54 protein-coding genes (2 of these 54 only partly in view) are annotated in these 55,399 nt (G+C 69.8%); 23 read left to right on the top strand and 31 right to left on the bottom strand.

The genetic code is table 11. From position 1 onward, the window contains the following. Both J4573_RS12540 and J4573_RS55255 read right to left on the bottom strand, forming a co-directional pair. Window positions 1-757: the 5' portion of an SIS domain-containing protein gene (locus J4573_RS12540; protein WP_208255556.1), read on the bottom strand. The gene continues 314 nt to the left of window position 1, outside the view; the window shows 757 of its 1,071 coding nt (coding positions 1-757); its start codon is at window positions 755-757; its stop codon lies beyond the left edge, outside the window. 91 nt (window positions 758-848) lie between these two features. After that, entirely contained in the window at window positions 849-977 is a 129-nt protein-coding gene (locus J4573_RS55255) for a hypothetical protein (protein ID WP_279575418.1), read from the bottom strand. Between the two features lie 146 nt (window positions 978-1,123). Here J4573_RS55255 and J4573_RS12535 point away from each other — a divergent pair, with 146 nt between their 5' ends. Next, window positions 1,124-1,522: a helix-turn-helix domain-containing protein gene (locus J4573_RS12535; protein WP_208255555.1), complete on the top strand. Its 399-nt coding sequence runs from the start codon at window positions 1,124-1,126 to the stop codon at window positions 1,520-1,522. 66 nt (window positions 1,523-1,588) lie between these two features. On the opposite strand, the gene J4573_RS12530 is transcribed toward J4573_RS12535, so the two are convergent. Both J4573_RS12530 and J4573_RS12525 read right to left on the bottom strand, forming a co-directional pair. Then, window positions 1,589-2,764, bottom strand: coding sequence for a hypothetical protein (locus tag J4573_RS12530; protein ID WP_208255554.1), 1,176 nt, complete (start codon window positions 2,762-2,764; stop codon window positions 1,589-1,591). 225 nt (window positions 2,765-2,989) lie between these two features. Continuing rightward, a complete protein-coding gene (locus J4573_RS12525; RefSeq protein ID WP_307796604.1) occupies window positions 2,990-3,712 on the bottom strand; it encodes an MmyB family transcriptional regulator in 723 nt (240 codons plus the stop codon). A 418-nt stretch (window positions 3,713-4,130) separates the two neighbouring features. Between J4573_RS12525 and J4573_RS12520 the strand changes: the two genes are divergently transcribed. From J4573_RS12520 to J4573_RS12510, 3 genes are all read left to right on the top strand, one after another. Beyond that, complete coding sequence (locus J4573_RS12520) at window positions 4,131-5,048, top strand: NADP-dependent oxidoreductase (protein ID WP_208255552.1); 918 nt, start codon at window positions 4,131-4,133, stop codon at window positions 5,046-5,048. A gap of 192 nt (window positions 5,049-5,240) precedes the next feature. Next, on the top strand, window positions 5,241-6,482 hold the full coding sequence (locus tag J4573_RS12515) for an AfsR/SARP family transcriptional regulator (RefSeq protein WP_208255551.1): 1,242 nt from the start codon (window positions 5,241-5,243) through the stop codon (window positions 6,480-6,482). A 21-nt stretch (window positions 6,483-6,503) separates the two neighbouring features. After that, window positions 6,504-8,516 (top strand): ATP-binding protein, encoded by a 2,013-nt coding sequence (locus J4573_RS12510; RefSeq protein WP_208255550.1) that lies wholly within the window; start codon window positions 6,504-6,506, stop codon window positions 8,514-8,516. 211 nt (window positions 8,517-8,727) lie between these two features. Here the strand turns inward: J4573_RS12510 and J4573_RS12505 are convergent, their stop codons facing one another. Beyond that, complete coding sequence (locus J4573_RS12505) at window positions 8,728-9,504, bottom strand: aldo/keto reductase (RefSeq protein WP_208255549.1); 777 nt, start codon at window positions 9,502-9,504, stop codon at window positions 8,728-8,730. 176 nt (window positions 9,505-9,680) lie between these two features. Here J4573_RS12505 and J4573_RS12500 point away from each other — a divergent pair, with 176 nt between their 5' ends. Beyond that, window positions 9,681-9,830, top strand: a complete 150-nt coding sequence (locus J4573_RS12500; protein ID WP_208255548.1) for a hypothetical protein — start codon at window positions 9,681-9,683, stop codon at window positions 9,828-9,830. 101 nt (window positions 9,831-9,931) lie between these two features. On the opposite strand, the gene J4573_RS12495 is transcribed toward J4573_RS12500, so the two are convergent. Continuing rightward, window positions 9,932-11,317, bottom strand: coding sequence for a serine/threonine-protein kinase (locus J4573_RS12495; RefSeq protein ID WP_208255547.1), 1,386 nt, complete (start codon window positions 11,315-11,317; stop codon window positions 9,932-9,934). Window positions 11,318-11,653: 336 nt separating this feature from the next. Between J4573_RS12495 and J4573_RS12490 the strand changes: the two genes are divergently transcribed. Beyond that, window positions 11,654-12,748, top strand: coding sequence for a family 43 glycosylhydrolase (locus J4573_RS12490; RefSeq protein WP_208255546.1), 1,095 nt, complete (start codon window positions 11,654-11,656; stop codon window positions 12,746-12,748). Window positions 12,749-13,111: 363 nt separating this feature from the next. Further along, complete coding sequence (locus J4573_RS12485) at window positions 13,112-13,714, top strand: carboxymuconolactone decarboxylase family protein (protein ID WP_208255545.1); 603 nt, start codon at window positions 13,112-13,114, stop codon at window positions 13,712-13,714. Window positions 13,715-13,783: 69 nt separating this feature from the next. On the opposite strand, the gene J4573_RS12480 is transcribed toward J4573_RS12485, so the two are convergent. Further along, the gene (locus J4573_RS12480) at window positions 13,784-14,410 is read right to left on the bottom strand and encodes a TetR/AcrR family transcriptional regulator (protein WP_208255544.1); all 627 of its coding nucleotides are present in this window, start codon (window positions 14,408-14,410) and stop codon (window positions 13,784-13,786) included. A 103-nt stretch (window positions 14,411-14,513) separates the two neighbouring features. On the opposite strand from J4573_RS12480, the gene J4573_RS12475 reads away from it, so the two are divergent. Further along, window positions 14,514-15,710 (top strand): MFS transporter, encoded by a 1,197-nt coding sequence (locus tag J4573_RS12475; RefSeq protein WP_307796603.1) that lies wholly within the window; start codon window positions 14,514-14,516, stop codon window positions 15,708-15,710. A gap of 35 nt (window positions 15,711-15,745) precedes the next feature. Here the strand turns inward: J4573_RS12475 and J4573_RS12470 are convergent, their stop codons facing one another. Further along, window positions 15,746-16,555: an MBL fold metallo-hydrolase gene (locus J4573_RS12470; protein ID WP_208255542.1), complete on the bottom strand. Its 810-nt coding sequence runs from the start codon at window positions 16,553-16,555 to the stop codon at window positions 15,746-15,748. Window positions 16,556-16,662: 107 nt separating this feature from the next. Between J4573_RS12470 and J4573_RS12465 the strand changes: the two genes are divergently transcribed. Further along, on the top strand, window positions 16,663-17,271 hold the full coding sequence (locus J4573_RS12465; protein WP_208255538.1) for a helix-turn-helix domain-containing protein: 609 nt from the start codon (window positions 16,663-16,665) through the stop codon (window positions 17,269-17,271). Between the two features lie 197 nt (window positions 17,272-17,468). Here the strand turns inward: J4573_RS12465 and J4573_RS12460 are convergent, their stop codons facing one another. Both J4573_RS12460 and J4573_RS12455 read right to left on the bottom strand, forming a co-directional pair. Next, window positions 17,469-18,695: a PucR-like N-terminal domain-containing protein gene (locus J4573_RS12460; RefSeq protein WP_208255536.1), complete on the bottom strand. Its 1,227-nt coding sequence runs from the start codon at window positions 18,693-18,695 to the stop codon at window positions 17,469-17,471. 373 nt (window positions 18,696-19,068) lie between these two features. Next, the gene (locus J4573_RS12455) at window positions 19,069-19,743 is read right to left on the bottom strand and encodes an NmrA family NAD(P)-binding protein (RefSeq protein WP_208255630.1); all 675 of its coding nucleotides are present in this window, start codon (window positions 19,741-19,743) and stop codon (window positions 19,069-19,071) included. Window positions 19,744-19,817: 74 nt separating this feature from the next. Here J4573_RS12455 and J4573_RS12450 point away from each other — a divergent pair, with 74 nt between their 5' ends. Continuing rightward, complete coding sequence (locus tag J4573_RS12450) at window positions 19,818-20,186, top strand: MerR family transcriptional regulator (RefSeq protein WP_208255534.1); 369 nt, start codon at window positions 19,818-19,820, stop codon at window positions 20,184-20,186. Between the two features lie 157 nt (window positions 20,187-20,343). Here the strand turns inward: J4573_RS12450 and J4573_RS12445 are convergent, their stop codons facing one another. Continuing rightward, window positions 20,344-21,132 (bottom strand): lysozyme, encoded by a 789-nt coding sequence (locus J4573_RS12445; protein WP_307796602.1) that lies wholly within the window; start codon window positions 21,130-21,132, stop codon window positions 20,344-20,346. Window positions 21,133-21,696: 564 nt separating this feature from the next. Here J4573_RS12445 and J4573_RS12440 point away from each other — a divergent pair. Then, window positions 21,697-22,455, top strand: coding sequence for a trypsin-like serine peptidase (locus J4573_RS12440; protein WP_208255531.1), 759 nt, complete (start codon window positions 21,697-21,699; stop codon window positions 22,453-22,455). 141 nt (window positions 22,456-22,596) lie between these two features. Beyond that, window positions 22,597-24,126 carry an SDR family oxidoreductase gene (locus J4573_RS12435; RefSeq protein WP_208255629.1) on the top strand — a complete coding sequence of 510 codons (1,530 nt, stop codon included), beginning with the start codon at window positions 22,597-22,599 and terminating at the stop codon, window positions 24,124-24,126. Here the strand turns inward: J4573_RS12435 and J4573_RS12430 are convergent. Beyond that, a complete protein-coding gene (locus tag J4573_RS12430) occupies window positions 24,123-24,542 on the bottom strand; it encodes a MarR family winged helix-turn-helix transcriptional regulator (RefSeq protein WP_208255529.1) in 420 nt (139 codons plus the stop codon). The two genes, J4573_RS12435 and J4573_RS12430, sit on opposite strands and share 4 nt — an antisense overlap. 56 nt (window positions 24,543-24,598) lie before the next feature. Between J4573_RS12430 and J4573_RS12425 the strand changes: the two genes are divergently transcribed. Beyond that, entirely contained in the window at window positions 24,599-25,123 is a 525-nt protein-coding gene (locus J4573_RS12425) for a DUF6790 family protein (protein WP_208255524.1), read from the top strand. A gap of 39 nt (window positions 25,124-25,162) precedes the next feature. Here the strand turns inward: J4573_RS12425 and J4573_RS12420 are convergent, their stop codons facing one another. From J4573_RS12420 to J4573_RS12410, 3 genes are read right to left on the bottom strand one after another with little or no spacing between them, the layout of a single operon-like run. Next, entirely contained in the window at window positions 25,163-26,476 is a 1,314-nt protein-coding gene (locus J4573_RS12420; protein WP_208255523.1) for a phosphotransferase family protein, read from the bottom strand. Beyond that, a complete protein-coding gene (locus J4573_RS12415) occupies window positions 26,473-26,889 on the bottom strand; it encodes a nuclear transport factor 2 family protein (RefSeq protein ID WP_208255521.1) in 417 nt (138 codons plus the stop codon). Before J4573_RS12415 ends, J4573_RS12420 begins: the two co-directional genes overlap by 4 nt. A 33-nt stretch (window positions 26,890-26,922) precedes the next feature. Continuing rightward, entirely contained in the window at window positions 26,923-27,573 is a 651-nt protein-coding gene (locus J4573_RS12410) for a TetR/AcrR family transcriptional regulator (protein ID WP_208255520.1), read from the bottom strand. Window positions 27,574-27,712: 139 nt separating this feature from the next. On the opposite strand from J4573_RS12410, the gene J4573_RS12405 reads away from it, so the two are divergent. The 6 genes from J4573_RS12405 (at window position 27,713) to J4573_RS12380 (ending at window position 33,336) form a co-directional block, all read left to right on the top strand. Continuing rightward, window positions 27,713-29,251, top strand: coding sequence for a class I adenylate-forming enzyme family protein (locus J4573_RS12405; RefSeq protein ID WP_208255519.1), 1,539 nt, complete (start codon window positions 27,713-27,715; stop codon window positions 29,249-29,251). Next, window positions 29,248-29,847: a VOC family protein gene (locus J4573_RS12400; protein WP_208255518.1), complete on the top strand. Its 600-nt coding sequence runs from the start codon at window positions 29,248-29,250 to the stop codon at window positions 29,845-29,847. Before J4573_RS12405 ends, J4573_RS12400 begins: the two co-directional genes overlap by 4 nt. Then, window positions 29,831-30,472 (top strand): carboxymuconolactone decarboxylase family protein, encoded by a 642-nt coding sequence (locus J4573_RS12395; protein WP_208255517.1) that lies wholly within the window; start codon window positions 29,831-29,833, stop codon window positions 30,470-30,472. Before J4573_RS12400 ends, J4573_RS12395 begins: the two co-directional genes overlap by 17 nt. Further along, window positions 30,472-31,635, top strand: coding sequence for an acyl-CoA dehydrogenase family protein (locus J4573_RS12390; protein ID WP_208255516.1), 1,164 nt, complete (start codon window positions 30,472-30,474; stop codon window positions 31,633-31,635). The genes J4573_RS12395 and J4573_RS12390 overlap by 1 nt, the downstream gene beginning before the upstream one ends. 104 nt (window positions 31,636-31,739) lie before the next feature. Then, window positions 31,740-32,672: an SMP-30/gluconolactonase/LRE family protein gene (locus tag J4573_RS12385; RefSeq protein WP_208255514.1), complete on the top strand. Its 933-nt coding sequence runs from the start codon at window positions 31,740-31,742 to the stop codon at window positions 32,670-32,672. Window positions 32,673-32,790: 118 nt separating this feature from the next. After that, window positions 32,791-33,336 (top strand): hypothetical protein, encoded by a 546-nt coding sequence (locus J4573_RS12380; RefSeq protein WP_208255513.1) that lies wholly within the window; start codon window positions 32,791-32,793, stop codon window positions 33,334-33,336. 23 nt (window positions 33,337-33,359) lie between these two features. On the opposite strand, the gene J4573_RS12375 is transcribed toward J4573_RS12380, so the two are convergent. The 5 genes from J4573_RS12375 to J4573_RS12355 all read right to left on the bottom strand — a co-directional run bounded on the left by J4573_RS12375 (window position 33,360) and on the right by J4573_RS12355 (window position 39,690). Then, a complete protein-coding gene (locus J4573_RS12375; protein WP_208255512.1) occupies window positions 33,360-35,837 on the bottom strand; it encodes a glycoside hydrolase family 32 protein in 2,478 nt (825 codons plus the stop codon). A gap of 118 nt (window positions 35,838-35,955) precedes the next feature. Next, entirely contained in the window at window positions 35,956-36,888 is a 933-nt protein-coding gene (locus tag J4573_RS12370; RefSeq protein ID WP_208255511.1) for a carbohydrate kinase family protein, read from the bottom strand. Continuing rightward, a complete protein-coding gene (locus J4573_RS12365; RefSeq protein WP_208255510.1) occupies window positions 36,885-37,691 on the bottom strand; it encodes an ATP-binding cassette domain-containing protein in 807 nt (268 codons plus the stop codon). The genes J4573_RS12370 and J4573_RS12365 overlap by 4 nt, the downstream gene beginning before the upstream one ends. After that, window positions 37,688-38,686: an ABC transporter permease gene (locus J4573_RS12360; RefSeq protein WP_208255509.1), complete on the bottom strand. Its 999-nt coding sequence runs from the start codon at window positions 38,684-38,686 to the stop codon at window positions 37,688-37,690. The genes J4573_RS12365 and J4573_RS12360 overlap by 4 nt, the downstream gene beginning before the upstream one ends. Next, window positions 38,683-39,690, bottom strand: a complete 1,008-nt coding sequence (locus J4573_RS12355; protein WP_208255508.1) for a sugar ABC transporter substrate-binding protein — start codon at window positions 39,688-39,690, stop codon at window positions 38,683-38,685. Before J4573_RS12355 ends, J4573_RS12360 begins: the two co-directional genes overlap by 4 nt. Window positions 39,691-39,814: 124 nt before the next feature. Between J4573_RS12355 and J4573_RS12350 the strand changes: the two genes are divergently transcribed. The 3 genes from J4573_RS12350 (at window position 39,815) to J4573_RS12340 (ending at window position 42,778) form a co-directional block, all read left to right on the top strand. After that, on the top strand, window positions 39,815-40,819 hold the full coding sequence (locus J4573_RS12350; RefSeq protein ID WP_208255507.1) for a LacI family DNA-binding transcriptional regulator: 1,005 nt from the start codon (window positions 39,815-39,817) through the stop codon (window positions 40,817-40,819). A 107-nt stretch (window positions 40,820-40,926) separates the two neighbouring features. Then, window positions 40,927-41,751 (top strand): patatin-like phospholipase family protein, encoded by an 825-nt coding sequence (locus tag J4573_RS12345; RefSeq protein ID WP_208255506.1) that lies wholly within the window; start codon window positions 40,927-40,929, stop codon window positions 41,749-41,751. Between the two features lies 1 nt (window position 41,752). Beyond that, window positions 41,753-42,778 (top strand): 1-acyl-sn-glycerol-3-phosphate acyltransferase, encoded by a 1,026-nt coding sequence (locus J4573_RS12340; RefSeq protein ID WP_208255505.1) that lies wholly within the window; start codon window positions 41,753-41,755, stop codon window positions 42,776-42,778. On the opposite strand, the gene J4573_RS12335 is transcribed toward J4573_RS12340, so the two are convergent. The 3 genes from J4573_RS12335 to J4573_RS12325 are packed head-to-tail and all read right to left on the bottom strand — an operon-like array spanning window position 42,775 to window position 46,179. After that, window positions 42,775-44,190 (bottom strand): MmgE/PrpD family protein, encoded by a 1,416-nt coding sequence (locus J4573_RS12335; protein ID WP_243772831.1) that lies wholly within the window; start codon window positions 44,188-44,190, stop codon window positions 42,775-42,777. The two genes, J4573_RS12340 and J4573_RS12335, sit on opposite strands and share 4 nt — an antisense overlap. Further along, window positions 44,183-44,977 (bottom strand): cyclase family protein, encoded by a 795-nt coding sequence (locus J4573_RS12330; protein ID WP_208255504.1) that lies wholly within the window; start codon window positions 44,975-44,977, stop codon window positions 44,183-44,185. Before J4573_RS12330 ends, J4573_RS12335 begins: the two co-directional genes overlap by 8 nt. Window positions 44,978-44,979: 2 nt before the next feature. Beyond that, entirely contained in the window at window positions 44,980-46,179 is a 1,200-nt protein-coding gene (locus tag J4573_RS12325) for a CaiB/BaiF CoA transferase family protein (protein WP_307796601.1), read from the bottom strand. 178 nt (window positions 46,180-46,357) lie between these two features. Here J4573_RS12325 and J4573_RS12320 point away from each other — a divergent pair, with 178 nt between their 5' ends. Beyond that, complete coding sequence (locus J4573_RS12320) at window positions 46,358-47,794, top strand: dihydroorotase (RefSeq protein ID WP_208255502.1); 1,437 nt, start codon at window positions 46,358-46,360, stop codon at window positions 47,792-47,794. Window positions 47,795-47,820: 26 nt separating this feature from the next. On the opposite strand, the gene J4573_RS12315 is transcribed toward J4573_RS12320, so the two are convergent. The 8 genes in view from J4573_RS12315 to J4573_RS12280 are tightly spaced (at most 15 nt apart) and all read right to left on the bottom strand, a layout consistent with a single transcriptional unit that may run on beyond the window. After that, window positions 47,821-49,050, bottom strand: coding sequence for a DUF4437 domain-containing protein (locus tag J4573_RS12315; RefSeq protein WP_208255501.1), 1,230 nt, complete (start codon window positions 49,048-49,050; stop codon window positions 47,821-47,823). 9 nt (window positions 49,051-49,059) lie between these two features. Then, on the bottom strand, window positions 49,060-50,604 hold the full coding sequence (locus J4573_RS12310) for a class I adenylate-forming enzyme family protein (protein ID WP_243772830.1): 1,545 nt from the start codon (window positions 50,602-50,604) through the stop codon (window positions 49,060-49,062). Window positions 50,605-50,619: 15 nt separating this feature from the next. After that, the gene (locus J4573_RS12305; protein WP_208255500.1) at window positions 50,620-51,363 is read right to left on the bottom strand and encodes a maleate cis-trans isomerase family protein; all 744 of its coding nucleotides are present in this window, start codon (window positions 51,361-51,363) and stop codon (window positions 50,620-50,622) included. After that, entirely contained in the window at window positions 51,360-51,998 is a 639-nt protein-coding gene (locus J4573_RS12300; RefSeq protein WP_208255499.1) for a hypothetical protein, read from the bottom strand. The genes J4573_RS12305 and J4573_RS12300 overlap by 4 nt, the downstream gene beginning before the upstream one ends. Further along, window positions 51,998-52,777: an SDR family oxidoreductase gene (locus J4573_RS12295; RefSeq protein ID WP_208255498.1), complete on the bottom strand. Its 780-nt coding sequence runs from the start codon at window positions 52,775-52,777 to the stop codon at window positions 51,998-52,000. Before J4573_RS12295 ends, J4573_RS12300 begins: the two co-directional genes overlap by 1 nt. Continuing rightward, entirely contained in the window at window positions 52,774-53,724 is a 951-nt protein-coding gene (locus J4573_RS12290; protein ID WP_243772829.1) for a hypothetical protein, read from the bottom strand. Before J4573_RS12290 ends, J4573_RS12295 begins: the two co-directional genes overlap by 4 nt. Beyond that, a complete protein-coding gene (locus J4573_RS12285; protein WP_208255496.1) occupies window positions 53,717-54,442 on the bottom strand; it encodes a hypothetical protein in 726 nt (241 codons plus the stop codon). Before J4573_RS12285 ends, J4573_RS12290 begins: the two co-directional genes overlap by 8 nt. Next, window positions 54,439-55,399 carry the 3' portion of an aromatic ring-hydroxylating dioxygenase subunit alpha gene (locus tag J4573_RS12280; RefSeq protein WP_208255495.1) on the bottom strand. It continues 167 nt past the right edge of the window, so 961 of the gene's 1,128 nt are visible here — the last part of the coding sequence; its start codon lies beyond the right edge, outside the window; the stop codon is at window positions 54,439-54,441. The genes J4573_RS12285 and J4573_RS12280 overlap by 4 nt, the downstream gene beginning before the upstream one ends.

Raw genomic sequence — 55,399 nt, 5'->3', positions numbered from 1 at the left:
GGTCCTGGCCTGCGGCGTAGACGCCGGAGCCTTCGATGAACTTCGCTGCGGCGAACTGGGCGGTGCCGTGGCTGGGGCCGCTGCCGACGACCTGGATCACTGGGGCGGATGCGAGCTTGGCGGCCAGGCGGCGGCAGGGGTCTTGGGCGGCGTTAGCGGTGGCCTCGACTGCGGGCGCGAGGCCGACGATCTCACTGAGGAGCCCGTCAGCGGTGGCGCCTGGGCCGGGGTGCCTGAGCTGGTCGGCTAGGAGCAGGAGTCCGAGGAGGCTGGCTTGGTAGGTGCGGATGCCTGGTGAGGGCCTGCTGTCGGGCAGATCGACGATGATGCTGTGGTCGGCGGCTTTGGTGACGGCGCTGCCGGGGGTCCCGGTGAGGGCGACGGTCGGTATGCCTTGGCGTTGGGCGGCGTCGATCGAGGCGAGGACGCATTGGGTGCCGCCTGACACCGAGACGGCGATCAGCAGCGCCCGTCCGGCCCGCGCCGGCGTCAGCTGCGGCGCCGTGTAGGTCTCGAACCGGAACGCGCTGACGGGCTCGCAGGGCGATCCCGCGATCGTTTCGAACGCCAGCTGGGCGGCGTAGGCGGCGTGGTAGGAATCGCCGTCTCCTGTTAGATACACGCGATCTACCGCATGGCGCTCGAGCTGGGTGAGTGTGGCGCGAACGCGCTGGTCGAAGGTGACGGTGTGCGTGCGTAGGTCGCTGCCTAGACGTTCGGCCTGTTCGATCATCACTGCTGGTGCGATCGGCTCCACGTTGGTCTCCCGTCGAGAGTCAGTGGCCGGTGCTGCAAGAAGGGGCGGTCGCCCAGTGGTGCACGTTCCGTACCACCGTCCGGGTTCACGTTCAGTGGCGGACGCCGGCAACGATTTCTGTGTAAGCCTTGACCTTGTCGACGTTGGTGTGACGGCTCCCGACATGGAAGCCGGGGCCTGTCGCATGGACGAACGCGATCGCGTTCACGATCAGGCCCATCGCGGTAACTGGGGGTCTCGCTGCGTGGTTCGGCGGTCTCGCCACATGAAGGCGCTACGTTCGGTGTGAACGGTTGGTGGGCGCAGCAGGGGAGAGGTATGCCGCCGAGATCGGTCCGCGGGTTCCGCCCGTCGGCGGTGCGTGGGTTGCGCGAGGGGCGGGGTTGGTCGCTGGCGCAACTCGGGGACAAGATCGGTGTGAGCCGCGCCCAGGTGTGGCAGTGGGAGGACGGACGTTCGGTCCCGACACCACACAATCTGGTCGAGCTCGCCAAGGCACTCCAGGCTGATCCCTACGAGCTCTTCGACGCGGACGTCGAGGCTCCGTCGTTGCATGACCTTCGCGTGCGGCGGGGCTTGAGTGCCAAGGACCTCGCGGCACAGGCCGGGCTGCCCTATGAGGGCCTGGTGCACCGCCTCGATCTCGGGCGAGGCGCGGCACAAGTACCGGACGAGGTGCTGCGCAAACTCGCTGACGCACTTGACGTGAACACCGAGACGGTGCGCGATGCTCTGCACCGCAGCCGACAACGGCGCCCGCTCTGAATCGACCGCCGGCCGTGCTCGCCCGCAGGGCGAACGCGGTGATCTCGGCTCAGAACACTCCCAAGATCAGAAGGCGTCCCATTCTGCGAGGAGCTGGTTGAGCTCGGCGTCGAGTTCTTCCAGCGTCATGGTCGGCTGGGGCTGTGCTTGGACGGCCGGCTGGTGGATCGGGGGTGCCGGGAGTGCGCTGATGTAGGTCTGCCAGGTCGAGGCGGCGGCTGTGCCTTTGGTGAGTGTGCGGAGCCGGTCGAAGTAGGCGACGCTGTGTGCGGGCCAGTCGGCGGCCAGTACCTCGCGCATCTCTCGCCGGGCCTTGGTGATCTTCCGGTTGGTGGTGGCCTGGCCGCCATGCGGGTCGGCCAGCAGGTAGAGCCCGCCCAGCAGGGTGCGCAGCTCGGTCGACCAGGCCTGGTGGGTGCTCTCGCGGTCCACTTTCCCGTCGGCAAAGAGCCGGTTCTCGATGGTGGCCTGGACGATGATGCCCTGGAGGGCCTTGACCTTCACCGGGCCGGTGTTCTGGTTCGCCTTGCTGACGAGGGCGGTGATCGAGCCCTTCTTATTGGTGTCGGGCCGGCGGGCCGCGAAGTCCAGCACCAGCCCGGTCGCCCCGGCCTCGTTCGCCGCGAACGCCAGTTGCAGGGCCTTGGTACATCCGGCCTTGAGGTAGCCCACGTACAGCTTCCAGGCCTTGTCCTCGACCCTGCTCCACTTCGTGCCCGCGTTCTGGAGATCCTGGTCGGCTGCCAGGTAGTCCTTGAGCAGCAGCTCGCCGTGCAGGTTCCAGTGGATGTAGTCCAGCGGGCCGCTGACCTCGACCCCCATGACGTGCAGGGCGCCGATCGCGGTGGCGAGCTGCTGGGCTGCGCCGTTGAGCGCGCCGGCGAAGCAGGTGATCAGGCAGATCCTGTCTCCGGCCTGCAAGCCCCGGCGGTTGACCAGCTGCTCTGCGAATTCGTCGGGCAGGAGCCAGTCGAGGGCGAGACCGTGGAGTCCGTGCCCCACCGCGTAGTTCGTCGCGGGCGCGTGCGCCACCGGCACATTGCCGGTGTAGACGTCAGCGGCCTGGCCCGTCTCATCGCAGAGCGTCCTCACCGTCTCCTCGAGCTCCAGCTGATCCCTGATGACCCGGAAGCTGTCGGTCTCCGCCAGATACCCGCTGTGCAGAATCATCCGTCCGGCCTGCCCTTCGCCCTTCGACGTCGAGGTGCAGCTCATCGTCACGCCGCGACCTCGGTCTCGCAACGGGCCAAGGGTGGCCCGCCCCGGTCAGCCTTTCCCGGCCGGACCGTGGCCGATCCGGCTCAGCCGCCGATTCGTGCATTGCGGCGTGGACGTCCGGCGCTGGACCGATGACCTGGCCTGAATCGTGCGCCACCGGACCAAGCGGGGCGGCCACGCTCGCGCCTAGTCTCGCCTCGGCCGGTCGAGTCCGCGCTTCGGCCTCTTGGCCGGGCGAACCGCGACGGATCAGAGCGGTCCGCGCTGAGGAGAGTGGCGGGTGGGCTGTGCCGCCGGAGATTGGGTGGCCGCCCAGCTGGCGAGGAGTTTGAGCCGGTCTTCGGATGCGGTGCCGGGTTCGGCGGTGTAGATGATCAGATCGTGCACGGTCCGGTCGGACAGGGGTAGGTCGAGGGACTGGAAGGTCAGGTCCAGGTGGCCTACGTCGGGGTGCTGGAGCCGTTTGATGCCGTCGTGGCGCATCAGGACGTCGTGCGCGGCCCATTGGCTGCGGAACTCGGGGCTGAGGGTGGACAACTCGCCGACGAGTTCGCGCAGTGCCCGGTCGTGGGGCTCGCGTGCGGCCTCGGCGCGCAGCAGGGCGGCGGTGGCGATGCCGGCGGCATCCCAGTCGACGAAGAAGTCATGTGCGCCGGGGTCGAGGAAGATGTAGCGGGCGATGTTGGGGCGGCCGCGCCTGTCGATGGTGGCGCTGTCGAACATCGGCGCGAGCAGTGCCCGGGCCAGGGGGTTGCCGGCGACGACGTCCGTACGGCCGTTGCGTACGAACGCCGAGGACACCGTCATGGAGTCGAGCAGCCACTGGACCCGGGGCGGGACCTCGACGTCCCTGCGACGCGACGGCGCGCGGCTCGCGTGCCGCGATGACCGGGCCAGGTCGAACAGGTAGGTGCGTTCGTCGTCGTCCAGACGCAGGGCGCGAGCGACCGCGTCGAGGACGTCTTCGGACACGTCGCCAGCGTGTTCGCCAAGCTCCACCTCCGCGACCGTGTCCAGGCCGTCGTCCTGGCCTACGAGCACGGCATCGCCGTCCCGGGCACCCGTCCCGGCCGTCATTGAAGGATCGCCACCAACGATCGACCGCCTCCGCGGCCCTCAGAGAGACATGCCCCTGACCAAATGCCTGGTGTGGAGCCGCGGCGAGAACGCAAATGAGGGCTCGATGGAGCTGGTCGTTGTTCGTCGCGTGAACGCCCTTGATGATGATGCGCGTGTTGACTGCCGATAGCGGACTGGCAAGCTCAGAATGGTCCGATACCAGGGACGAGCGGAGTCACTGAACTGCATTGAGTCCCACCGGTGTGGACAAGGACATAGTCATAGACCTGCGCTTAGAGCCAGCGAGCACACGGGGTTTACGGAGGTAGAAATGAAGGCGATCGTCGCGACTGATCAGGCCGCGGAAGCGGCTGGAATCAAGCTGGCGGAGCGGCCTGAGCCGACACCGGCGATCAATGACGTCGTGGTTGCGGTCCATGCGTCGGGCTTTGTCCCGGCGGAGTGGGAGTGGCCCTCGACGTGGGTCGATCGGTCCGGCCATGACCGGACCCCGGCGATCATCGGCCATGAGTTCGCCGGAGTGGTCACCTCCCTCGGCTACGGCACGACGGGGCTCTCGGTGGGCCAGCGGGTGTTCGGGATCACCGACTGGCATCGCGATGGAACGCTGGCCGAGTACGCGGCTGTGGAGGCGCGTAATCTCGCGCCGCTTCCCGGGAACGTCGACTTCACAGTGGGTGCGAGCCTGCCGATCTCCGGCCTGACCGCATGGCAGGGCCTGTTCCAGCACGGTCGTCTTCAGGCGGGGCAGAGCGTCCTCGCGCACGGTGCCGCCGGCGCGGTCGGATCTGTGGTGACGCAGCTCGCCCGGGAGTTCGGCGCCTATGTCATCGGTACGGGGCGGGCGGCGGACCGCCAGGCCGCGCTCGACTTCGGCGCGAACGAGTTCCTGGCGCTCGGCGACGAGGATCTCGAAGACATCGGAGGCGTCGACCTGGTCTTCGATGTCATCGGTGGCGACGTCCAGAGGCGCTCGGCGAGCATCATCCGGCCCGGCGGGACCCTGGTGTCGGTGGTCGGCCCCGTGGAGGCTCGACCTGTCGACGGTCTCGCGGTCGACTTCGTCGTCGAGGCCGTTCCGAGTCAGCTGGTGGAGATCGTCGACCGGGTGCGGCACGGGCGCCTTCGCATGCAGATCGGAACCATTGCGCCCCTTGAGGACGCCCTCCCCGCGCTCAACCCGACCGAGCGGCGCAAGGGCAAGACCGTCATTCGCGTGCGCCCCTGAGCGGACGGAGCGCAGGAGCCGGCGAGGGGGAAGCCCAGTCGTGAGATCGGTTCTGGCCGTCGGCCCCAGGCGGCCTAGCTGGGCTGGACCTGGTCGTGGGGGCGGCCGATAATGGGTGATCTTTCGTTGATCGTGGAGTCGAACGGCGTGGTCCTGCCCAACTCACCGATCCGGGTTCATACCGATGCGTCGATGAGCGCGGGGCGGGTGCTATTGCGGGTCCTCGGCCCGTTGCGTGTGTGGCGGGACGGAGCCGAGCAGGACGTCGGCCCTCGGCAGCAGGCGTATTTGCTGGCGTTGCTCCTGGTCGGCGTCGGCCGGCCGGTCACGACTAGTGAGTTGATCGACCTGATCTGGGGCGATGACCCGCCGGCCAGCGCTCTCAAGGTCATTCACAAGTACGTCGGCGGCCTGCGGCGGCTGCTCGAACCCTCGATCGGCGCCCGGGGAACCGGCTCCTATTTGCATCGCCGGGGCAACGCGTACGTGTTCAGCACCGATTCCGGCACCTTGGATCTGGTCGCCTTCCGGGAACTCCTCGAGGCTGCGGCGGCGAGCCTGGCCGGGGGAGAGGGAGAGCGGGCGCTCGACCAATACGTTGAGGCGCTTGGCCTGTGGCGGGGGCCGGTCGGGGACGGATTCGCTCACGGAACGGCCGCGATGGCGGTCTTCTCGGCCATCGATGAGGAGTTCTTTTCGGCTTGCACCGCCGCTGCGGAGCTGGCGGTGTCGCTGGGCCGGCCGGAACGGGTGCTCCCCGCGTTGCATCTCGCCGCCCGGATGGGGCCGTTCCACGAACCCGTTCAGGCCGCCCTCGTCTCGACACTCGGCGCCGCCGGTCGTCAGGCCGAGGTGCTGGCCGCCTTCGGCACGTTCCGGGACCGCCTCGCCGAGGGCCTCGGCATCGAACCCGGTCCGGCGCTGCGGGCCGCGCACCTGCGAGTCCTCACCCAGATCTCGACGCCCGCCCTCGGCACGGCGATCGAGAGCGGGGGCTCCGGTCTGGTCGGGCGGATCGAGGAACTCGCCGTGCTGCGGCAGGCCGTACGGGAGGCGTTGAACGGACGTACGGGACTCGGCATCGTCGAAGGCGAGCCGGGAGTGGGCAAGAGCAGTCTCCTGGAGGAGGCCGCCGCCGACGCCAGAAGGAGCGGCGCGCTCGTCATCTGTGCCGCGTGCCTGGAAGGCGACGGAACGCCCGCGATGTGGCCGTGGGAACGGGCCCTCACCCTCGTGCTCGACACCCTGCCGGCTCAGGCACGCGAGAAATGGCGGAGCAGCGATCTCGGTGTCCTGCTGGGCTCGCCGGACGGCGTCGCGCCCATGCTCACCGGCAGCCGCGGCCAGTTCCGCCTGTTCGAGCAGGTCGTCGACGTGATCGGCCAGGCCGCCGCCCAGCAGCCGCTGCTGCTCATCGTCGATGACCTCCAGTGAGCCGATGCCACCTCGCTCCAGTTGTTCGGCCATCTGGCCGGCCGTCTCCCGGCGCGTTCGGCGATCATCGGATCGCTCCGCGACCGGGCGCCCGTCCCGGGATCCGACCTCTCCCGGCTCCTGGCCGCCGTCGGCCGGCTGCCCGGCCACCGCAGGATCGGGCTCGGCCCGCTCGGCCCGGATGACGTCACCGAGCTGATCCGCCGTGAGATCGGCCGTGAACCCGACGCGGACCTCGCCCACGACATCCATGCCCGTACCGCCGGCAATCCGTTCTACGTCCGCGAACTGTCGCGGCTTCTCAACGACAGCGGCGGGCTCGGCGACGGTACGAACCGGATCGGGGTGCCGTCCACGGTCCGCGATGTCGTCCGCGATCGGATGGCCGGCCTCGGCCCCGAGGCGGGGGAGCTGCTGCGGATCGCAGCGCTCATCGGCCGGGACGTCGAGCTCCGGCTGCTCGCGAGCGTGGCCGGGATCGACGTCGCGACCTGCCTCGAACTTCTCGATCCGTTGCGGGCGCTCGGCATGCTGGAGCCGACGCTGGACGACCCGTTCTCCCTGCGCTTCTCGCACGACCTGGTCCGCGAGTCGGTCACCGAGACGATGGCCCACCAGCAGGCCATCAGGCTGCACCTGCGCATCGCGGACGCGCTCGAAGACGGCCGCGCGGGCGACGGCGCGCACGGCGGCGCGGGCGGCGGCGCGGACGACGAGGCCGTTCCCGAACGGCTCGCCCACCACCTGGGAGCGGCGGGTCCGCTCGCCGATCCGGTCCGTACGGCGGAGGCGATGATGAGCGCGGGACGGCGCGCGACGGCGAAGCTCGCCTTCGCCGCCGCCGACCGGTACCTGCTGGAGGCCGCCCGGATCGCTCGTACGGCGGGTCTCCCGGAACTGGAGCTGTCGGCCCTCTCTCTGCTCGCCCTCATCACCTTCACCCCGCGGCGGCAGGTCGGATACGGCGCCGCGACGTTCGGCCTCCTGGAGCGGGCGGAGCGGCTGGCCCGCGGGCTCGGCCGGGACGCAGAGGCCGCGGGCCTTCTGTTCGCCCGGCTCTTCGGGGCCTACACCTTGCTGGAGGGTAACCGGGAACACATGGTCCGCCGGCTGTCGGAGCGGGGGGAGGCGTCCGACGATCCGGTCGTTCAGGTGTACGGCCGGCAGGCCCTGGGCCTGCACCAGTGGGACGTCGGCGACATCGGCGACGCCTACCGGTCCTTCAACGTCGTCGAACGCGCCATCCGCGAGGGAGTGGGCTCCGAATGGGACGACACTCCGTTCTGGTGCGACATCTCGGGCGAGTGGCCGGGCTGGCGGGCCGTCGTGACCGCGCTGTACGGGGAGGTCGAGGCCGCCTCCGCCATGATCGACAGCTGGAACGGCCCGGCCGGTGGGAACGCCGTCGCGAGGTGGGCCTACTACATGACCATGATCGCTTCCATGGCGGGTGACGCCGCCTGGGTGTTGCGGGTGGCCGACCGGTGGACCGCCATGGGCAACGGCCGCATCGCCGTCCAGCAGGAGCACTATGTCCGGCTGGACCGTCTCTGGGCGCGCGCTCTCACCGGCGACGACCCGGCCGGGACCGCTGAGGAGGCCGAAACGCGTGTGGCCTCGACGCTGGCCGACCCGCCGCGCTTCGGCCTCGCCTACCACCTCGCGTTGATCGCCGAGATGTGGCTGGCCGCCGGATCGCCGGAACGGGCAGGGAACGCCCTCGACCAGGCGAACCGGGCCCTGGAGGCCCACGGCCAGCGCTACGCGGAGGGCCTGGTCATGCTGATGCGGGCCCGCCTGCTCCAGGCCCGAGGTGAACCCGTCCACGTGGTCAGGGCCGCCGCCGAAGCCGCATCGGACTGCTCGCGGGCGCGGCCCTGGTGGCCTGGCTGCCCCGTACCGACGATCTTCGAGGCGGCTCGGTCCGCAGCGAACTGGACGGGGCAGTCACCCTCGCGGCCGGATGGGGAACCCTGTCAACGGTCTGGGCAGGCTTCATCCTCACCGCCGCAGGCCTGCTCCTCTATGCCCTGACCACCGTCCGCGCGAGGCCGGCTCCCCGGCTCCCCGTCGCGCCCTGACCCGATGAACGACACTGCGCCCCCCGACGAGGAACAGTTCCGCAGACTCGCCGCGTACAGACGAGTGGAGCAAGTCGAAGCCGGCCGGAGCCTGTATGCCCCCGAAACGGGTGTCGCTTCGTCGGGACGACACCGTTCACGTGCCGCCCGCTTGCCGTCCTCGGTCAGCGGGTTCGGGTGAGGGCATCGATCGCGGTGACCTCTTCGGCGGTGAGACTGAGGTCTTCCAGGTCGAGGTTGGCGGCGATGCGCTCACGGCGGGACGACCTGGGGAGGATGACGATGTCGTGTTCCAGGTGCCAGCGCAGCACGACTTGGGCGGGCGTAACAGCGTGCCGCTCAGCGATCTCCGTCAGGACCGGGTGGCGCAGGTCGGTGTTCTTCAGGCCGCTGTAGCCCTCGACGACCATGCCTCGACGGCGGTGTTCGTCCAGCAGGGCAGGGTCGTGCTGGCCCGGGCTCCACGGAATCTGGTTGACCGCCGGCTGGCGTCCGGTGGCCTCGGTGAGCAGGTCGATCTGGGCCGGGCTGTAGTTGCTGACCCCGACTTCGCGGGCCAGCCCCGCGTCCTTGGCGGACAGCAGCTCCTGCCAGGTCGAGACGAGCTCGTCCCGGCCCGTCGGCCAGTGGATCAACCAAAGATCCACATAGTCGGTGTCGAGCTGGCGGAGGCTGGACTCCAGGGTGCGACGGGCACGCCGCGCGTCCTGCGGGCGCAGCTTGGTGGTGACGAAGACCTGTTCCCGGTCCACGCCGCTGTCCTTCACGGCCCTGCCGACCTCTGACTCGTTCTGATACAACGTCGCGGTATCGACATGCCGGTAACCGGCCTCAAGCGCCGCGCGTACCGACTCGTACGCCGCGTTGCGCTGCAGTTGCCAGGTCCCAAAACCGATCATCGGTAGTGCGGCACCACCAGGCAGCTTCACAGTCCACGTCATACACGCCATTCTGCCTGCATCACCGCGCCTTGATCGACGCCGGCCCTTGGCAGCCGGCGATCCTGGACGCTCTGCCGGTCAGACGCTCACGCCGACGAACGGATATTCGCCAAGACTGTGGGAGGCAGCCGTCGGCCGTCTTGAGCCGCACGTCAGACGACCGTGTGGAGACCACGATGCGCCTGGTCGCCGACGACGTCATCGGCCTGCAGATCCCGAGCTGCGGCCACTTCCCCGCCGAGGAAGCGCCCGACGCGCTACTCGCGGCCCTCGGCTCATTCCTGACGCCGTATCGCGACGCGGCCGGACCACATCTTCAGCGCTGAGTATCCACGCCCGTTGAGAACACGACCGCCTGCCGGCCACAAATGCAACAAAGGGAGAGAAGCCGATACTGCGTCCCTGGCTCTCGGATACTGCGAAGTGATCACGAGCGGTGCGGCGTGGCGGTGGTCGGTCCGTACGACTTCACGCTGCCGGCGATCGCCGCCATGATCGCCGTCAGGACACCGAAGATGATCGACAGGCCTACGGCGATGCCGTTGCTCTTGCCGAAGCCGAAGACGAACGTGAGCTGGGCACCCAAGGTCGTGCTCCCCTGAAGCGGCCCCAGGAAGATCGTCGCCACCGCGTAGAACACGCAGAGCGCGCACAGCGTCCACGCGCCGGGAATGCTGCGAGCGACTGTGAACCCTGCGGCGACCAACAGCACCCCGGCGCTGATGAAGCCGCCGAGCACGTTCTCCACCACCAGGCTGGACCAGCGACCGCCCGCTCCGCTGGCGTAGACGACGTTGTAGAGCGCGAACCAGACGAGCATGCCGGCGGTGAGCAGTGCCAGGATGCCGGCGATCACCGCCGCCGCGCCGTACGCCCCTGGCCTGGGTGTCGCCGCCAACGGCCTCGGCCCGTCACCCCACGGCCCGGGCCCGCCTGCCATCGGCGGCTGCCGGTATTGAGGAAACCCGGGCTGCGGTGGTGGGACCGGGACTTGGTGTTGTGGCATGGGTCGCCTGGTCAGCAGCACATGGAGTTGGTCGGCGCGCAGCCGTTCGGCGGGGTCTTTGTGCAGCAGTCCGCTGATGGCGGGAGCGAGAGGGCCGGCATGGGCAGCGGGGTCTTCGGTGGCGATGGCGACCATGACCGCTCCGGGACTGGCGCCGCCGAACGGCGGATGGCCCTCCAGAGCGGTGAACAGTGTCGCGCCCAGGGACCACAGGTCGGACTCCGCGGTGGCCGGCAGGCCGCGTACTTGTTCGGGGGACATGAACGAAGGCGTTCCGATCAGCGCGCCCGAACGGGTCAGAGCGGCCTCGCCGTCGACTCTGGCGATCCCGAAGTCGGTCAGCACGACACGATCGCCCTCGAGCAGTACGTTGGCGGGCTTGATGTCGCGGTGGGTGATGCCTGCCTGGTGGGCGGTGCGCAGGGCGTCCAGGATCTGCAGCCCGATGTCGGCGACCCGGTCGGCGGGGAGCGGTCCGTTCGTCCGGATCAGATCGTCCAGGGAACGCCCGTGGACCAGTTCCATGACGATCCAGGGGCGCCCGTCGTCACCGGTGACCCGGTCGTGAACGGTGATGATGCCGGGGTGTTTCAATCGGGCGGCGGCGCTCGCCTCCCGGTCCAGCCGCGCGATCCACGACTCACGCTCGGCGTCGGTGAAACCCTCGGGGAGCCGAAGCTCCTTGACGGCCACCTCCCTTTTCAACTGCTCGTCGTAGGCGCGCCAGACAGCCCCCATGCCGCCCTGCCCCAGCAACTCCGACAGCCGGTACCGGGCCGCCAGAACTCGCCCAACATCCTCAACCACGCCAGGCAACATACCTCGGACCCACACCGCGACCACAGCGATTCACGCCACACACAGACATCAATATCTGTAAGTCGGCTGGGTGCCCGGCGCAGGTCCGCTGTCGCCGAGGCGGTCGCAGCGTTGGTGGTACGCCGAGTTGGCTGGCAGCCTTCGTGCTGAGTCATCGAGGCTTTCCGCTGCAGCCGAATCCGGGGTTCCCGCTGCGGGGATCGATCATGCCCTTTATCTTCTTTGTCTGATTGTTCTGGGCCTGGTCATAAGTGATCGGGTCCTGCCTCTTTGAAGTCACTGCGATGCGTCGGGGTGGGCCCACCCCGCGATTGGAGTCCATAGATGAGACACGTCCGAGTGCTGGGGGTCGCGGGCGCCGCCTGTGTTGCTGCGACCGCTGTCGCGGCTGCCGTCGTGTCCGGTGGGGACGGCGGGTCGAACGCTTCCACCGTCGCGTACGGCGGTAGTGCCGCGACGAGATGGCCCGTCGACCCGCCGGTGGCGACCGGGATCGCCGACCCCGGTGTCATCGCCACGGCGAGTGGCTGGGTCGCGCTGAGCACGATGGACTGGGACAAGCCCGGACGGATCCGTACCGCCAAGGAGCTCAAGGGCCCCTGGGCCAAGGTCAATCGCAAGCTGCTGACCCGCAAGGCCGCCTGGATGGGCGGCAACAAGAGCGTCTGGGCGCCGTCGATCGTGAAGGCGACCGACGGTTCGTACCGCGTGTACTTCGCCGGCGCGCTGCCCGGCACGTCCAACCGCTGCATCGGCGTGGCTCGCGGCACCGATGCCCGCGGACCGTTCACGCCGTACGACCGTGCACTGGCCTGTTTCTCGGGGGCAGGCGCCCACGCCTACGACACGGTCGCCAAGGAGGGGAAAGGGCAGTCGCTCATCGACCCGACGCCCGCCCGCGTCGGCGGCCAGCTCGTCCTCACCTACAAGACCGGGTACCGCGCGGGCTCGGGGAAGCCGTGGCACACCACCACGCGGATGGTCCGGCTCAACCCGGCCCAGCCGCAGCAGACCATGGCCAATCCCGTCCACAAGAACGGGGCCGGCATCAAGCTCACCGACTCGGTGCACAAGTACATCGAGGAGAACCCGGTGCTGGTCGAGCACGGCGGTAAGTACACGCTGTTCAACTCGTTCGGCTGGTACGGCACGTGCGACTACTGGACCCGGTACCGGCAGAACACCAGCCTGTGGTCGGGCTGGACGTCCAAGTCGCCGACCCGGGTGACGTTCCCGCGTTCGATGAACACCTGCGGCACCGGCAACGCCGACATCGTCCACGGCCTGCCCGAGGGCTCGTGGCGGATCCTGTTCAACGGCCACCCGGACCGCGCCACCGCCGGCGGTCCGGACGGGCTCTATGTCGGCGTCCTCGGATGGAACGGCGGACGCCCGGCCGTGACGAGCCTCCTCCGCTGAGCACGGCTTCTTCGTACGGCACGAGGCCCGGAATCGCACCCGATTTCGGGCCTTCGCCATGGAAAGGCCTTGTGTGTCGGCTGGAGAGGGAAAGGGCTCGCGTGGGCCGGGTGGCGCAGTGCGGCATGAGGGAGGCGATGACGCGGGGCGGGAGGACTTGGCTGAGCGAGAGGGGGACTGCCCGCGATGGCTTGGTCTCGTTGGCCAGAGTCGGCTATGGCTGCGTGCGGGGGGCTGGGCACCGGGACAATCGGAGCACGCTGAGCTAGGTGCCAATCCGAATGTTCGTGCATTGGCGTCGGAGTTCGTTGCAGTGAACGCCAAGGCCGCCGCTCGCCGGCGTGCGCTCGAGAGGAGGGCATCGTGGGCTTCCTTGAGACACCCGACGATGATGCAGATGAGCAGGTCGGCCGCTTGTTCGATGCCGACCGTGAGGCTCTGGGGTACGTGGCGAACTACACCCGGGTGTTCGCGTTGCGCCCTGCCGTCTATTCCGCATGGCAGCAGCTCAATGCTGCGGTCAAGGAGGGCATGGACGCGCGTATTTACGAATTGGTCACGCTGGCCGCCGCGCGGCGGCTGCGGTCCAGCTATTGCTCCCTCGCTCACGGGAAGGTGCTGCGAGACCGGTTCTATGACGCGGGCGCAGTGGAGGCGATCGCCACCGATCCTCACAACGCGGGCCTGGACCCGGCCGACATGGCCATCATGGATTTCGCCGAGCGGGTAGCGGCCGATGCCACCGCCATCACCGAGGCCGACATCGACGAACTTCGCCGTCACGGCCTGACCGATGCCGACATCTTCCAGGTGGTGCTGGCCACCTCCGCCCGGTGCTTCTTCAGCACCGTTCTCGATGCCGTCGGGACCGAACCCGATGCCCAGTTCCGGACCGCGATCGAACCCGAACTCCAGCAAGCCCTCACCGTCGGTCGCGATATCGCCGCAGCAGACGATCAACCCTGAAACGGCTGGAGCGTCCCTCGTTCGCCGCGATCCGATGAGTTCTTCACCGCACGTACCGCCCGAATAACGTCACTCGGGGTGATCATGGCTTGTTGGGGTGGGGTCCAGTGCCTGGATGGCGAAGTCGATCGCGGTGGCCATTCGCTGCGGGTCGTGTTGGGCGCGTTCTCGGACCCGAAGTCCGAGCACCGTGGTGAACAGCAGTTCCGTGGCGGCGTCGAGGTCGAGATCGGCGGGCAGTTCGCCGTTGCGGCGGCCCTGATCCAGCAGTGAGCGCAGGGCTGATCGGGTGACCTCGAACGCCGCCTCGGTCCGGGCGCTCACCTCGGCGTCGGTGGTGCCCAGCTCGGTAGCGGTGTTCACCACCAGACAGCCCTGGCCGGCCGCGGCGCCGGTCGTCTCATCGGACGTGCAGCCCACCAGCCACAGCAGCCAGTCGCGCAGCACGTGCCGGACCGGCTGTCCGGTGACTTCCAGTCGTTCTTTGGCCTGGGTGGACTCGGTGGCCCGGTAGTAATCGAGGGCGCGCAGGAAGAGCGTGTGCTTGTCCTCGAACGTCCGGTAGAGGCTGCTGGGCGTCAGCCGGAGTTCGGCGCCCAGGTCGCGGACCGAGGTGGCGTGGTAGCCACGATGCCAGAACAGGTCGGTCGCCTGGGCGACCGCCTCCTGCTCGTCGAACTGCCGAGGTCGCGCCATGCGTCACACCCTACCCAACTTGTGGAGCGATCGATCCCATACTAGAGTCCGGCGTCATATGGGAGCGATCGCTCCCAAATTGGCCTTCCCCCAGGAGGTAGACGTGACGGCCACTGAGCAGACCGCCCCCACCGTTCGGCAGGGGCCGGAACCAAGTCGCTGGGCCGCCGTCGCGGCCGTGACGCTGGGCACGTTTCTGCTGGTCACCGCCGAGCAGCTGCCGATCGGGCTGCTTACCGACGTGGGCTCGGCGCTGCGGGTGTCCGAGGGCACGGCCGGGCTGATGGTGACGGTGCCCAGTCTGGTCGCGGCGATCGCGGCACCGGTGGTCCCGACGTTGGTCGGCCGCCTGGACCGGCGGCTACTGCTGTTGAGCTTGATGGGGTTGATGACGCTCGCCAACGCGGCGTCCGCGCTGGCACCGGGCTTCGCCGTGCTGGTGGCTTCCCGGGTCCTGGTCGGGGTGGCGATCGGCGGCTTCTGGGCGGTCGCGGGCGGGCTGGCGGTCCGGCTGGTGAACGAGGCGAACGTGCCGCGCGCCACCGCGATCATCTTCGGCGGGGTCAGCGCGGCGAACGTGTTCGGTGTGCCGATCGGCACAGTGATCGGCGGTCTGGCCGGATGGCGGACCGCGTTCGCGGCGCTCGGCGCGTTGGCACTGATCACGGTCGTCGCGTTGCTGGCCGTGCTGCCGCCGCTGAACGCATCCCAGGCGATGAGCCCGTGGCTGCTGACCCGGCAGCTGCGCAACCCCGGCGTTCGGATCGGCATCCTGGCGACGTTCCTGCTGATCACCGGGCATTTCGCGGCCTACACCTTCGTCAGCCCGGCGCTGCAGCGCCTGTCGGGGATCGACGCGCGGCTGGTCGGGCCGCTGCTGTTCGCGTTCGGTATCGCGGGCATGGCCGGCAACTTCGCCGCCGGTGCGGCCCTGGCCCGCCGCCCGTACCGCACCGTGCAGATCATCACCCTGACTCTGACCGCCGCCATCCCGCTGTTCCTGCTGCTGGGCCGCAGCACGATCGGTGGTACGGCGCTGCTGATCGTGTGGGGCCTGGCGTTCGGCGGCGTGTCCGTCAGTCTCCAGACCTGGATGATCAAAACCGCGCCGCGCGCGGTGGAGGCGGCCTCGGCGTTGTGGGTGGCGGTGTTCAACCTGTCGATCGGCCTCGGCGCACTGGTCGGCGGCATCATCGTCGACTCACTCGGACTGCCCGGCGTGCTGTGGATCGGCGGCGCCGCCGCACTCCTGGCGGCACTGACGGTGTGGACCGCGCGCGGCAACGCCGACCTACGATGACCGGATGCACCCCGACGCACAGCTCTACCTGTCACTCACGGTGCTAGGTATTCCAGCGCGTAGCCGTTGGCGGAGGGGGTTACGCGGGCTATGCCGGGGGAGTCGAGGTGGGCGCCGGCGACGAAGTGGTTTGGTCGGGTCAACTGTTCGAGGAGGGCCGCTCGCGCGGCGCGGGCCTGGGACTGGTCGCCGTCGAGTTCCCAGGACACGTTCGGCTGATCGAATTGGAGCGTGGGGACGTGCACGGTGTCGCCCCAGGCGAGTAGGTGGCCGGTGCCGCTCCGGATGTCGTAGACGGTGTGACCGGGGGTGTGGCCCGGTGTCGGGATCGCGGTGGCCCAGTCGTTGATCGCGACCTTCTCCGACACGGGGACGACCCGGTCGCGGATCGGCTCCAGCCGCCCGGTGAACACTGAGGTATCGCCCGCGCCGACCCACACTCGCTCGAGTTCGGTGAACGCCTCTGAACCGTCCGGGGCGATCAGGCCGCTCACGTGGTCTTGGTGCTTGTGGGTGATGGCCACATCGGTGATCTGTGCGCGGTCGATTCCCGCTTCGAGGAGCGCGTCGTAGATCAGCCCCATGGTGGGCTCGTGCCAGGCGTTGGACGCGCCGGTGTCGATGAGAAGCGACCGGGTTCCGTCGGTGACGAAGAAGGCGTTGACCGACAGTCGCAAGTTGTCCCCGGCCAGCGGTACGGCGGCCGGCAGCTCTCTGAGTGCGCGTCCGTTCTCGTCGCGGAGCCGTGTCGGCGGCATGTCGATGTACCCGTCGCGTAGCGAGATCACCTGCAGGTCGCCGAACTCGAACGTGGCGTGGTGTCGGCCACTCGAGATCAAACGCATGGAACCTCCGTTGTGTTGGGCGGGTGGTTCTTCGATAGAAGAGTACGTCTTCTTTAGGAGAAACTCTACACTGTGGGGCTGCGGGTATTCATCGATCGAGGAGCACGGTGGGCGAGCACGACGTAAGCGCGGCCGGAGAGCAGCACGGTGACGACCTGGCCGGCGCGTTCGGCGTTAACGTGCGGCGACGCCGCGAGGAGGCGGGCCTGACGCTGGAGCAGCTGTCCATACGGTCGTCGGTCAGCCGGGCGATGCTGTCCAAGGTCGAACGCGGTGAGAAGAGTCCGACGATCGGCGTCGCGTCCAGGATCGCCCACGCGCTCGGCGCATCGCTCTCGGATCTGGTTGGTGCGCCGGCCGCTGCCGCGTCGGGCGTGGCCATTGTCATGCGTAAGAACGATCGCCCCGTTTTCCGTGACCCGGAAACCGGCTTCGAGCGGCACATCGTGTCAGCGGCTCCGGGTGCGGGAGACGCCGAGATGGTCGTTCACTACCTCCCCGCGCAGGTCTCCACCGGGCTGCTGCCCGCATATCCGCCCGGTACGGAGAAGCAACTCGTGGTGCTCGAAGGCACCCTCACCGTCGCGATCGGCGGGATCAGCGAGACCTTGAATGCAGGCGACTCTCTGTTCTTTCAGGCCGACGCGGACCACGGCTTCGCCAACCGAACGAACGCCTCCTGCGAATACATCATGGTCATCTCGCGCCGAACCTGAAGAATTGATGGCCGCGCAGCTGCCTCCAGACCTTCGCGCAGGCTATGGCTCCGGTGTGGTGCAAGGCGGTGATGCCTGCGCCGGCGCGCACGTACAGCGCGTTGTCGGTGGGCAGTACGGCGAATCCTTCTTTCTTCGAGAGCTCGGCGGCGGCGAGCAGCGGAGTCTGCTGGGTTGTTGACGTGACGGGTGGGTGTCTAGCTCGTGAGCTTCTGTCGGGTTTTTTCGGGGTTCTGCTCGCCGAGGGGCAGGTTCAGCAGGTAGTGCAGCGCCAGGCTGTACTCGAGGTGGAGGTGAGGGTTTCGCAGGGCGGGCCCGAAGAGCTCGTCGAGTTGGCGGAGCCGATAGCGGATCGTCTGGGGGTGGACGTACAGGCGGTCCGCGACGTCCACGGCTCTGAATCCCGACTGCAGCAGGTGCTGCAGGGTCACGGCCAAGCGCTGGCGCTGCGTTCTCGGCAAGGTCATCAGCGGAGCGAGGCGGTAGGTGACCAGGTGCGCCGACATGTATGGGTCGCGCGCGGCCTGGAGGAGCGGGATGTTGTCGACGGCGAACCACAAGGGGCCGCCGTCGCCGTTCGCGAAGAGGTCCAGGGTCTCGCGGGCCCAGGCCAGCGATCGGGCCAGTTCGGTGAGTGGTACGGTCGGCCCTACCGCGGCGCTCCATCCGTGCAGTTCGCGTGTGTAGGCGGCCCGTCGGCCAGGCCCGTCGGGGTCGTACACGATCGCGCAGGGGCGGTCGTCGTACGTTCCGATCAGGGTATCGGCGTGAAACTCAGGAGCCAGGCCGTTGTCGCGGGGCAGGAGTGCGATGGCCGCGGCCGAACGGGGCGCGGGCCACTGAGCCGCCTCTGCGAGCCGTTCGATGTCTTTGGGTGCGGGGTCGCGACTCAGCAGAAGCTCCAGCAGTTGCCGACGCCGCCGACGTCGCTCTCCCTCCGCGGCCGCGGCGGCGTTCTCCGAATACCCGGCCCGCATCGCCGACGCCAGGTCGTCCACGTAGCCCATCGTCCGCTGCGCGATGAGCCCGATGATCGTCGTGGTCACCCCCGGATGACCCTGAACGACCTCGCTGAGACGGCTGATCGTCACGCCCGTTCCGACCCGGAACGCCGTCTCCCAGACCTCGGGGCCGAGGCCTTGTTCGGAGATCCAGGCCCCGTACTCGCGGAAGAAGGCCTTGATGTCCTCCTGGCTGGTCTCGTCGTCCTCCATCAGGTCGATGAACCCGCTGATCGTCCATGACACCGACTGGTTCAACCGTTTCGCGTACTGCGGTTCGTGCGGACGTACCAGGACCGGCAGCTCGGCGGCGATGGCGGCCACGGCCTCGTGCGCGACCTCGTCGATTCGTTCACGCAGCACCGTGATGAGGCCGGCCACCTCCATGTCCGGGATCTCATGCTCAATCAGCCGATACCGCATGGTCCAGAAAGTAGACGTAACCTGCATCACAGACAAGCGGACGCCTGCGCAACCCCTCAAGCCTCCTGCGCACCTTCGTGACAGATCTTTCCTTCTGTCGTGTTCGCGGGTGTGACGGACTCCCGGCTCATGATCAACCGTGCGGAGATCGGCCTTGCCGAGGACGACCAGCGTCTTCTCTCGCAGGTGGGGCTGCCTCGTGAGACTCCGCTGTTCACGGCGGACGTGCCCTCCGTGCACAGCTGATGGCCTGACTGAGGCCGTTGCGGGAGGAGCTTGCGCGGTGGCGGGCCGTGGTACGGCAACGGTCTGCCCCCGAGTGGGCAGGCGCCCCGACGGCCACCGGGGTCGGGTGGTCATCGGGGCGTTCCGTTCAGGCGGCGAACCGGCGGGCGAAGTCGGCGGCGCTGGTGGGGGTGATGGTGGGGTAGCGGGTGTTGTCGAGCGAGTCGAGCTTGGCCTTGCCGCTGACCATCGCCCATACGTACTGCAGGGCGACGTAGCCGGTCACGGGGTTCCCGGCGGCCTTGCGGCGCTGGATCTCGGCGTGCAGGTCATCGACGTCGCCCTTGCGCCGGAGTTCCAGGGAACGGCCTGAGCCGCGCTGCATGGCCGCGTGGAACTCCTTCATGGTCACCACGTCGCCCGCGACCTGGAGGTTGCGGGCGGCGGTGCTCGGGTCGAGCGCGGCGGCCGCGGTGTAGGCGGCGGTGTCCGGGACGGTGGTGAAGTCGCAGGGCTGGTCGCCGTCTCCCCAGTAGTCGAACGTGCCGGCCTCCCAGTCGATCATCTCGATGAACGGGGCCGTCATGACTTCCAGGAACGCCCCGTTCAGGATGGAGGTCTGCTTCACCGGACTGCCCTCGAACGCCTCGTCGGCCTTCTTACGGTGATCCAGGAAGACGTTGTCGCCATAGTCGAGCTTGAACAGATCGATCGCGAAGTCCGAGGGGATCATGCGCGGTACCCCGGCCTTCTCGGCGGCGCGGAGCAGGTTGACCTGCCCGTCGACGACCACGTCCGGCCCACCCTGGACCGCCGAGATGATGACCTGGTTGCCGTGATCACTGGCGAAGGTAAGGTCTGAAACCGGTTACAAGGTCAAGCCGTGAAGGGGGCCTCATGCGCATCGGGGAGTTGGCCAGGCTGACCGGAGTCGACGAGCAACTCCTACGGTACTACGAGAGGCAGGGACTGCTGGCACCCGAACGGGCCGCCAACGGCTACCGCGAATATGCCGACACGGATGTGGGTGCCGTACGGAAGATTCGCGTCCTCCTGGGCGCCGGACTCTCCACTGCCACGATCGCCGAGGTCTCGTCCTGCCTGCGGGACGACTCTCTGCCCACCCCCGCCTGCGCCGGTGTGGTCGAACGCCTCCGCGGTGAACGCGACCGGATCGATCAGAGCATCGAGGCACTCCAGGACGCACGGACCGTTCTGAACGACCTCATCGGCCGAGGGGAAACCGCGCTGCCGATCCCCGGGTGACTCAGTGTGCGGGAGCTGTCTCCTCATCTCGGGGCTGGGGTGTCGCGGGGCCGGGATGTCGGGGGAGATCGTGCTCACGCCCCGCTGGTGCGGGGCGTGAGCACGGAGTGTGTGGTGTGGCGGGTGCGCACGAGGTGTGTGGTGCGCGCGGGTGGGGTCAGCCGTTGGCGAGTGCTTGGAGACGGTCGTAGGCGCCGTTGAAGCGGTTGTGGTCGCCGACGGTCGGGCCCGTGCTGGTGTACTGCCAGATGGTGTGGAAGCCCCAGCCGGCCGGCAGTTCACCGACCGATGAGCCGTAGCGCGGGATCCAGAGCGGGTTGATCGCGCCGAAGCCGCTGTAGTTGCCCGTGCAGGTCTTCCACCAGCTGGTGGAGGTGTAGATCACGGCGTCCCTGCCGGTGCGCGACTTGTAGGTCGCGAACCACTGCTGCATCCAGCTGATCAGTGCGCCGGCGCTCATCGAGTAGCAGGTCTGCCCGTACGGGTTGTACTCCATGTCGAGGGCGCCCGGCAGCGTCTTGCCGTCGCGTGACCAGCCGCCGCCGTGGTCCACGAAGTAGTTCGCCTGCGTCGCTCCGCTGGAGCTGTTGGGGACCGCGAAGTGGTACGCGCCCCGGATCATGCCGATGTTGTAGGAGCCGTTGTACTGCTGCGCGAAGTAGGGGCTGATGTAGCTGTTGGATTCGGTGGCCTTGACGTAGGCGAACCGTACGCCGCTGTTCCATAGCGTCGACCAGTTGACGTTGCCCTGATGGCTGCTGACGTCCACGCCTTCCACGGACGCGGCCAGCGATGGCGGTGGCGCCTCGCCGGGAGGGTCCGTCTCGTGCTTGGCGATCTCGGACCCGGCCCAGTGCTGGTCGGGTCCGTTGTGCGGGGTGGCGGCGGTCGCCGTACCTGGCGTCGCGATCGCTGACGCGAGGAGGGCGATGAGGGTGCCTGCCACGATGAACGGTCTGTGCGGGGGGCGGGGGGACGGCTTTGATCCGAGCACGGATCGACCTCCAACGACCTTGAGGGGTGACTTGGGAGTCAGGTGTTCTGGGTCGAATAGTTATTCAAGGGGTAAATGGTGCAGATTGCTACCCTTTGGCTTCACCGAGACCGCCGATCGAGCGCGATCAGAATGCTCGGCGTATCAGCGTGCGGATGTCGGATTCCGTATCGTCCGGTTCGGTACGTCGCGGACGACCGGTCGCCCCGCCTCCAGGCTCTCGCGTATCGCGGCCCGCGCCTCCTCGCGCGGAGCGGCCTCGGGCGGTGCGACCAGACCCCCGCGCCGGGGGATCAGATCCTCCAACCACGACTCAGGGAAATCCAGAACGTGCTCATCGCGAACGGCGGGGGGATGATCATCCATGCGGCCCGATGCAAGGCAACGGTGACGGCGGCGCTGACCCACGCTCCAAACGGCCTGACCGTTGTTGTTGGACAGGGGGTGCATGGGGGGCTTTACTGGCAGACGCGATCGTTTATTTGGCAGCGTTCCCCCTTCGAAAGAGCGGACCCCATGTCACGATCACTACGCCGCGGTGCCCTCGCCGTCTTCGCGCTCGCGACCTCCGTCATCGCCGCCCCGGTCGCGAACGCGGCCGCCGCGCCCGTCACGCTGGGCGGCGGCAGCGGAATCGCGTTCGACCAGGGACGGCCGGGCGAACCGACGCAGGCCACCAGCTACGGCTGCACCCTCACCGCCATCGGGCACGACCGCGACGGCGACCTCGTCGCGCTGACCAACGCGCACTGCTTCATCACCGAGGACGGCACGAAGCTGGTCGGCGAGGACGTCTACCGCAACACCGTCCCGTCGGGCACGAGCGTGAACTGGGCCAACGAGATCAACCCCGACCTGGAGGCCGGGGTCATCGGGAAGGTCACCTACGTCAGCACGCCCAACAACTACGTCTCTGGCGGTACGCCCGGCCTGGACTACTCGGTGATCAAGCTGGACCCGGCGAAGGTGCACCCCACGTCCACCGTCGGCGGCGTGACCCTGACCTCGGTCGGCGCGCCGCCCTCCAACGGCACCGTCATGTGCAAGGAGGGCCACACGACCGGCCTGACCTGCGGCGCGAAGGTCGGCGAGGACAAGATCTGGTTCACCCACACGATCTGGACCTGGGCCGGCGACTCGGGCTCCCCGGTCGCGGTCGGCACGACCCTGGTCGGCAACGCCTGGGGCCTGCAGCACAGCACGCCCATCCTCAGCATCCTGAAGGACATGGACGCCAACGGTGGTGTCGGCGCGGGCTTCCAACTGGCGACCTGACGGTCGCCGAAGCGCGAAACCAGGCACCGCGCAGCGGGTGCGGTGCCTGGTGAACGCCCCCAAGGCGATCGAGTGGGTCTCTGATGTGTTGGTCAGCGTTGGGGGATGGGTGCGGGGGCGCAAAGTGGGTATCGCCTGCGAATGGGGAGTGCTCGGGGGGAACGGCTGACGTGTCTGGTGACCGGGGCGACGGGATACATCGGGGGTCGGCTCGTTCCCGAGTTGCTGGCGGCGGGGTATCGGGTGCGCTGCATGGTGCGGCGGCCGGAGAAGCTTGCTGATTATCCGTGGGCCGGCGAGGTGGAGATCGTACGGGGCGATGTCCTTGCTCCGGAGACGTTGCCCGGGGCACTTGATGGGGTCGACGTCGCGTATTACCTGATCCATGCCATGGGCGGTGGCGCGGGGGATTTCGCGGAGCGGGATCGGCAGGCGGCGCACCATTTCGCGGACGCCGTTCAGAAGGCCGGTGTGGGTCGTGTGGTCTATCTCGGGGGTCTGTATTCGGGAGGGCGGCTGTCGCATCATTTGGAGTCGCGGGCTGAGGTGGCCGACATTCTGCTGCGGTCCGGGGTTCCGACGGCGGTCCTGCGCGCGGCGGTGATTCTCGGATCGGGATCGGCGTCGTTCGAGATGTTGCGGTATCTGACCGAACGGCTTCCGGCCATGGTCACCCCGCGCTGGGTGCGTTCGCGGATCCAGCCGATCGCGATCCGGGACGTGCTGCGCTATCTGGTGGGCGTCGCCGAGCTGCCGCGTGAGGTGAATCGGGCCTTCGACATCGGCGGGCCCGACGTGCTGACCTACCGGGACATGATGTTGAGGTACGCGGCCATCGCTGGGCTGCCCGGGCGGGTGATCGTGCCGGTTCCCGTGTTGTCGCCCAAGCTGTCGAGTCTGTGGGTCGGCCTGATCACGCCGGTGCCCAGCGGGATCGCGCGTCCGCTGGTGGAGTCGCTGACCAGCGAGGTGGTCTGCCGGGAGCATGACATCGCCGAGTTCGTACCCGAGCCGCCGGGTGGCCTGGCCGGTTTCGACCGGGCGGTCACCCTGGCGCTCCGGCGGATCCAGGACGCCGACGTGGCCACACGGTGGTCGTCGGCGTCGACACCGGGCGCGCCGAGCGACCCGCTGCCCACCGACCCCGACTGGGCGGGCGGCAGCCTCTACCAGGATCGCCGGGCCAGGCGCACCTCTGCCTCGCCCGAGGCGTTGTGGGAAGTGATCGAGGGAATCGGCGGCGAGAACGGCTGGTACTCCCTGCCGGTGGCATGGCGGCTGCGCGGACTGCTCGACAGCCTTTTCGGGGGAGTGGGGCTGCGTCGCGGTCGCCGGGACCGGCGGCGGCTGCGCGTCGGGGACTCTCTCGACTTCTGGCGTGTCGAGGCCCGCGAGTCGCGACGGCTGCTCCGGCTTCGGGCCGAAATGCGTCTCCCCGGGCTGGCATGGCTGGAGTTGCGGGTGACTCCCGATCGCAACGGCCAGGGCTCCATCTACACCCAGCGTGCGCTCTTCCACCCTCACGGCCTGCTGGGTCACCTGTACTGGTGGTCGATCTTCCCGTTCCACAGCCTGATCTTCGGCCGGATGCCGCGCAACATCACCCTCACCGCGGAACGCCGTGCAGCGGACAACTCCTCGCGCGAGGAGGAACGCGTGGGGCGGTCTTAGTCGGGTGCGAGGAGCTCGGCCAGGCGGAGGGTGTCCTCCAGGTAGCGCTCGTAGGGGAAGCCGGCCGCGATCAGTGCGGCACGGAACTCGTCGTGGAGCGGCTTTCCTTCGGTGTGGAAGGCTTTCCGGCCGGCCTCGGTGAGGCGGACCAGCCGCCGGCGGGCGTGTTCGGGGTCGATGGTGACCCGGACCATGCCGTTCGCCTCGAGCGGTCGGAGCGCTCGGCTGATCGCCGGGTCGGACACCGACATCGCCTGCGCCAGCTGGTGCTGCGTCGCGGGCTCGATGTCCTCCAGCGTGCCCAGCAGCCGCATCTGGCTGTAGGTCAGGCCGTCCCGATCGTCGGTGCGCCGCCGGGCCGCCTCGCCTATCAGCATGACCACGCGGTGCAGCAGGTCTGCGAGTCCCTCGTCCATGGCCGCAGCTTAGCAGAGTGTTGACGAGTTAATATTAACCATGCAAGATTGAAGCCATGAACACCATCAGCTTCACCGCTCAGTCGGCATTCCCCCTGGTCTGGATCGTGGTCCCGGCCATCGGCGCGTTCGTGCGGGCTCGCCACGCCGCCTCACCCCAGGAACGGCTGGAGATCTGGCAGCGCTGGTGGGCCATCGGCGCCTTCGGCATCGGCAGCCTCTGGATGACGGTCGCGTTCCTCGTCTTCCCGGACACCATGGCCACCGCGATCGGCTTCCACCGGACGCCCTTCATGTTCGAGATCGCCTTCGCCAACCTCGGGCTGGCCGTCATGGGATTCCGGGCCGCCTCGGCGTCCGCGCGCGAGCGCATCACCATCGGGCTCGGCGGCGGGATGTTCCTGTGGGGAGCCATCGTCGGCCACGTCTACCAGTGGTTCGCGGGCGGCGACCACGCCCCCGGAAACACCGGCGGCGTCCTGGTCACCGACCTCCTCATCCCCGCCGTCATGATCTTCCTGGCCGTGCGGTCCCGGCGACTGACGGCCACGCCCCGGCCGGCCGTGAACATCGCCGCCTGAGAGTGGCGTCAGGCGGACCGTTCCGGCCGCGCAACGGGGCTAGGCGGGGATGGCCAGGTGGCGGGGGTTGGCGACGGTGAGCTTGTCGATGGTCGTGGCGCGGATCGCTTCGATGACCTCGTCGATGCGGTCGTCCAGGGTGCCTTCGCGGACGGCCAGTGCCAGCTCGGCCTCGGTCTTGCAGCCGAGGGACTGGAGGCGTCCCTGGTGGGCGGCCTTGTGGGCTTCGCCCAGGAGCGCTTCGCGGCGGGCTATCCGGAGGGCGGACGCGGCGACGCGTGCGTGAAAGCGCAGGCGGTCGTCGGGTTGCTCGGCTTCGAGGAGGAACGTGCCCACGGCGTCCAGGAGAGTGGACGCGTTGGGCAGGTCGTGCGGGGGAGCGTCGCTCGCCGGGGCGGCGTCCAGCGGGTCCGGGACGGACATCGGGGACGTCAGGCCGAGGGACAGGAGGAGGTCGTGTTCCTGCTCGCAGACCTTGCGGCCCAGCACGGCGTACTCGATGGACGGATCGGAGCCGCTGAGGAAGCGCTCGGCCTGGTGGCGGCACAGGATCGTCCAGCGGAGGGTGCCGTAGACCTCCCACCAGTGGAGTTCTTCGGGGGTGGGCGGGGTGCCGCCGGCCGCGGCGTAGCCGTCGAGGAGATCGTCGCGGGTGCCGAAGCCGCCGACCGGATGGGGCGAGCCGAACCGCCAGGCCTTGACGCAGAGCCAGCCGAGGTCCTCGGCGGGGTCGCCCAGGTGGGCCAGTTCCCAGTCCAGGACACCCGTGACGCCGGTGGGGTCGATCATCAGGTTGCCGTTGCGGAAGTCGCCGTGGACGACCGACCGCCGGGCGGAGGTCGGCGGGCGGCGGTCGGCCAGGTGGCGGAGCGCGAGTTCGACCGCGGGACGGGGCTCCTCGAACGCCTCGTACTGGGCGCTGAGCGCGGTGAGCGGGTCCTCGTCCGGCAGGTCGGGAACGGGGGACATCGTGTGGAGGCGGGCGAGGATGCCGCCGAGTTCCCTGGCGAGGCGGGGCCTGGCCTCGGCGAACCGGTCATCGCGCAGCAGCCGCCGGGGGATGGTCTCGCCGTCCAGCCGTTCCATGATCAGGTACGGCGAGCCGTCCAGCGCGTCGCCGTGGCGCACCAGAGCGGGAACGGGGACACCGGCCCGGGCGGCGGAGGCCAGGAGCGCGGCCTCGCGGGCCATCGCGGTGGGATCGGGGGACGCGGGCGGGTCGCGGCGCAGGATGAGCGGGCGGCCGTCCGCGGTGAACGACCAGGTCTCACGGCTCGCTCCACCTGACAGGCGGCGCAGGTCCGTCACGTTCGCGGACAGCAGCGCGGTGAGGGCGGCGTCCAGCGTGGTCATGCGCGGGCGGCGCGCTGGGCGGCGGCGAGTTCGCGCAGCGGATCGCTGCCGCGAGTGTCGGCGTACTCCTCGATGCGCGCGATCAGGCCGTCGGCGTTCACCGTGACGAAGAGGCAGGTCGCCATCTCGATGCGCGTCCCGGAGTCGTCCGGCAGCGTGCCGCGCAGGACGTGCCGCTGGACGTAGCCGTCGGGCAGCGTGTCGCGCCGGATCTCCTCGTACCGGAAGTCGTTCAGGTTGCGGGCCAGCCAACGCAGCGTGCGGAGGTTGTCGTCCACGCCCTGCTCGTCGCCGCCGCCAGGGCCGTCGCCGTTGTGCCAGATCAGGGCGCCGGGGGCGTAGAGGGAGCGCAGGGTCTCCACGTCGCCGCCGACGATGGCGGTCATGAACCGGTCGGCGAGTTCCTCGTGCACGGCGTCTCCTTCGCGGAGTCAGGGGAGTGGGAGTCAGGGGGTGGGCGGCAGGCCGAGGGCCCTCACGTTGAGGGTGTCCAGGGTGTCCAGGAGGCGTTCGGTGGCGGGCGGGTCGTCGCCCTGGACGAGCCAGAGGTACAGGGAGTGGTCGACCATCGCGGCGAGCGCGCGGGCCGTCATTTCGGGGTCGAGATCCTGGGCGACCAGCCCGGCGCGCTGCCAGCGCTCGATCGCCTTGGCGGAACGTCCGACGGACACGGCGCGATGCTTGCGCCGCATCTCCTGGAACTCCTCGTTGAACGTCGCGACCTGCTCGACGATCGCCATCATCTTCGCGTTGCGCAGGTACGCCTCGTAGTAGGCGCGGTTGGCGCGGCGGATACGGGCGGCGGGCGACGCGTCGGCGGGCGAGGATTCAGGGTCGGGCGGGACGGGGGAGGACTGCGTCATGTCCTCGAAGAGGCGGTCGGCGACCTCCAGGAAGACGGCCTCTTTGGACGGGAAGTAGGTATAGAAGGAGCCGTAGGCGACCTTGGCGTGCCGGGTGATGTGCGAGACCCGGGTGTCGAGGAACCCGCGCTGCTCGAAGACCTCGCGCGCCGCGGCGATCAGGCGTTCCCTGGTGCGGGTGCCGCGTTCGGTGAGCGGCGTGTGCGTGCCCTCGCCGGCGCCCGTGTCGGTCATGGGGCGTGTGTCCTTTCGTGGGTCGACGGCCCGCTTGCGGGGTTGACAGCCCGATCCTCCCAGGTCCAGGATCCGAGCATCGGACAAAGTTGATATGACTGTCAAGTCAACTTGGAGGCGGCGCCATGCCGGGACGGCCATGCTGATCAGCGACATCGTGGAGTACGCGGCCCGCAAGTACCCCGGCCGCGCCGCGCTCAGGTTCGAGGACCAGGTGATCACCTTCGCGGACCTGCGGGACCGGGTCCGGACCACCGCCAACGCCCTGCTCGCGATCGCCGCGCCGGGCGAACGGGTGGCGGTCCTGTCCGCGAACCGGCCCGAGTACATCGACCTCTACTACGGCGTCCCCGGCGCCGGGATGGCGCTGACGTTCCTCAACCACCGGCTCCACCCGTCGGAGATCACCGCGCTGGTCGAGCACGCGCAGGCGTCCGTGCTGATCGTGAGCGGCGAGTACGTCGAGGCGATGACCGAGCGCCGGCACGAGATGCCCGGGGTGAAGGTCGTCGTGGGGCTGGACGGCGGCGGCGACCGCTCGTTCGCCGACCTGCTCGCGGGCGCCTCGTTCGCCGAGCCGCCCCGCCCGGACGAGGACTCGCTCGCCTGGCTCGTCTACACCAGCGGGACGACCGGCAAGCCCAAGGGCGTCATGCTCAGCCACCGGAACCTGGTCACCGGGGTGATCGGCTCGGCCGCGCAGTGGGAGATCCCGGACGGCTCGGTCTTCCTGTTCTGCTTCCCGCTCTGCCATGTCGGCGGGTACGCGGTGCTGGTCAACCACATGCGCCAGGCGACCGTCGGCATCGTCCGCGCGTACGACAACGAGACGTTCCTGCGCCTGGTCGCCGACTGGAAGGTCACGCAGACCGGGCTCGCGCCGACGATGATCGCGTTCCTGCTGAGCCATCCCGGGATCGAGGACCGCGACCTCGGCACGCTGGAGGCCATCGGGTACGGGGCGTCCGCGATCCCCGCCGAGGTACTGCGGCGCGGCATGGACGTGCTCGGCTGCGACTTCTACCAGGGCTTCGGGATGAGCGAGACGGGCGGCAACATCCTGTACTTCGGGATCGCCGAGCACCGCCGCGCCGCGGCGGGCGAGGCCCACCTGCTCGCCGCCGCCGGGCGCGTCATGGACATGGCCGACATCCGGATCGTGGACGACGGCTTCCGTGACGTCGCCCCCGGCGAGCCGGGAGAGATGATCGTCCGCTGCGACCAGGTGATGAGCGGGTACTGGCGCGAGCCCGAGCTGACCGGGGCAGCGTTCCAGGACGGCTGGTTCCGTACGGGCGACGTCGTCCGCCGCGACGACGAGGGCATGGTCTACATCGTCGACCGGATCAAGGACATGATCATCACGGGTGGCGAGAACGTCGCGTCCCGCGAGGTCGAGCAGGTCCTCTACCGCCACCCGTCGATCGCGGACGCCGCCGTCTTCGGCGTCCCCGACCCGCGCTGGGGCGAGGCGGTGTGCGCCGCCGTCGTGCTGCGGCCGGACGCCGCCATGATCGACGCAGCCACGACCGCCGAGGAGATCATCGCGTTCGCCCGCGAGCACCTGGGCGGCTACAAGGTCCCGCGCCGCGTCGAGCTCGTCGCCGAGCTCCCGCGCAACGTCGCAGGCAAGGTCCTCAAGCGCGACCTTCGCTCCCTCTACAAGGAGGTCTCATGACCAACACCGAGTTCGAGCTCGGTGGCATCAACCACCTCGCCCTGGTCTCGTCCGACATGAAGCAGACGATCGACTTCTACTCGGGCGTCCTCGGCATGCCGCTGATCAAGACGCTGGACCTGCCGAACGGCATGGGCCAGCACTTCTTCTTCGACTGCGGCGGCGGCGACTGCGTGGCGTTCTTCTGGTTCCCGGACGCGCCGGACGCCGTGCCCGGCGTCTCCGCGCCGAGGACCCGCCCCGAACAGGGCGAGATGCTCAGCGCCGTCGGGTCGATGAACCACGTCGCGTTCCACGTTCCGGTGGAGAAGTTCGAGGACTACCGGCGGCGCCTCAAGGAGAAGGGGGTCGCGGTCAGCCCGATCCTCAACCACGACGACAGCGCGTTCGGAGTGTCCCGCGACATGTACGACGGGGTGTTCGTCCGGTCGTTCTACTTCCAGGACCCGGACGGGATCCTCCTGGAGTTCGCCTGCTGGACCCGCACGTTCACGGGCTCCGACGTCTCGCACGAGCCGAAGACCTCCGCCGACCGGACCGTCGCCACGGACCGCCGCACCGCGACCAAGGAGCAGCAGCATGCCGCGTCTGCGTGAGATCCCCCGCGCCGAGGTCACCGACGAGAAGATCCTCTTCTTCTACGACAACCTCTTCGCACCCGACCGGGACCCGGCCGTCGACCACGGCACCGCGACCGGTTCGCCCGGCGACTGGTGGACGGTCTTCGCCCAGTCCCCGGACGTGTTCCGGCACGCCGTACGCGGTTTCGCCCTCTACCGGAACGCCGAGCTGGACCCCGTACTCCGCGAGCTCGGGCAGTGCCGGGCCGGTTGGGCACGCGGCAGCCAGTTCGTCTTCTCGCAGCACTGCAAGCAGATGCGGGCGCTCGGCATGTCGGAGGAACGGATCGAGTCCATTCCGCACTGGCAGACGGCCGACTGCTATTCGCGGCTGGAACGCGCCGTTCTCGCCTATACCGACGGGCTCGTTCTGGACGGCGGCCGCGTGCCGGACGCGGTCTTCGCGATCCTCCAGGAAGAGCTGTCCGACAAGGAGATCCTGCAGCTCACCTACATCACGTGCATGTACGACATGCACGCGACGATGGCGCGGGCCCTCCGGCTGGAGTTCGACGACCACCCCGAACCCGTCGTCGAGGTCGCGGCCCCCGAGGGCTACGGCGACCGCGACATCTCCGCCGACCTCTCCGGGGAGGGCTGATGCTCTTTCCGGTGTCGGAACGGGTGCGGGACGTCCGCGAGGCCGTTCACGCGTTCATGACCGAACGCGTTGAACCCGCCGAGCCCGTCCTCAACGCGGGCGGCGAGGATTCACGCGAGGCCCTTCTCGGGCTGCGCGACGAGGCCAAGAAGGAGGGGCTCTGGGCGCTCGGTCATCCCGCCGAACTGGGCGGCGGAGGCCTGCCGTTCCTCGACTACGTCTACGTCAACGAGGTCCAGGGCCGCAGCGAATGGGGGCAGCTCGCCCTCGGCACGTTCACGCTCCAGGACTCGCTGATGCTGCACAAGTACGCGAGCCCGCGCTGGCGCGACCGCTACCTCGCGCCGATGGTCGCCGGTGAGGTGTCCCCGAGCTTCGCGATGACCGAGCCGGACGCCGCCGGGTCCGACCCCACGCAGCTCCGCACGCGGGCCGTCTTGGACGGCGACCACTGGGTCATCAGCGGCCGCAAGTGGTTCACGACCGGGGCCGCCGACGCCGCGTACACCACGGTCATGTGCCGGACCGAGCCCGAGGGGACAGCGCCGCACCGCTCGTTCAGCATGATCATCGTGCCGACGGACACGCCCGGCTACCGGATCGTCCGGGAGACGCCCGTCCTCGGGCTGCATGGCGGCCACTACGAGGTCGCCTACGACGACGTCCGCGTCCCGGCCGACAACCTGCTGGGCCCGCGCGGCGACGGCTTCGTCATCGCCCAGGACCGGCTCGGCCCCGGCCGGATCTTCCACTGCATGCGCTGGCTCGGGCAGGCGCAGCGCGCGTTCGAGCTGATGTGCGCCCGGCTCGGCGCCCGCGTCGCGTTCGGCGAGCCGCTGTCGGCCAAGCAGCTGATGCAGCAGCACGTCTTCGACTCCTACACCGAGATCCAGGCGTTCCGGCTGCTCACCCTCCAGGCCGCCGAACGGCTCGACGCGGGCGATCAGGCGCGCATCGAGATCGGCGCCATCAAGGTCGTCGGCGCCCGCATGCTCCACGACGTCGTCGACCGCGCCGTCCAGGTGCACGGCGCCGCGGGGCTCACCGACGACCTGCCGCTGTCCCGCATGTACCGGCACGCCCGCGAGGCCCGTCTGTACGACGGTCCGGACGAGGTCCACATCCAGAGCACCGCCCGCCGCATCCTCAAGGCCGTCGCATGAGCCTCCGCCGCAGAACCCTCCTTTCGAGCATCGGCATCTCTGCCGTCCTCGGCGTCACGGGCACCGCCAACGCCACCACCAGACCCTCGGGAAAGGGCAGGAAAATGAAGATCACCAAACTCGCGAGCGGGCTGCTGTTCCCCGAGGGCCCGACCGTTCTCCCGAACGGCGACGTCCTCGTCGTGGAGATCCACCGCGGCACGCTCACGCGCGTCAAGCCGGACGGCACGGTCTCCGTCGCCGCGCACGTCGGCGGCGGCCCGAACGGCTCGGCGCTCGGCCCGGACGGGCGCGTCTACATCGCCAACTGCGGCGGGCTGCGGCGCTTCGAGGTCGGCGGGTTCGTCTTCGCCGGCGGCATCCCCGACGACTACAAGGGCGGCAGCATCCAGGCCGTCGACCTGTCCGACGGTTCCGTCGAGACCCTCTACACCGAGGCGGACGGCGTCCAGCTCCGCGGCCCGAACGACCTCGTCGTCGACGCCCACGGCGGGATCTACTTCACCGACTACGGCAAGAGCGACGGCGTCACCGGCGACAAGGGCCGCCTGTTCTACGCCAAGGCGGACGGTTCGTCGATCAAGATGATCGCCGGTGGCATGGAGGGCCCGAACGGCATCGGCCTCTCCCCGGACGGCACCCGCCTGTACGTCAGCGAGACCTACACCGCCCGCGTCTGGTGGTGGGACGTCACCGGTCCCGGCGAGATCAAGGGCGGGAAGTCGCTCGGCGGCTCCGGCGGCGGCAACTTCCTCTACACCGTCCCCGACTACACCAACTTCGACTCGCTGGGCGTCGACGGCCACGGCAACGTCTGCGTCGCGTCGATGATCCACGCGGGGATCTCGATCGTCTCCCCGTCCGGCGACCTGGTCCGGTTCGTCGGCATCGACGTGGACGACGACCCGGGCATCACCAACATCACCTGGGGCGGTCACGACATGCGCACCGCCTACGTCACCGCGTCCAGCACCGGGCACCTCCTCAAGATCGAGAACTGGCCCTACCCCGGCCTGAAGCTGAACCACCCCACCTGACCGCGCCTGCCGACACTTCTTTCGGGCGAGATCAGGGGCAATGTCGGGCGAAGCTGGATACCGGCGCGTAGATCCGGCTAGCTTTAGTCCGCCCGAATACCGGCCGCTAAGGAACGTCGTGAGTAATCCCGCCATACGTATCGGCGCCAGCGTGCTGGCACTGACCGCTTTCTTCGCCACGTCCGCTTGTCAGGACGATGGGAAGACCGACGCCAAGTCCAGCCCGACGGCCAGCACGTCGGCGGCGAGCTCCCAGCCGTCGGCCCCCAGCACGCCGCCTCCGCCGCCTCTCGCGCCCTCACCGACCGCAGTGCCCAAGACCGCTGATGGCGCGATCGCGCGCTATGAGACCGTTCTGCACGCGCTGAGCCGAGGCGACCTGAAGACGGTGTGCGCCATTGCCGGGCCAGCGGCCAAGAAGGCCGAGGCCGCCGGGTTCGGGAAATGCCGGACCACCTTTACCATCATGCGGAGCATGTTCTCCGACCCTCAGTTGAGCGCATTGCGGACCGCCACCATCGACAAGTCGAAGGTGATCAAGCGGGCCAACGGAAACGTGGAGATCCCGACGCGCGCCGTGGTCTCCAAGGCGACGTTCACCGAGGACGACCTGGGCGGCGTGACGCTGGCGTACCGGCATGGCAACTGGTTCATGGTCGACTGAGGCCGGACCAGGGGTGATCAGGTTCAGGTGGAGGCGGGGAGTGTGAGGCGGAGGTTCTGGGCGGTGCCCGCGCCCGCGTAGACGTTCAGCCCGGTCAGGCCGCTTTCGGATGTCGCGTCGTTGACGTCGATGGCCGGGGTGGCGCCGCCCGCGAAGAACACCTGGATGCGCGGGCCGGTGGTGACGATCTTCAGGTGGTAGGCCTGCCCTGCGCGGATGGGTGTGGAGTAGGTGCCGAGGTCGCGGCCGGGGCGCCACAGTTTGAGCTGCCCGCCGCCGTCGGCGTTGATGTTGGCGGTGTAGTGCTGGGAGGCGTCGGCCTTCGCGCGGAACGTGAGGCCGACGGCGTTGGCGCTGCCCAGGGTCAGGTCGCCCTCGTAGCTGAGGTCGGAGGCCGCCTGGCCGGACAGGTCGAAGCCGTCGCCGTTCGCCCAGCCGCGCCGTCCGAGGGGAGTGTCGGTCCAGACCGAGGTGATCGCCGTCCAGGTCCCGGTGATGTCTGTCGCCAGCCCGGCGTTGGCGTTGCGGAGGGTCGCCTCGCCGTTGAAGACGTTGAGGCCGAGCAGCCCGCCGGCGTACGTGGTGTCGGTGACGTCGATGACCGGAGTGCCGCTCGTACCGAGGAACACCTGGATGCGGGGGCCGGTGGCGTTGACCTTGAGGCGGTAGGTCTGGTCGCGGGTGATGGGGGTGTTGTAGGTGGCGATGTCGCGGCCGGGGCGCCAGAGTTTGATCTGTCCGCCGCCGCTGGTGTTGATGTTGGCGGTGTAGTGCTGGGTGGCGTCGGCGTTCGCGCGGAACGTGAGGCCCGCGGCCTCGGCGGTGTCCAGGCGCAGGTCGGCCGAGTACGACAGGTCGGAGACGCTCTGGCCGGACAGGTAGAAGCCGTCGCCTGGCGCCTGGGCGGTGTTGCCGTCGGTGATGGCGCTCCACGTTCCGCCGCGCGCCTGCCAGGGACCGGGCACGTTGCTGCCGGGGTTCCGGGTCGGTACGAAGTCGCCCCAGGCCCGGGCGAGGCGATGGAACGTCAGGGAGACGAGGCGGACGGTGCCGCCTTCGGCGAAGACGGCGATGCCGCGGCCGGCCGGTGAGGGATCGAAGTCGATGTTGTTGCTGGAGGAGAACTGGCCCGCGTTGCCGAAGACCGCCAGCTGTCCGCGATCGACCAGCACCCGGATCTTGATCCGGCCGCCGGTGGGGGACAGCGGGCTGCCCATGAGCGTTCGGCCGGCGCGGTCATAGGCGACCTCGCTGTTGCACGTGCCGTCGGCATAGGTGTGCAGCCGCAGCCCGAACCGGGACGCGGTGGCGTTCGCGGCGTCGAACTCGGCGATGACCTCGTACTGGTCGGCGGAGATCCCCGCGAGCGGGTTGGACGCCGGGTCCGCGGTGATCGTCCGATCGGACCAGCCGCGGGTGCCGCTGCGGAGTGACTGGAGCTCCTTGATCGGCGTACGGGTGACGCGCAGCCCTTCGGGGAGCGTGACCAGGTTCAGCTCGGCGGGGAAGGTGGCGTTGCCGGTCCAGACGCTGCCGAAGTTGCCGTTCTGCCAGGCGATCTGGACGCGCCGCCCGTCCGGCATGTCGTTGAACGTGAGGCCCGCGTAGGCGTTGCGGCCCGAGTCCATCTGCACCGGCTCGGTCCAGGCGGTGGTGAAGCGGGTGCCGTCGAAGTCGCCGACCACGTACTTGGTGCTGGCGGCGTTGATGACCCACTTGACGGTCGTCCCGCCGTCCACCTTCATCGGGTACATGTCGGGGCATTCGAACAGCCAGTCGGCGGCGTACCGGCTGGCGAAGGTCCAGTCGAGCAGGTTCGCCGAGGTGTAGATGTCGTAGCCGTTGCCGCCCTCGTTCGACCAGAACACCATGACCCACGTGCGGTGGTACCCGTCCCAGAACACCTTGGGGTCGCGGCTGTCGGTGCTGGCGGCCGGCGGCCGGGCGACGACCTTGCCGTTCTGGTACGGGGTGAACGTCTTGGCGCCGTCGGTGCTGTAGTCGAGCAGCACCCCGCCGGTGCCGGTGTACACCAGGATCGGGGCGTCGGACCCGTTCTTCAGGCCGCTGACGTTGTCGTGGTCGACGACGCCCGCGCCCGAGAACAGGTTCCCGGGGTGCGTGCCGGGTTCGAGGGCGAGCGCCCGCTGGGTCCAGTGGACGAGATCGGGACTGGTGGCGTGCCCCCAGTTCATGGTGTCCCAGGCCAGCCCGTACGGGTTGTGCTGGTAGAAGAGGTGGTAGACGCCGTTGTAGTAGAGCGGCGCGTTGGGGTCGTTCATCCAGCCCGTGCGCGAGCTGAAGTGGAACTGGCCCCGGTAGTTCTCGTCGTAGGCGCCGACCAGGGTGGTCGGGTAGGGGTAGTTGGGGTAGCCGTCCGCGAACGCCCGCCCGGGACGGAGCATCGCGGCGGCGAAGACCGCGGCCGCGCCGCCGAGGACGGTGCGGCGGCTGAGCGGAGCGCTGCTGAACGGATTGGGGTTCGCGGATACGTCGACCATCGAAAACTCCTCTGACGGCGATCGGGGTGGGGTGGGGTGGGTGCTGGAGGGCAGGCCGATCGCGCCCGCCGGCCATGAGGTGGCGTGCATCTGAACGAGACGTTGGCGAGGGGCGGCGTCAGGCGGGGAGGTCGGCCAGGCGCGGCGGATCGGCGCCGCGCTGGCGGCAGGTTTCCGCGGCGACGTCGGCCGCGAACGTGAGGGCGCGGGTGAGCAGGTCGGTGTCCAGCCCGGTGAGCCGGCCGTGCAGGACGCCCGCGGTGTGGAGCCGGTAGAGCAGCCCGGCGGTGAAGGCGTCGCCCGCGCCGACGGTGTCGACGGGGATGACCGGGCTCGCCGGAACGGTCACCCGTTCACCGTCGAGAGAGGCGTAGGCGCCCCGGGACCCCAGCGTGACGACGACGAGGCGGACGCCGTCGGCGTGCCAGGCGTCGCACGCGGCGCCGGGGGAGACGCCGGGCATGAGGTGGCCGAGGTCGTCGTCACTGAGTTTGAGCACGTCGGCGACGGACGACCAGGCCGGAAGCAGGGAACGGTAGCGCTCGACGGGGACGATCCCCGGCCGGATGTTGGGGTCGATGGACACGGTCGTCCCCGGCCGCCGCCGGACCAGCAGCCGTTCGATGAGCGGGCCGCCCGGTTCGAGGGCGAGGGCGAGCGAACCGGCGTGAAGGCACGTCGCTTCGGCGGGAACGGCGTGTCCGAGCTCGGCCTCCGTCCATTGGAAGTCGGCGGTGCCGGTGGCGTAGAAGGAGTAGACGGCGTTGCCGTGACCGTCGATCGAGGCGACGGCGAGGGTGGGTTCCTCCTTGGCGGTGACGGCGCGGGTGAGGTCGACGCCGGAGCCGGTCAGATGGCGGCGGAGCAGGTCGCCGAGCGGCCCCCGCGGGATGCGGCCGGCGAACGCCGTGGGCGCGCCGAGCCTGCCGAGGGCGACGGCGGTGTTGGCGGGTCCGCCGCCCGGGCGTACTCGCAGGTCGAGAACGCCCGGGCCGGACGGCGACGTCGAGACGAAGGCGTCCGCGACGGTCTCCCCGATGACCGTGATCATGGCTGGGCGGCTCCGGTCATGATCGCGACCGCGTCGGACATGGTGTGGCCTGCGGGGTCGATGACCGCGATCCGGCGGCCGAGCCGCTGGATGTGGATCCGGTCGGCGATCTCGAAGACGCTCGGCATGTCGTGGCTGATCAGAACGACCGCGAGGCCCCGCTCGCGGACCCGGCCGATCAGGTCCAGCACCTGCTTGGACTCCTTCACGCCGAGCGCGGCCGTCGGCTCGTCCATGATGACGACATGGCTCGCCCAGGCCGCCGCGCGGGCGACCGCGACCCCCTGCCGTTGCCCGCCGGACAGGTTCTCCACCGCGCCGGCCATGGACTGCAGCCCGATGTTGAGCTCGTTCATGTACCGCGCCGACTCCGCCCGCATCGCGGGCTTGTCGAGCATCCTGAACAGGCTTCCGAGCACGCCTTTCCGGCGCTTCTCACGGCCGAGATACAGGTTGGAGCTGATGTCGAGGGCGGGTGCGACGGCCAGGTTCTGGTAGACGGTCTCGACACCCTGGCGGCGGGCGTCCAGCGGCGACTTGAAGTGCGCCTCCCGGCCGTCGAGGAAGATCGTCCCCTCGTCGGGCCGTACCGCGCCCGACAGCGCCTTGATGAGCGAGGACTTCCCGGCGCCGTTGTCGCCGATGACCGCGAGGACCTCGCCGGCCATCAGATCGAAGTCGCAGCCCGCGAGGGCCGTCACCGGGCCGTACCGCTGCACCAGCCCGCGCGCCTTCAGCACGGCGTCGGTCTCGTCCTTCGCCGGGACGGGTTCGGTCCCGTTCGTGTCGGTGTCGTTCGTCATCGCCGCGCGCTCCTCTTCCTGGAGAGCTGGTCCACCGTCACGGCGAGGATCACCAGGATGCCGGTGATGAGGATCTGGTAGATCGACGCCACCCCCATCAGCTGGAGGCCGTTGCGGATGATGCCGACGAGCAGCGCGCCGATGAGCGTTCCGACGACCCGGCCGCGCCCGCCGAACAGGGACGTTCCGCCGAGCACCACCGCGGTGATGGAGTCGAGGTTGTCGGTCTGCCCGGCCTTGGGGTCGCCGACCCCGGTACGGGCGATGAGCAGCAGCGCCGCGATCCCGTAGACCGCGCCCGCGATCGTGTAGACGGCGAGCAGCCGCCGCTGCACGGGGATGCCGGTGAGGCGCGCCGCCTCGGCGTCGTTGCCGACCGCGTACACATGCCTGCCCCAGGGCGTCTGCCCGAGCACGTACGCGGCGAGCGCGAACAGGCCGAGCATGAGCACCGACCCGTAGGTCACGTCGGTGCGGCCGAGCGGGAAGGAGTCGCCCAGCGAGGTCATCGCCGACGGCAGCCCGCTGATGGTCTGCTCGTCGGAGTAGATGTGGGTCAGCGCGAACGCCACGTTCAGCATGCCGAGCGTGACGATGAACGGGGGCAGCGAGACCTTCGTGACGAGCAGGCCGTTCACCAGCCCGAAGCCGGCGCACACCCCGATCCCGGCGGCGATCGCGAGCAGCGGCGGCCAGCCGGAGCCGACGGCGAGCTTGGCCATGACGACCCCGCCGAACGCCATGATCGCGCCGCAGGACAGGTCGATGCCGGCGGTGAGGATCACCAGGGTCTGGCCGATGGCGAGCGTTCCGACGACCATGACCTGCTGGATCACCAGGGCGAGGTTGCCGCCGGACAGGAACTGCGACGACTGGGTGGTGAAGAAGGCGCAGGTGAGCAGCAGGGCCACGAACGGCCCGACGGTCGACCCGTGCGGGATCGCGAGCCGTGGAGAGGCGGCCCGCAGCTTCTCGGTGAGCGCGGTCAAGGTCACCCCCAGCAGTTCTGCAGGCCGAAGGCGGTGTCCTTGGCGTCCACCCCGGAGACCACCTTGTCGGTCACCAGGGTGACGCCGGTGTCGGTGTAGCCGGACGCCTTGGTGCCGTCCTTGGCGAACTTGGCGACGGCGTCGACGCCGAGCTGCGCCATCTTCAGCGGGTACTGCTGGGAGGTGGCGGCGATCTGGCCGTCCTTGACGCCCTTCACGCCCGTACAGCCGCCGTCGACCGAGACGATCAGCACCTTCTTCTCCAGGCCCTTGGCCTTGAGCGCGGAGTAGGCGCCGAGCGCGGCGGGCTCGTTGATGGTGTAGACGATGGTGAGCCCGGGCGCCTTCTGCAGGCAGTTCTCCATCGCGGTCTGCCCCTTGGCCTGGTCGCCGCCGGTGTCCGCCGTGCACACCACCTGGGGAGCGGTGGCCAGGGAGGTGGCCTTGGCGTCCACGGTCGCCGCACCGAACCCGGCCAGGAAGCCGTTGTGCCGCAGGATCCCGACCGTGACGCCCGGCGCGAGATCCAGCATCGCGATCTTCGGGGTGGTGCCGGCCGTCTTGGCCTTGGCGTACTGGCCGATCAGCTCGCCCGCCTTGAAGTTGTCGGTCGCGAACAGCGCGTCGGTGCCGTCCTGCGGCTCGGTCGGGGTGTCGAGCGCGATGACCAGCACGCCCTTGTCGCGGGCCCGTTTGATCGCCGGGATGATGGCCTTGGTGTCGCTCGGCGTGATGAGGATGCCCTTCACGCCCGCCGCGACCATGTTCTCGATGGCCGTGACCTGGCCCTCGTTGTCGCCGTCGAACTTTCCGGCGGCCGTCATCAGCTTCAGCCCGTCCTTGCCCGCCTGCGCCTGCGCGCCCTCGCGCATCTTCACGAAGAACGGGTTGGTCTCGGTCTTGGTGATGAGACCGACCTTCGCGGTGCCACCTGAGCCCTTGGCTCCTTCGCCGCAGCCGGTGAGGGCCAGGGCGCCGATCGCGGCGAGCGCGATACCTCTGCGGACCATGTTCTCTCCTCGGGGATGTGGGGAGTTCGGGGGGGTTTCCTCCCCTTGAGGTGGCCGCTATCTTGCTGACCCGAAAACACCCGCGCAAGCGCTTGCGCAAACGCTTCGATCAAGGAGGGCCGGCATGGCCACGATGGCCGACGTCGCACGTCAGGCCCGGGTTTCGATCTCCACGGTGTCGCATGTGATCAACGGGACGCGGTACGTCTCGGACGAGACCCGGCAGCGGGTCCTCACAGCCGTCGAAGACACCGGCTACATCCACAACACCGTCGCCCGGTCGCTGGTCACCTCCAGCACCAAGTCGATCGGCCTCGCCATCTCGGCGATCTCCAACTTCTACTTCGCCGACCTCGTCGCCGCGCTGGAGTCCCAGGTCCGCCTCGCCGGCTACACCCTCCTGCTCACCGACACCCACGACGACGCCGAGGAGGAACTGAAGGTCGTTCAGGCGCTCCACCAGCGCCGCGTCGACGGCATCCTGCTCGCCACCGAAGCCCACGGCCCGGGATCGCCTGCACTGCGCTACCTGGAGGAGCTGTCCATCCCGACCGTGCTGGTCGACCGGTGCGCCTCGCCCCGCTTCGACCAGGTCGGCACCGAGAACATCGAATCCAGCGCCCACCTCGTCCTGCACCTCGCCCAGCTCGGCCACCGCCGCATCGGCATGGTCTCCGGCCGAGCCGGCCTGGTCACCTCCGCCGAACGCATCACCGGCTACCGCATCGGCCTGAAACGCGCCGGCCTCCCACCCGACCCGGAACTGATCGCCTCAGGCGCCTCCAACGCCCACAACGCCGAGGCCGCGATCGCCCGTCTGCTCACCCTCCCCGACCCGCCGACCGCCCTGTTCGTCGCCAACAACCACATGACCATCGGCGTCATGCGCGCCCTCGACAAGCGCGGCGTCCACGTCCCCGACGACCTCGCCCTCTCGGTTTTCGACGACTTCGAATGGGCCTCGATCTTCCGCCCCCGCCTCACCTCGATCGCCCAGCCCATCCGCCAGATCGCCGCCACCGCCATGGACCTGCTCGCCGAACGCATCACCGAACCCGACCAGCCACCCCGCGCCGTCCGCTTGAAACCTCGCTTCATGCACCGAGAATCCTGCGGCTGCCTCCGCTGACCGCCACCGGAAACGCTCCGTTCTGCGGGTGCTGGTGGTGTTGTGCTGCGTTTGATGGCGTTTTCGGTGGAGAGGCTGCCCCCTGACGATCTGAGGATTGGGGGCAGATGGAGCGGACGGCGTTCGTGCTGGGCGGCGGCGGGGTCCTCGGCGCCCACGAGGTGGGGATGCTGCGGGCGCTCGATGAGTTCGGCGTCCGCCCGGACCTGGTCGTCGGCACCTCCATCGGGGCGCTGAACGGGGCGCTCGTCGCCGCCGACCCCGAGACCGCGGTCGAGCGGCTCATCAGCCTGTGGTCCGACCAGGCCGTCCGCGAGGCCCTCGGTTCGCGGATCTGGGAACGGTTGTGGACGCTCGCACGATCGGGCACCCATCTGCACTCGGCCGAACCGCTTCGGCGGATGCTCGGCGAACTGCTTCCCGCCGAGACCTTCGAGGAGCTCGCCGTCCCCTTCCAGTGTGTCGCGGCGGGGATCGAGACCGCGATGGCCCACTGGTTCTCGACGGGGCCGATCATTCCGGCGGTGCTGGCGTCCTCGGCGGCGCCCGGCCTGCTGCCGCCGGTGCGCATAGGCGACCGGCACTACTTCGACGGCGGACTGGTGCACAGCATTCCGGTCGGCCGCGCCGTCGAGCTCGGTGCCACCACGGTCTACGTCCTGCACGTCGGGCGGATCGAACGAGATCTGGCGCCGCCCCGGCGCCCCTGGGAGGTCGGGATGGTCGCGTTCGAGATCGCACGTCGGCATCGCTTCTTCGAGGAGATGTCCGCGCTCCCGGACCGGGCCACGGTGCACGTGCTGCCGGCGGGCGGCCCGCCGAAGAAGGCCGGGGTGGACATGTCCCAGATGCGGTACCGCGGCTCGGGCGTCGCGTCCCGCATCGAGCGTTCCTACCAGGCCTCGCTGAAGTACCTGAAAGAGCGGGCATGAGATGGCGCCGCCCCTTGTGCGCCGTGCGGTCTGCGTACCGCTGCTGTTCGTTCTGACCCTGCTCGTCGTTGTGCTGTTCCCGGTGGTCTGGCCGGTCGCCACGCTGATGTCGCGGCTCGGCGGCGAACGCAACCGCGCCGTCCGGTTGCTGTGGTTCGCCCTGGCGTGGGGCGTCCTGGAGTCGTCGGCCGTGCTGGCGTGCGGCTGGCTGTGGTGCCGAAGCCTCGGCCGTACCGAACGGTCCAAGGACCGGCACTACGAGATCATCCGCCGGTACGTCGCGGGGCTCCATCGCGTCGCTCAGCGCCGCCTCGGGCTGCGCCTCGACGTGAGCGGGAGCAGCTCCGCCGAGCCTGAGGGCGACCGGCCGTTGATCGTGCTCAGCCGTCACGCCGGGCCGGGCGACGCGCTCCTGCTGGTGCACCACTTGCTGACCGACTACCGGCGCGAGCCCCGCGTGGTGATGAAGGCGCTGCTCCAGCTCGACCCGTGCATCGACATCGCGGCGAACCGCCTTCCCAACGTGTTCGTGGCTCCGGGAGGCGGCATCACCGAGCAGATCGAGCAGCTGGCCGGAACACTGGGGCCACGCGACGCGCTGCTCATCTTTCCCGAGGGCGGCAACTTCACCCCGGCTCGCCGCAGGCGCGCGATCCGGCGGCTTGTGCGGATGCGCCGCCACCGCGAGGCCGCCCGCGCCGCCCGCATGACCCATGTGATGCCGCCACGCCCCGGCGGAGCGCTCGCGGCCATCGCCGCCGCACCGAACGCGGACGTGGTGTTCGTCGCGCACAGCGGCCTGGAGGAGATGGACTCGGTGGGCGACGTCTGGCGGCTGGTCCCGCTCACCGACGTCGTGCGGGCTCACTGGTGGCGGATCCCGGCCGAGGACGTTCCGGTGGGCCGCGAGGCGCGACTCGACTGGCTGTACGCCCAATGGGAGCAGGTGGACGCCTGGATAGGCGCCCAACACACCGGCACCGGTGGCGGTCAACGCCGCGGCCTGGAAACGGGAGAGTGTTTCTAGGCGGGGGCCGGGCGGGCTTGTTCGGAGATGGTGGCTGCGGTGGTGGTCGTTGGCAGGCTGGCCACGGTTGTTGCCAGGCGGTCTACCTGGTGCGGGGGGAGGGCTCGTTCGGCGTTGAGGCGGAACTTGGTGAGGAGCTCGGCTCGGGTGAGGGGGGTGGTCGGGCCGCCTCGGGAGGACGCTACGCGGTGTTCGAGGGTTGCGCCGCGGGTGGTGCGGACCCGGAGCACGGCTGCGAAGGCGGTGGGGAAGATGGCGCTCGCCTCGGGGTCGGCCACGCAGGACACGCGGTCGGCGAGGGCCAGGTGGCGAGGGTCGGTCAGGGTGTTCTCGGTGAAGTCGTCCAGGTAGACGCCCAGTCCACCGCCGCCGAGGAGCGCCACCGCGACTGTGAACGGGCCGGAGAACTTGGCGTGGTAGGGGGTACGGGGGCGCACCTTGTCGGGGCGTGGCTCGGCGATCGTGCGGAGGGTGGGGGTGGGAACGCCCAGTTCGATCTCCACGATGTCGTCCGGGTCGAGGCCGCCTGCGCGCAGGGCGAGGGCGCAGTCGATCGCCGGGTGGGTGAAGTGGTTGGACGGATAGGGCTTGTAGACCGTGCGGAGCGTCTCCCAGCGTTCGCCCAGGCCGTCGAGCAGGGCGTGCTCGTCGTAGGTGCCGCCCAGCCAGGCCTGGAAGAAGCCGAAGCGTCCCTCCAGCACGGTCGGCGGCCCGGTGACACCGGCGCGGGCGAGGGAGGCCGCCGTCACGCCGGCGTGGGCGGCCCAGCCGCAGTGGACGCGCTTGACGGTGCCGCCGGTGCGGTTGGCTTCGATGACGCCCGCACCCATGCTCGCGGCGATGCCCATCGCCGAGGCGACGCCCTCGGTGTCGAGGTCGTACAGGAGTGCGGCGGCGGCCGCCGAGCCTAGCGTTCCGCAGATGGAGGTGGCGTGCTGGCCTCGTTCGAAGAACGCGGAGTTGCGGAGCTCGGGAAGGTAGGAGGCCATCCCGAGGCGATCGCAGATCTCGATGCCGGCCGCGACCGCCGCCGTGAGGGCCGGGCCGCCCGCGCCGGCCTCCTCGGCCGCGGCGAGCGCCGCGGGCACCACCGACGCGCTCGGGTGCAGGATCGAGGGCAGGTGGGTGTCGTCGAAGTCCAGCGCGTGCGCCAGCGTTCCGTTGAACAGGGCGGCGTTCGGCGCGGGCAGCTTCCCCGCCTCGCCGAACAGGGCCGCCTGGGGCGTGCCGGACCAGGCCCGCACCATCGAGAGCACGGCCGAGGCGGACTCCTCGGCGAGGCCCGCCAGGCAGTTGCCGATGACGTCCAGGACGCGGCCGGTGACGTCGGCCGCAGGCTCGGGAGGCAGCGGGCTGTCGCGGCAGCGCACGGCGAAGGCGGCCAGGCGCTGGACCATGGTGGCCTCAGGCATCGGGCAGCACCGCCAGGGGACGGACCGGCGCGCCGGTGGCGCCGACGATCAGCAGCGGGTTGAGGACGAGCAGGAACTCCCTGACCCCGGTGTCCAGCAGAGGCGCCAGCCGCATCGTCTCCACGATGTTGATCCCGGACTCCACCAGCATGATCCTGTGCACGGGCAGGGTCGCGTGGCCCGCGCCGGGGGCCAGGTGCTCGAACGCGATCGTCTCCCCGCCGACGATCCGTGGCCGCCGCTCGGCCAGCCATCGGCCCGCCGCCTCGCCCGGACCGGGCACTCCGGCCGCCCGGCCGATGAACGCCTCGCGTTCATGCCAGCGCCGGGACCAGCCGGTGCCGATCAGGAGCGCGTCGCCCGGCCGGAGGTCGAGGGAGGCTGAGGCTTTCTCCAGGTCGCCGGGGGTGATCTCGTAGCCGGGCGGAAGGACGTCCGTGCCGTTAACCGCGGCCACGTCGAGGAGCAGGCAGCGGCCCACATAGGGAACGAAGTCGTCAATGCCCAGTTCGGCGAATCCCTCGTGGCTCGCGCCCGGGTCGCGCCCGCCGTGGAGCAGGCCGTCCTGGGACACGTGCGCGAGCGCGTCCACATGCGTGCCGACGTGCCCGCCGGTCACGATGATCTCGTTGGCGGCCGAGCCCCCGTCCGCGCGCACCATGTCGCCGTGGCGCCGCTCCAAGGCCATGCGGAACGGGGGATGGTTGGGGGACTGGGGCATGCCGCGCCGCATCGGCTGCGACAGGTCCAGCACTCGTGCGTGCTCGACGGCGTTGAGCAGGTCCATGCTCAGATGGCGCCCTTCTGCTTGAGGCGGTCGAGGTCGCCCGCGGACAGGCCGAGGAGGCCGCCGTACACCTCGGCGTTGTGCGCGCCCGGCGCCGCGCCGGTCCACCGGATGGAGCCCGGCGTGTCCGACAGGCGGTACAGCACGTTCTGCATGCGCAAAGGGCCGAGGTCGGGGTCCCGCACGGTGGTGATCGAGTCGAGGGCGCGGTACTGCGGATCCTCGAACACGTCCCGGATGTCATAGATCGGCGCGATCGCCGCCTGGGCCTTCTCGAACTCGGCCACGACCTGGTCGGCGTCGCGTTCGGCGATCCAGCCGCCGACGTGCGCGTCCAGCAGGTCGGCGTGCTCGGCCCGGCCCGCGCCGCCCGCGAACCACGGCTCGTCGATCACCTCGGGGTGGCCGACCAGGCGCAGGACCCGTTCCGCGATGCTCTGCGCGCTGGTCGACACCGCGAGCCAGCGGCCGTCCCGGCTGCGGTAGACGTTGCGCGGCGCGTTGTTGCCCGAACGGTTCCCGGTACGTTCCTGGACGAGCCCGAGCTGGTCCCACACCAGGGGCTGCGGCCCGAGCAGCGTGAGCAGCGGCTCGATGATGGCCAGGTCCACCACCTGGCCTCGCCCGCCGCCGGTGTCGCGGTGGTACAGCGCCGTCAGGACGGCTCCGACGCAGGTCAGCGCCGCGACTCCGTCGGCGAGCCCGAACGGGGGCAGCGTCGGGGGCCCGTCGGGCTGCCCGGTGACCGCGGCGAAACCGCTCATCGACTCGGCGATCGTGCCGAAGCCCGGCCGCCCCGCGTACGGCCCCTCCTGGCCGAACCCGGTGACCCGGGCGATGACCAGGCGGGGGTTGATCTCGTGCAGGGACGCGGGGGACAGGCCCCAGCGCTCCAGCGTTCCGGGCCGGAAGTTCTCGATGAGCACGTCGGCCCCGGCCGCGAGTTTTCGCACCAGGTCCGCGCCCTCGGGAACGCTCAGATCGCAGGTGACGGCCTTCTTGTTGCGGCCGAGCATCTTCCACCAGAGCCCGTGCCCGTCCTTGGCGTGCCCGTGGGTGCGCGCCGGATCGCCCTTCACCGGATGTTCGACCTTGATCACCTCGGCGCCGTAGTCGCCGAGGACGGTCGCCGCGAGGGGGCCGGCGAAGAGGGTGGCGAGGTCGAGCACCACGACCCCGTCGAGCGGACCTGTCGGGGCCACGCGTCCTCCCGAGTGTTCCATTGATCGGAAAGCCGTTTCCACCATAGCGACACCGGACAGTGATTGGAAACGGTGTTACGTTCTACGAAACACGCGAGCTACGACACACGCGAGCCCTCCCTCACCTGTGACAGGAGGTGATGGCCGGGTCGAGCCGTCTCCGACCCCGGCCGCGCCCATGCCCAGATTCGATCTGCTCGTCAAGAACGGCGTCCTCGCCGTGCCGTACCACGGTGAGGTGCGCGCCGACCTGGCCGTGGCCGGCGGCCGCATCGCGGCGATCGGCGAAGACCTCCCGGCCGCGGACGCCGGCGAGGTCGTCGACGCGTCCGGAAAGGCCGTCCTGCCGGGGGCGGTCGACGCGCACTTTCACATCGGCATCTACCGCGACATGGCGCTCGACGCCTACGAGGAGACGCGATCGTCGCTGGTCGGCGGCGCCACCACCGTGCTCTCCTACTTCCGGACCGGCCAGCACTACCTGGACAGGACCGGCCCGTACAAGGAGATCTTTCCCGAGGTGCTGAGCGCGGTGGAGGGGCGGTCCTTCACCGACTACGGCTTCCACCTGGCGCCGATGACGGTCGAGCAGATCGGCGAGATCCCGGCGCTGGTCGCCGACCACGGCGTGACCTCGTTCAAGTACTACATGTTCTACAAGGGCTTCGATCTGGCGGCCAACAGCCGTGACGCCCGCGCGTTCACCATGGGCGACGAGTACGACCTCGGCCACCTCTACCTCATCCTCGAACAGCTGGCCCGGACCCAGGCCGACCACCCGGACCTGCGCCTGTCGCTGTCGCTGCACTGCGAACAGTCCGAGCTCATGCGGATCTTCATCGACCGGGTCCGGCGCAGCGGAGAACCCCAGAACCTGCGGGCCTACTCCGAGGGACGGCCGCCGCTCACCGAACGTCTCGCCATAGCCGAGGCCACCACGCTCGCCGGGCACACCGGGACCAGCGTCAACCTCCTCCACCTGTCGAGCGCCGAAGCACTCGCCGAGGCCGAGCGGGCCCGGGGCGCGCACGGCACCGACATGCGCTTCGAAGTCACGCTGCATCACCTGTGCCTGGACCATGACGTCCTCGACGCGCGCGGCGGACTGGGCGGCAAGGTCAACCCGCCGATCAGGACCTCACGCGACAACGAGTACCTGTGGGAGCGGGTCCGTGACGGGCTGGTGAGCTGGGTCGCCTCCGACCACGCGTGCTGCATGGAGGAGCACAAGGGCGACGACCTCTGGCCCGCCCGCCCCGGCTTCGGCGGTACGGCGCTGCTCTACCCGGTCCTGATCAGCGAGGGACATCACCGGCGCGGCGTGCCGCTGACCCGTATCGCCGAGGTCGCCTCGGCCAACCCCGCCAAGGCGTACAACCTGTGGGGCCGGAAGGGGAGCCTGGCGGTGGGCTTCGACGCCGACCTCACCATCGTCGACCTGGACCGGGAGCAAGAGGTCAGCACCGGCCTGCTCCTGTCCGGCCAGGACCACTGCCCGTTCGACGGCGTGAAGGTGCGCGGCTGGCCCGTCGTCACCGTCGTCGGAGGACGCGTCGCCTACCGGGACGGCGCCGTGATCGGTGAGCCCGGCGGGACCTACCTGCGCAGATCCTGAACGGGAGGGCGGGGACGGCCGGCCGCCTACATCCCGTCTCCGGACCAGCGGCCGGTCGAGCGGCTGCGCACGGGCAGGGTGGAGGGGATGGGCGCCGGGATCGGCTGCCCTTCCTTCCACGCGCGGCCCCGGCCCACGTTGTGGCTGTGCTCGTCGGTGCGTTCGTCGGGGTGCTCGAGGTCGCGCGGGTCGGCGCCCCAGTCCGCCTGCCCATGGTCATGGTCATGCTCATGACCGCCGCCGGGGCCGTGCCCGTGACCGCCCTGGAGGTCGGCCGCGTCGACGGCCTTGGCGATCGCGATGAGGCTCTTGTCGACGCCGGTGCCGTGCGAGACGAAGCCGGCGTCGGGCTGGCCCTGCTCGCGCTGGAACTCGATGGAGGCCTGGATGTCCTTCAGGTCGCGCTCGTCGCGGAGCGGGGTGCCGCGCCCCACGTCGTGGCTGGACATCGACCAGCGCATGCGGCCGCCGCCCGGACCGTAGTTGACGGCCTCGCCGCCCCAGCGGATCCACTCGTTCTGGGTGTACCAGTTGATCAGCTCGCCGTCGGAACGCAGCAGCCAGGTCGTACCGCCCTCGGGCGTGGTGAAGTGGCCGTGCTTCACGCGGGCGGGACGGAAGAAATAGGTGCCGACGTCCATGGTGCCGAAGTTGCCCTCCATGCGTCCCTGGAGCGTGTAGGCCTCTTCGTAGCAGGGATGGTGGGCGAGGCGATGCTCGGTCCAGCCCTCCTGGGAGTGCACGAGGCGGGTGTAGAAGCCCGTGATCGGGTCGACGTGCAGGTACTTGATGAACAGGCCCGGCATCGGCCCCTGCACGGGGACGGCGTCCCACGTCCTGGCCTCGGTGTCGACGACGATGACCTCTTCGCGGGCGTCGGCCCAGCTCGGCGCGTACAGACTGTCGACGGGGTCGAAACCGGCGTCGCCGTACTCGCGGTAGTGCAGGATGCGGGTGCCTTCGCTGAACGTGATGGAGTCGGTGGGCACACCCTTGGGCGCGTAGACGTACCCGCCCTTCCCGATCTCCTTCCCGCCGTAGGTCATCGATCCCTCGACCACGTAGTACTCGGTGTTGGCGTGGTGGATGCCCGGGCCCCGTCCCCAGTCGGTGTGGAAGTCGACGCGCAGCGATGAGGAGCCGTCCTCCTCGTCGACCGACAGGCGTCGTTCGCTGGCCCGGCCCTCACCGCCGACGAGCTCGGCGGAATGCCAGACGTAGTCGTTCTCCTGGATGAGTTCGACGTGGGGGCGCATGCGTCTCCTCTACGAGTCTGGGGATGTGTTCTGGGCACGCAGCTCTCGCCTGAGGACCTTGCCGGAGCCGTTGCGGGGGAGTGCGGCGACGATCTCGATGGAACGGGGGACCTTGGGGCCCGAGAGCTGGGCGCGGCAGTGCGCGTCGAGGCCGGCGGCGTCCAGGTCGTGACCGGGGAGCGGGACGGCGAACGCGGTGACCCGTTCGCCCCACCGCTCGTCGGGGAGACCGACCACGGCGGCCTCGGCGACGCCGGGGAAGGCGGCCAGGACCTCCTCGACCTCGCGGGGCGCGACGTTCACCCCGCCAGAGATGATCATGTCCTTCTTGCGGTCGACGATGGAGACGAAGCCGTCCTCGTCCTGGACCGCGATGTCCCCGGAGGTCAGGTAGCCGTCCTCGGTGGTGCAGGCCGCGGTGGCCGCGTCGTCGTCCAGGTAGCCGCTCATCAGGAACGGGGACCGGCTGAACAGCTCGCCGCGTTCACCGGGCCCGACCGGGAGCCCGGCCTCGTCCACCACGCGCAGGTCGGTCATGTACCAGGGCTGGCCGACGGATCCGGCCTTGCGCGCGGCGTCGGCGGGACGGCAGTTGGTGACGATGCCCGCCTCCGTCGAACCGTAGAGCTCGTGCACCCCGGCCTTCGGGAACGCGCCCGTCACCCACTCCTTGAGCGCGGCGGGAAAGGCCGCCGCGTTGAAGTAGAGGGTGTCCAGGCTCGACAGGTCACGCCTGCCCAGGGCCGCGTCGCCCAGGGCGCGGAGCATCTGAGCGTGCGTGGGTATCAGGAAGACCGACTGGACCCGATCCCGCTCGGTGAGGTGCAGCATCCGGTCGGGATCCCACGAGCGCAGCATGGTGACGCTGCCGCCCGCGACCAGTGGCGCGTAGTCGAAGACCATCCCCGCGCCGTGGCACATCGGGGCGACCGCGAGGCTCGTCCTTCCGGCGCCGAGGCCCCATTCCAGGGCGGAGAGGTAGCACATCAGGGTGCGGGCGCGGTGGCTGCTGAGCACGCCCTTCGGCTTCCCGGTGGTCCCGGACGTGTAATAGATCGCGAACGGATCGTTCTCGGCGACGGGAATCCGCGGGTCGCGTCCCGGTGCGACGGCGAGCGCGGCCTCGTACGGCGGCCCGAGCTCGGCCCGGCCGATCGACAGCACGACCTTCAGCCCCGACCCGGCCTCCGCAGCGAGGCCCGCGTACGCGCCGTCCAGGATCAGGGCGGAGCAGCCCGAGTGGCCGAGAGCGTAGCCGCATTCGCCCGCGCTGCTGCGCGGGCTGATCGGCACGAGCACCAGCCCCGCCTTGGCGACCCCACAGATGATCTCGGGAAACTCGAATCGGTTGCCCAGCAGCACCGCGACCCGGTCGCCCGGACGCAGGCCCGCGTTCAGCAGGGCGTTGGCGAGCCGGCTCGACCGGTCGTGCAGGCCGCGGTAGGTCAGCCGCCGGTCGCCGTCCACGACCGCGACGGCGTCGGGGGTGGCGACCGCGAACTCGCGGACGCCGCCCGCCATGGTCAGCGCGGCTCCACCGGTGCGAAGGGGCATCCCGTCACCTCGCGATCAGTGCTCGCGCAGGAGCGCGCCGGCGCCCTGGAGGGTGTCCTGGATGCCGTTGTCGCGCAGCGCCATCCACCAGGTGGCGGCGTTGATGGCGATGACCGGGATGCCGAGCCAGCGTTCGGCCTCGTCGGCGAGGCGGACCATCGACAGGTTCGTTCCGCATTGGACCAGGGCGTCCACGTCGCCGCGGGCCAGTTCCTGCAGGGCCAGCCGCAGCTCCTCCTCCGGAACGTGCGCGATGGAGACGGCGGTCGGGCACTTGAGGCCGATGACCTTCGCCACCTCGAAGCCGAGCTCGCTGAAGAAGGTGCGGACGTTCGCGTCCCCGACGGGCTGGTAGGGGGTGAGCACGCCGATGCGGCGGGCGCCGTGCAGCTTGAGCGCCCGGTCGCACGCCTCCGCCCCGGTCGCCACCCGCAGGCCGGTCAGGTCGTGGATCTGCCGGACGAAGGCCCGATTGCCCTCGACGCCGCCCCAGAACGTCTCGGCGGACATGCCCATGACCATGTAGTCGGGCTCGCAGGTCATGACGCGCTCGCAGGCGGCGCCGATCTCCGCGCGGATCTGGTCGAGGAGGCGTTCCATGCCCTCGTCGCCGGCCATGTTCTGGTCCCGGATGTGGATCCGGGAGAAGTGCGCCGTCACGCCGGGCACCGTCATGGAGGAGAAGTCGGGCTCGACGATCGTGTTGGTCGATGGGGCGATGACGCCGAACTTCCGGCGCCAGCCGAGTGCGTCGGTCATGCCGTCACAGCCTCCTTCGCGGTCTGGGAACGCGGCGACCGGGAGAGCCGCCAGGCCGCGTAGGCGAACGCCCCCTGGGTGAGCGTGTTGCAGGCCTGTTCGATCCATTGCAGGGCGACGCTCTGGTCGGGGCGGGCCGCCAGCGGCCCGAGAACGTACTGGCCCGCCAGCCAGATGCCGAACAGCCACGCACCGGCGCGGTCCCGATCGCCGCGCGCGAGCAGCAGGAGCCGCACGGCGCAGACGGTCACCGCCGCGATCGTCAGTACCATCGCGGGCCAGGTGTCGGCGATCACCGCCGAGACCGCGAGCGCGGCGACGAGCGATCCCGCCGAGAGATACGGCGGCAGCCGGTCCCACAGCGCCTGCGCCAGGAGCGTGAACCCGATGGCCAGCAACGGGAACAGCGCGTGATACAGCCAGCGAACGTCCGGGCCGTCCAGGGCGACGATCAGTTTCCAGCCCGCCTTGGCGAGGCCACCGGCCCCGACCGAGCAGGCCGCGACGCGGGTCAGCCGCCCGGCTCGGGCGCCGAGCCGGGCGTCGGCGTAGCCACCGAGCAGCGCGATGCCCGTGGCGGTGAGCGCCACCGGGACGAAGTCCTCGACGGCGAGCGCGACCGGGTAGTCGGTCATCAGGAGTCCCCGAACAGGTCGCGCTTGCGGAACGCCGCCGTGGCGAACCGCCCGGCGGCCTTGCGCTTGGTCAGCCAGGCGACCCGGCCGCCGTTGCGCGTGCCGTTCAGGATCCGCCCGGCGAGCCAGGGCGTCACCGTCTCGACGTGATCGGCCAGGATGTTGAAGACCTTCTTGGCCTTCTCCAGCTCGTCGGGGTCGTAGTCCTGGAGCAGCAGGTCGGTGACGACCATGCCGGGGGACAGGTGGGCCGCCTTCACGGGTGTGCCCTTGAGCTCCTTGGCGAGCGCGTCGGTGAGGTAGGTGACCGCGCGTTTGGTGGCCCCGTAGGGGGCGAGCCCGGGGACCATGCGGCCGTCGCTGCCCAGGCCCTCCATGTTCCAGAGCGTGCCGCCGCCCTGCGCGCGCATGCCGGCGACCGCGACGGCACCGCCGTTCATCACGCCGAGCAGGTTGGTGCGGGTGACGGCCTCCAGCTGCGAGGGCGTGACCTGCCACAGCGGCTTGGGGGCGGTGGAGACCCCGGCGTTGTTGATCCAGTGGTCGATCCGGCCGAACGAGCCCGTGGCGTGGTCCCACAGCGCCTGTACTTCGGAACGGTCGGCCACGTCACAGGGCACGCCGACCGCATTGTCTCCACCGGCGAGATCGGACAGTGCCTTGGCCACCGATTCCTCCGTACGGCCGCACAGGGCGACCCGGCAGCCGCGGTCGAGGAAGGCGCGCGCGAGGCCCAGGCCGATGCCGCGCGTTCCGCCGGTGATCACGGTGACCGTCATGCGGCCTCCCAGTGCAGAACGCCGTGGAGAACGCGGGAGAGCACGTTGCCGTCGAAGATCTCGTAGACCACGGTCAGCGTCTCCCCGGCGCGCATTCCCGGCCCGGCGTCGATGATGAACTCGCGGCCCTTGACCTTGAGAGCGTCCGCCAGATGCAGGCTCAGGTAGCTGGCACGCCCGAACGCCTGGGCGTTCCCCCAGGCGTCGGGGCCCTCGTAGAAGCAGCGGAAGCCGTCCCGGCGGCGGTCGGTGGTGAAGCGCCGTTCGACCGCGCCCTCCCAGCTGGTCCGCAGCCGGGTCCGCAGCAGGTCGAGTGGCTCGAGCTCGATGCGGACCCGCACGTCGCCGATGCGCTTCTGGTCCGCGCCCCACAGCTCGCAGTCGCCGCGGAACGCGCCGTGCGCCTTGGTGGGCAGGATGTGCGGCGTCGGCCCGTTGCGCGTCTCGCTCGCGAGGAAGTCCTCGATGGCGGTCCGGGTCGCCTCGTTGGAGTCGTAGTCGGTGGAGCGCTTGTAGACGCCGTTGAAGCAGCCGACCGCCGCCCAGCCCTGGTACAGGACCGACGAGTACACCTGGGTCTCGCCGTCGGGCAGGACGTGGTTCCAGGTGTTGAGATCGACCTGCCAGCCCGGCCCGTAGTAGTGGGCGTCGACGAAGCCGCCGTACGGCCGGCCGGTGCCGTGGAAGTCGGGCCCGGTGTAGATCCGGTCGCTGTCGGAGTCGGTCACCCCGAAGGCGAACGGGGCGCCGAGCCTGAAGCGCCCGGCCAGCGGCCCGCCGCCCTCCAGCCCGCCGTCCATGTAGTACGTGGTGGTGCCGTTCTCGAAGACCGACGAGCGGCGGATGTCCTCATAGCCCGCCCAGGTCCCGGTGGCGTCGAACAGCGACGGCCGCCCGTGCCACTCGCCCTCGATCCGGGTCTGCCACGCGCTCGGCCGCTCAGCCATCACCGTCACCCACCCCGTCGGTGATGAGCTCGGCGCGGATGCGGTCGGTCCGCTCGTCGCCGAGCAGCCGGGAGACGTTGGCCCACACCGGGTCGACCTCGCGGCTGAACAGGTTCGCGCGGTTGCGGGCGTCGCGTGCGGCCAGGTCGGTGTCGCCGAGCGAGGCCACGACCTCCTCCGGCAGGCCCTTGGCGAGCAGCGTCCGCCAGTGCTCCAGGTAGGCCTCGACGAACCGCCCGGCCGCGCGGAACTGCTCCTCGGTGGCGCGGTGCACGAGCATCCAGGGCGACATCATCGCGTACTGGCGCGGTGAGATCGCCGCGCGTGAGGCGCCGAAGAGCTCGCTCGCCTCCTCGAACGCGGGGGTGAGCGGCTGGAACGCGGCGTTCACGTAGGCCAGGTGCGAGGCGAGCTCGGCGCGCGGGACCAGGTCGAGATGGAACGCCAGGTAGCCGTTGGCCTCGACCGCGTCGAGGGTGAAGTGAGGGATCGCCGAGTCCGCGGGCGTGAAGGCGAACAGCATGTGGCTGTCCATGCCGATCGGCGGGACCGACAGGCCGACGTAGACGACCTTGGCCAGCCCCGGAGCCGTCGAGACGGTCATCGTCCCCACCGGGTCGGGCGCCATGGCGCTGGTCAGGTCCAGCGTGCGGACGGTGCGCAGGTCGTCCGCCAGCGCGGCGAACGTCCGATCGCTCAGCTGTCTGGGCAGGCTCACGCTTGCTCCTTCTCGGCGGGGGCGCCCCGGGCCTTGTGCTGCCAGGCCCGGGCGAGCTCGGGGTTGTCGCGGCGCGCGGGGGACGGGATGACGGTGGCGCTGCGGCGCGGTGCGTCGCCGGTCACGACGTCGTCGTCGCCGACCCACCAGCCCGCCTCGATGAGCTCGCGCCGCCGGCGGCGGTAGGCGACCTGGAGCGAGTCGCTGCGGATGTGCAGCTCGTCCGACAGGTCGAAGGGCAGCAGCTCGGGACGCTGGCTCTCGACCACCGGACGGTCCTGGAGCAGGATCTTCTCGATCCGCTTCAGCGCGTTGCCGTCGGCCCACTTGCCGGTGAAGAAGTTCCGGTAGCCGACGATCTTGATCAGGGTGCGGTCGCGGCTCAGCGGGATGTTGTGGTCGTAGAGGATCAGGTCGCCGAACGGCAGCCGCACGTGCAACTTGACGATGTTGGGCAGGTACCACCCGTTGGTGACCACCACCTGCTCCGGCTTCTCCTTGTAGAGCCGTTTCCACAGCCCCTTCGCCGGGGGCGGGCTGAGCAGGATGTCGGCCTCGGCGTGCCAGGAGTCCTGGACGATCTCGAAGTCGGGGATCTCGGGCTTGTCCGGGTTGCCGAACGAGTGGCCGTGCACGAACGGGGTGTGCGAGGCGTCCACGACGTTCTCGAAGGTCCGCTCGTAGTTGGCGCCGATCTCCATCTCGAAGTAGACCGCGCGGAAGGCCGGGTCGGCGTGCTGCGGGAAATGCGGGATCGGCGGGCGCTCGTCCTCGGGCAGGTCGCCGAGGAAGGCCCAGATCAGCCCGTACTCCTCGCGGACCGGGTAGGCGTCGACCCGCGCCTTCTTGGGGATGCCGCGCCCGCCGGGGTTGGCGGGGATCTTCACGCAGCCGCCGTCGGGGCCGTACTGCCAGCCGTGGTACGGGCAGGCGATGACGTCGCCGTCCACGACCTTG

Origin of the sequence: Actinomadura barringtoniae (assembly GCF_017573505.1) — a bacterium.
Taxonomy (GTDB): domain Bacteria; phylum Actinomycetota; class Actinomycetes; order Streptosporangiales; family Streptosporangiaceae; genus Spirillospora; species Spirillospora barringtoniae.
The sequence above is the reverse complement of the archived record's forward strand: the minus strand, read 5'-3'. Positions and strand labels throughout refer to the sequence as shown.

Bases quoted from the DNA above. Each gene is read 5' to 3' on its own strand.
- J4573_RS55255 (WP_279575418.1), bottom strand. From the start codon at position 977: ATGGGCCTGATCGTGAACGCGATCGCGTTCGTCCATGCGACAGGCCCC.
- J4573_RS12520 (WP_208255552.1), top strand. From the start codon at position 4,131: ATGAAGGCGATCGTCGCGACTGATCAGGCCGCGGAAGCGGCTGGAATC.
- J4573_RS12515 (WP_208255551.1), top strand. From the start codon at position 5,241: ATGAGCGCGGGGCGGGTGCTATTGCGGGTCCTCGGCCCGTTGCGTGTG.
- J4573_RS12505 (WP_208255549.1), bottom strand. From the start codon at position 9,504: ATGACGTGGACTGTGAAGCTGCCTGGTGGTGCCGCACTACCGATGATC.
- J4573_RS12500 (WP_208255548.1), top strand. From the start codon at position 9,681: ATGCGCCTGGTCGCCGACGACGTCATCGGCCTGCAGATCCCGAGCTGC.
- J4573_RS12490 (WP_208255546.1), top strand. From the start codon at position 11,654: ATGAGACACGTCCGAGTGCTGGGGGTCGCGGGCGCCGCCTGTGTTGCT.
- J4573_RS12480 (WP_208255544.1), bottom strand. From the start codon at position 14,410: ATGGCGCGACCTCGGCAGTTCGACGAGCAGGAGGCGGTCGCCCAGGCG.
- J4573_RS12470 (WP_208255542.1), bottom strand. From the start codon at position 16,555: ATGCGTTTGATCTCGAGTGGCCGACACCACGCCACGTTCGAGTTCGGC.
- J4573_RS12460 (WP_208255536.1), bottom strand. From the start codon at position 18,695: ATGCGGTATCGGCTGATTGAGCATGAGATCCCGGACATGGAGGTGGCC.
- J4573_RS12450 (WP_208255534.1), top strand. From the start codon at position 19,818: ATGCGCATCGGGGAGTTGGCCAGGCTGACCGGAGTCGACGAGCAACTC.
- J4573_RS12440 (WP_208255531.1), top strand. From the start codon at position 21,697: ATGTCACGATCACTACGCCGCGGTGCCCTCGCCGTCTTCGCGCTCGCG.
- J4573_RS12435 (WP_208255629.1), top strand. From the start codon at position 22,597: ATGGGGAGTGCTCGGGGGGAACGGCTGACGTGTCTGGTGACCGGGGCG.
- J4573_RS12430 (WP_208255529.1), bottom strand. From the start codon at position 24,542: ATGGACGAGGGACTCGCAGACCTGCTGCACCGCGTGGTCATGCTGATA.
- J4573_RS12425 (WP_208255524.1), top strand. From the start codon at position 24,599: ATGAACACCATCAGCTTCACCGCTCAGTCGGCATTCCCCCTGGTCTGG.
- J4573_RS12420 (WP_208255523.1), bottom strand. From the start codon at position 26,476: ATGACCACGCTGGACGCCGCCCTCACCGCGCTGCTGTCCGCGAACGTG.
- J4573_RS12410 (WP_208255520.1), bottom strand. From the start codon at position 27,573: ATGACCGACACGGGCGCCGGCGAGGGCACGCACACGCCGCTCACCGAA.
- J4573_RS12405 (WP_208255519.1), top strand. From the start codon at position 27,713: ATGCTGATCAGCGACATCGTGGAGTACGCGGCCCGCAAGTACCCCGGC.
- J4573_RS12400 (WP_208255518.1), top strand. From the start codon at position 29,248: ATGACCAACACCGAGTTCGAGCTCGGTGGCATCAACCACCTCGCCCTG.
- J4573_RS12395 (WP_208255517.1), top strand. From the start codon at position 29,831: ATGCCGCGTCTGCGTGAGATCCCCCGCGCCGAGGTCACCGACGAGAAG.
- J4573_RS12390 (WP_208255516.1), top strand. From the start codon at position 30,472: ATGCTCTTTCCGGTGTCGGAACGGGTGCGGGACGTCCGCGAGGCCGTT.
- J4573_RS12385 (WP_208255514.1), top strand. From the start codon at position 31,740: ATGAAGATCACCAAACTCGCGAGCGGGCTGCTGTTCCCCGAGGGCCCG.
- J4573_RS12375 (WP_208255512.1), bottom strand. From the start codon at position 35,837: ATGGTCGACGTATCCGCGAACCCCAATCCGTTCAGCAGCGCTCCGCTC.
- J4573_RS12370 (WP_208255511.1), bottom strand. From the start codon at position 36,888: ATGATCACGGTCATCGGGGAGACCGTCGCGGACGCCTTCGTCTCGACG.
- J4573_RS12365 (WP_208255510.1), bottom strand. From the start codon at position 37,691: ATGACGAACGACACCGACACGAACGGGACCGAACCCGTCCCGGCGAAG.
- J4573_RS12355 (WP_208255508.1), bottom strand. From the start codon at position 39,690: ATGGTCCGCAGAGGTATCGCGCTCGCCGCGATCGGCGCCCTGGCCCTC.
- J4573_RS12350 (WP_208255507.1), top strand. From the start codon at position 39,815: ATGGCCACGATGGCCGACGTCGCACGTCAGGCCCGGGTTTCGATCTCC.
- J4573_RS12345 (WP_208255506.1), top strand. From the start codon at position 40,927: ATGGAGCGGACGGCGTTCGTGCTGGGCGGCGGCGGGGTCCTCGGCGCC.
- J4573_RS12340 (WP_208255505.1), top strand. From the start codon at position 41,753: ATGGCGCCGCCCCTTGTGCGCCGTGCGGTCTGCGTACCGCTGCTGTTC.
- J4573_RS12335 (WP_243772831.1), bottom strand. From the start codon at position 44,190: ATGCCTGAGGCCACCATGGTCCAGCGCCTGGCCGCCTTCGCCGTGCGC.
- J4573_RS12330 (WP_208255504.1), bottom strand. From the start codon at position 44,977: ATGGACCTGCTCAACGCCGTCGAGCACGCACGAGTGCTGGACCTGTCG.
- J4573_RS12320 (WP_208255502.1), top strand. From the start codon at position 46,358: ATGCCCAGATTCGATCTGCTCGTCAAGAACGGCGTCCTCGCCGTGCCG.
- J4573_RS12315 (WP_208255501.1), bottom strand. From the start codon at position 49,050: ATGCGCCCCCACGTCGAACTCATCCAGGAGAACGACTACGTCTGGCAT.
- J4573_RS12310 (WP_243772830.1), bottom strand. From the start codon at position 50,604: ATGCCCCTTCGCACCGGTGGAGCCGCGCTGACCATGGCGGGCGGCGTC.
- J4573_RS12305 (WP_208255500.1), bottom strand. From the start codon at position 51,363: ATGACCGACGCACTCGGCTGGCGCCGGAAGTTCGGCGTCATCGCCCCA.
- J4573_RS12300 (WP_208255499.1), bottom strand. From the start codon at position 51,998: ATGACCGACTACCCGGTCGCGCTCGCCGTCGAGGACTTCGTCCCGGTG.
- J4573_RS12295 (WP_208255498.1), bottom strand. From the start codon at position 52,777: ATGACGGTCACCGTGATCACCGGCGGAACGCGCGGCATCGGCCTGGGC.
- J4573_RS12290 (WP_243772829.1), bottom strand. From the start codon at position 53,724: ATGGCTGAGCGGCCGAGCGCGTGGCAGACCCGGATCGAGGGCGAGTGG.